Annotated in this window: 51 protein-coding genes (1 of these 51 running past the window's edge); 22 read left to right on the top strand and 29 right to left on the bottom strand. The window is 45.4% G+C overall.

Annotated elements, in window-relative coordinates; translation table 11 throughout:
• From QT979_RS10125 to hisH, 12 genes are all read right to left on the bottom strand, one after another.
• Nucleotides 1-4,453: the 5' portion of a calcium-binding protein gene (locus QT979_RS10125; RefSeq protein WP_333309585.1), read on the bottom strand. It extends 2,222 nt beyond the left edge of the window; 4,453 of the gene's 6,675 nt are visible here — the first part of the coding sequence; its start codon is at nucleotides 4,451-4,453; the stop codon falls past the left edge of the window.
• Between the two features lie 1,211 nt (nucleotides 4,454-5,664).
• Complete coding sequence (locus QT979_RS10120; RefSeq protein ID WP_333309583.1) at nucleotides 5,665-6,570, bottom strand: AraC family transcriptional regulator; 906 nt, start codon at nucleotides 6,568-6,570, stop codon at nucleotides 5,665-5,667.
• 414 nt (nucleotides 6,571-6,984) lie between these two features.
• A complete protein-coding gene (locus QT979_RS29020; RefSeq protein ID WP_445304770.1) occupies nucleotides 6,985-7,233 on the bottom strand; it encodes a transposase in 249 nt (82 codons plus the stop codon).
• A 60-nt stretch (nucleotides 7,234-7,293) separates the two neighbouring features.
• Nucleotides 7,294-8,529: a hormogonium polysaccharide biosynthesis glycosyltransferase HpsP gene (gene hpsP / locus QT979_RS10115; RefSeq protein ID WP_333309581.1), complete on the bottom strand. Its 1,236-nt coding sequence runs from the start codon at nucleotides 8,527-8,529 to the stop codon at nucleotides 7,294-7,296.
• 47 nt (nucleotides 8,530-8,576) lie between these two features.
• On the bottom strand, nucleotides 8,577-8,756 hold the full coding sequence (locus QT979_RS10110) for a hypothetical protein (protein ID WP_333309579.1): 180 nt from the start codon (nucleotides 8,754-8,756) through the stop codon (nucleotides 8,577-8,579).
• Nucleotides 8,753-9,100: a hypothetical protein gene (locus QT979_RS10105; RefSeq protein WP_333084412.1), complete on the bottom strand. Its 348-nt coding sequence runs from the start codon at nucleotides 9,098-9,100 to the stop codon at nucleotides 8,753-8,755. The genes QT979_RS10110 and QT979_RS10105 overlap by 4 nt, the downstream gene beginning before the upstream one ends.
• 41 nt (nucleotides 9,101-9,141) lie before the next feature.
• Complete coding sequence (gene hpsO, locus QT979_RS10100; protein WP_333309576.1) at nucleotides 9,142-10,311, bottom strand: hormogonium polysaccharide biosynthesis glycosyltransferase HpsO; 1,170 nt, start codon at nucleotides 10,309-10,311, stop codon at nucleotides 9,142-9,144.
• Nucleotides 10,312-10,341: 30 nt separating this feature from the next.
• Nucleotides 10,342-11,316 carry a hormogonium polysaccharide biosynthesis glycosyltransferase HpsN gene (gene hpsN, locus QT979_RS10095; RefSeq protein WP_333309574.1) on the bottom strand — a complete coding sequence of 325 codons (975 nt, stop codon included), beginning with the start codon at nucleotides 11,314-11,316 and terminating at the stop codon, nucleotides 10,342-10,344.
• 18 nt (nucleotides 11,317-11,334) lie between these two features.
• The gene (locus QT979_RS10090; RefSeq protein WP_333309571.1) at nucleotides 11,335-13,002 is read right to left on the bottom strand and encodes a glycosyltransferase family 39 protein; all 1,668 of its coding nucleotides are present in this window, start codon (nucleotides 13,000-13,002) and stop codon (nucleotides 11,335-11,337) included.
• Between the two features lie 191 nt (nucleotides 13,003-13,193).
• Nucleotides 13,194-14,654 (bottom strand): phosphoglucosamine mutase, encoded by a 1,461-nt coding sequence (gene glmM / locus QT979_RS10085; protein ID WP_333309657.1) that lies wholly within the window; start codon nucleotides 14,652-14,654, stop codon nucleotides 13,194-13,196.
• A gap of 257 nt (nucleotides 14,655-14,911) precedes the next feature.
• Nucleotides 14,912-15,454, bottom strand: a complete 543-nt coding sequence (gene rsmD, locus QT979_RS10080) for a 16S rRNA (guanine(966)-N(2))-methyltransferase RsmD (RefSeq protein WP_333309568.1) — start codon at nucleotides 15,452-15,454, stop codon at nucleotides 14,912-14,914.
• 179 nt (nucleotides 15,455-15,633) lie between these two features.
• Nucleotides 15,634-16,269: an imidazole glycerol phosphate synthase subunit HisH gene (hisH, locus tag QT979_RS10075; protein WP_333309565.1), complete on the bottom strand. Its 636-nt coding sequence runs from the start codon at nucleotides 16,267-16,269 to the stop codon at nucleotides 15,634-15,636.
• Between hisH and QT979_RS10070 the strand changes: the two genes are divergently transcribed.
• Entirely contained in the window at nucleotides 16,259-16,822 is a 564-nt protein-coding gene (locus QT979_RS10070; protein ID WP_445304769.1) for a pyroglutamyl-peptidase I family protein, read from the top strand. The two genes, hisH and QT979_RS10070, sit on opposite strands and share 11 nt — an antisense overlap.
• Nucleotides 16,823-16,913: 91 nt before the next feature.
• Here the strand turns inward: QT979_RS10070 and QT979_RS10065 are convergent, their stop codons facing one another.
• The 4 genes from QT979_RS10065 to lgt all read right to left on the bottom strand — a co-directional run bounded on the left by QT979_RS10065 (nucleotide 16,914) and on the right by lgt (nucleotide 20,306).
• A complete protein-coding gene (locus QT979_RS10065; RefSeq protein WP_333084418.1) occupies nucleotides 16,914-17,396 on the bottom strand; it encodes a flavin reductase family protein in 483 nt (160 codons plus the stop codon).
• A gap of 152 nt (nucleotides 17,397-17,548) precedes the next feature.
• Nucleotides 17,549-18,454 carry a dienelactone hydrolase family protein gene (locus QT979_RS10060; RefSeq protein WP_333309562.1) on the bottom strand — a complete coding sequence of 302 codons (906 nt, stop codon included), beginning with the start codon at nucleotides 18,452-18,454 and terminating at the stop codon, nucleotides 17,549-17,551.
• Between the two features lie 58 nt (nucleotides 18,455-18,512).
• The gene (gene cobM / locus QT979_RS10055) at nucleotides 18,513-19,292 is read right to left on the bottom strand and encodes a precorrin-4 C(11)-methyltransferase (protein ID WP_333309560.1); all 780 of its coding nucleotides are present in this window, start codon (nucleotides 19,290-19,292) and stop codon (nucleotides 18,513-18,515) included.
• Nucleotides 19,293-19,412: 120 nt separating this feature from the next.
• Nucleotides 19,413-20,306 (bottom strand): prolipoprotein diacylglyceryl transferase, encoded by an 894-nt coding sequence (gene lgt / locus QT979_RS10050; protein WP_333309557.1) that lies wholly within the window; start codon nucleotides 20,304-20,306, stop codon nucleotides 19,413-19,415.
• Nucleotides 20,307-20,606: 300 nt separating this feature from the next.
• Between lgt and rlmN the strand changes: the two genes are divergently transcribed.
• Nucleotides 20,607-21,716 (top strand): 23S rRNA (adenine(2503)-C(2))-methyltransferase RlmN, encoded by a 1,110-nt coding sequence (gene rlmN / locus QT979_RS10045; protein ID WP_333215352.1) that lies wholly within the window; start codon nucleotides 20,607-20,609, stop codon nucleotides 21,714-21,716.
• A gap of 194 nt (nucleotides 21,717-21,910) precedes the next feature.
• Here rlmN and QT979_RS10040 read toward each other — a convergent pair whose 3' ends face one another.
• From QT979_RS10040 to QT979_RS10030, 3 genes are all read right to left on the bottom strand, one after another.
• The gene (locus tag QT979_RS10040; protein WP_333309554.1) at nucleotides 21,911-23,020 is read right to left on the bottom strand and encodes a class I SAM-dependent methyltransferase; all 1,110 of its coding nucleotides are present in this window, start codon (nucleotides 23,018-23,020) and stop codon (nucleotides 21,911-21,913) included.
• Nucleotides 23,013-23,726, bottom strand: coding sequence for a phosphoribosylglycinamide formyltransferase (purN, locus tag QT979_RS10035; RefSeq protein WP_333309551.1), 714 nt, complete (start codon nucleotides 23,724-23,726; stop codon nucleotides 23,013-23,015). Before purN ends, QT979_RS10040 begins: the two co-directional genes overlap by 8 nt.
• 260 nt (nucleotides 23,727-23,986) lie before the next feature.
• A complete protein-coding gene (locus tag QT979_RS10030) occupies nucleotides 23,987-24,562 on the bottom strand; it encodes a GNAT family protein (protein ID WP_333215358.1) in 576 nt (191 codons plus the stop codon).
• 59 nt (nucleotides 24,563-24,621) lie between these two features.
• Between QT979_RS10030 and QT979_RS10025 the strand changes: the two genes are divergently transcribed.
• Nucleotides 24,622-25,512, top strand: coding sequence for a sugar ABC transporter permease (locus QT979_RS10025; protein WP_333309548.1), 891 nt, complete (start codon nucleotides 24,622-24,624; stop codon nucleotides 25,510-25,512).
• Nucleotides 25,513-25,644: 132 nt separating this feature from the next.
• Here the strand turns inward: QT979_RS10025 and QT979_RS10020 are convergent, their stop codons facing one another.
• Nucleotides 25,645-26,235, bottom strand: a complete 591-nt coding sequence (locus QT979_RS10020; protein WP_333309545.1) for a DJ-1/PfpI family protein — start codon at nucleotides 26,233-26,235, stop codon at nucleotides 25,645-25,647.
• Nucleotides 26,236-26,313: 78 nt separating this feature from the next.
• Here QT979_RS10020 and QT979_RS10015 point away from each other — a divergent pair, with 78 nt between their 5' ends.
• Nucleotides 26,314-26,679 (top strand): hypothetical protein, encoded by a 366-nt coding sequence (locus tag QT979_RS10015; RefSeq protein WP_333215363.1) that lies wholly within the window; start codon nucleotides 26,314-26,316, stop codon nucleotides 26,677-26,679.
• Nucleotides 26,680-27,028: 349 nt separating this feature from the next.
• Here QT979_RS10015 and QT979_RS10010 read toward each other — a convergent pair whose 3' ends face one another.
• Nucleotides 27,029-27,133, bottom strand: a complete 105-nt coding sequence (locus tag QT979_RS10010) for a photosystem I protein PsaX (protein ID WP_333097955.1) — start codon at nucleotides 27,131-27,133, stop codon at nucleotides 27,029-27,031.
• 168 nt (nucleotides 27,134-27,301) lie between these two features.
• Nucleotides 27,302-28,276, bottom strand: a complete 975-nt coding sequence (locus QT979_RS10005; RefSeq protein ID WP_333215365.1) for a lipoyl synthase — start codon at nucleotides 28,274-28,276, stop codon at nucleotides 27,302-27,304.
• A gap of 198 nt (nucleotides 28,277-28,474) precedes the next feature.
• On the opposite strand from QT979_RS10005, the gene QT979_RS10000 reads away from it, so the two are divergent.
• Both QT979_RS10000 and QT979_RS09995 read left to right on the top strand, forming a co-directional pair.
• Nucleotides 28,475-29,026 carry a response regulator gene (locus QT979_RS10000; protein WP_333215366.1) on the top strand — a complete coding sequence of 184 codons (552 nt, stop codon included), beginning with the start codon at nucleotides 28,475-28,477 and terminating at the stop codon, nucleotides 29,024-29,026.
• Between the two features lie 286 nt (nucleotides 29,027-29,312).
• Nucleotides 29,313-30,404, top strand: a complete 1,092-nt coding sequence (locus QT979_RS09995; RefSeq protein ID WP_333215368.1) for a PfkB family carbohydrate kinase — start codon at nucleotides 29,313-29,315, stop codon at nucleotides 30,402-30,404.
• Between the two features lie 93 nt (nucleotides 30,405-30,497).
• Here QT979_RS09995 and QT979_RS09990 read toward each other — a convergent pair whose 3' ends face one another.
• A complete protein-coding gene (locus tag QT979_RS09990; RefSeq protein WP_333309542.1) occupies nucleotides 30,498-32,240 on the bottom strand; it encodes a CapA family protein in 1,743 nt (580 codons plus the stop codon).
• A gap of 915 nt (nucleotides 32,241-33,155) precedes the next feature.
• Here QT979_RS09990 and QT979_RS09985 point away from each other — a divergent pair.
• The 5 genes from QT979_RS09985 (at nucleotide 33,156) to QT979_RS09965 (ending at nucleotide 38,633) form a co-directional block, all read left to right on the top strand.
• Nucleotides 33,156-34,355, top strand: a complete 1,200-nt coding sequence (locus QT979_RS09985; RefSeq protein WP_333216503.1) for a HEAT repeat domain-containing protein — start codon at nucleotides 33,156-33,158, stop codon at nucleotides 34,353-34,355.
• Nucleotides 34,356-34,460: 105 nt separating this feature from the next.
• Complete coding sequence (locus QT979_RS09980) at nucleotides 34,461-35,546, top strand: glycosyltransferase family 4 protein (protein WP_333309540.1); 1,086 nt, start codon at nucleotides 34,461-34,463, stop codon at nucleotides 35,544-35,546.
• Nucleotides 35,547-35,682: 136 nt separating this feature from the next.
• On the top strand, nucleotides 35,683-36,444 hold the full coding sequence (map, locus tag QT979_RS09975; protein WP_333216499.1) for a type I methionyl aminopeptidase: 762 nt from the start codon (nucleotides 35,683-35,685) through the stop codon (nucleotides 36,442-36,444).
• 311 nt (nucleotides 36,445-36,755) lie between these two features.
• On the top strand, nucleotides 36,756-37,685 hold the full coding sequence (locus tag QT979_RS09970) for an LD-carboxypeptidase (protein ID WP_333309537.1): 930 nt from the start codon (nucleotides 36,756-36,758) through the stop codon (nucleotides 37,683-37,685).
• 165 nt (nucleotides 37,686-37,850) lie between these two features.
• Entirely contained in the window at nucleotides 37,851-38,633 is a 783-nt protein-coding gene (locus QT979_RS09965; RefSeq protein ID WP_333216495.1) for a hypothetical protein, read from the top strand.
• Between the two features lie 111 nt (nucleotides 38,634-38,744).
• Here QT979_RS09965 and QT979_RS09960 read toward each other — a convergent pair whose 3' ends face one another.
• The gene (locus QT979_RS09960; RefSeq protein WP_333216494.1) at nucleotides 38,745-39,248 is read right to left on the bottom strand and encodes a YetF domain-containing protein; all 504 of its coding nucleotides are present in this window, start codon (nucleotides 39,246-39,248) and stop codon (nucleotides 38,745-38,747) included.
• 317 nt (nucleotides 39,249-39,565) lie between these two features.
• Here QT979_RS09960 and hemE point away from each other — a divergent pair, with 317 nt between their 5' ends.
• The 5 genes from hemE to QT979_RS09935 all read left to right on the top strand — a co-directional run bounded on the left by hemE (nucleotide 39,566) and on the right by QT979_RS09935 (nucleotide 45,841).
• Complete coding sequence (gene hemE, locus QT979_RS09955; RefSeq protein ID WP_333185260.1) at nucleotides 39,566-40,630, top strand: uroporphyrinogen decarboxylase; 1,065 nt, start codon at nucleotides 39,566-39,568, stop codon at nucleotides 40,628-40,630.
• A gap of 623 nt (nucleotides 40,631-41,253) precedes the next feature.
• The gene (locus QT979_RS09950) at nucleotides 41,254-42,219 is read left to right on the top strand and encodes an NAD(P)-dependent oxidoreductase (protein ID WP_333216492.1); all 966 of its coding nucleotides are present in this window, start codon (nucleotides 41,254-41,256) and stop codon (nucleotides 42,217-42,219) included.
• Nucleotides 42,220-42,649: 430 nt separating this feature from the next.
• Nucleotides 42,650-44,242 (top strand): B12-binding domain-containing radical SAM protein, encoded by a 1,593-nt coding sequence (locus QT979_RS09945; RefSeq protein ID WP_333216490.1) that lies wholly within the window; start codon nucleotides 42,650-42,652, stop codon nucleotides 44,240-44,242.
• A 304-nt stretch (nucleotides 44,243-44,546) separates the two neighbouring features.
• On the top strand, nucleotides 44,547-45,443 hold the full coding sequence (locus tag QT979_RS09940) for a M48 family metalloprotease (RefSeq protein WP_333216366.1): 897 nt from the start codon (nucleotides 44,547-44,549) through the stop codon (nucleotides 45,441-45,443).
• 242 nt (nucleotides 45,444-45,685) lie between these two features.
• Nucleotides 45,686-45,841 carry a hypothetical protein gene (locus QT979_RS09935; protein ID WP_333309533.1) on the top strand — a complete coding sequence of 52 codons (156 nt, stop codon included), beginning with the start codon at nucleotides 45,686-45,688 and terminating at the stop codon, nucleotides 45,839-45,841.
• Between the two features lie 135 nt (nucleotides 45,842-45,976).
• Here the strand turns inward: QT979_RS09935 and ftsH4 are convergent, their stop codons facing one another.
• From ftsH4 to QT979_RS09920, 3 genes are all read right to left on the bottom strand, one after another.
• The gene (ftsH4, locus tag QT979_RS09930) at nucleotides 45,977-47,851 is read right to left on the bottom strand and encodes an ATP-dependent zinc metalloprotease FtsH4 (RefSeq protein WP_333309530.1); all 1,875 of its coding nucleotides are present in this window, start codon (nucleotides 47,849-47,851) and stop codon (nucleotides 45,977-45,979) included.
• 226 nt (nucleotides 47,852-48,077) lie between these two features.
• Nucleotides 48,078-48,584: a TspO/MBR family protein gene (locus QT979_RS09925; protein ID WP_445242619.1), complete on the bottom strand. Its 507-nt coding sequence runs from the start codon at nucleotides 48,582-48,584 to the stop codon at nucleotides 48,078-48,080.
• Between the two features lie 79 nt (nucleotides 48,585-48,663).
• Complete coding sequence (locus tag QT979_RS09920) at nucleotides 48,664-49,509, bottom strand: M48 family metallopeptidase (RefSeq protein ID WP_333309527.1); 846 nt, start codon at nucleotides 49,507-49,509, stop codon at nucleotides 48,664-48,666.
• A 248-nt stretch (nucleotides 49,510-49,757) separates the two neighbouring features.
• On the opposite strand from QT979_RS09920, the gene QT979_RS09915 reads away from it, so the two are divergent.
• Nucleotides 49,758-51,122, top strand: a complete 1,365-nt coding sequence (locus QT979_RS09915; protein ID WP_333309525.1) for an ATP-binding protein — start codon at nucleotides 49,758-49,760, stop codon at nucleotides 51,120-51,122.
• 190 nt (nucleotides 51,123-51,312) lie between these two features.
• The gene (locus QT979_RS09910; protein WP_333309522.1) at nucleotides 51,313-51,879 is read left to right on the top strand and encodes a hypothetical protein; all 567 of its coding nucleotides are present in this window, start codon (nucleotides 51,313-51,315) and stop codon (nucleotides 51,877-51,879) included.
• A 338-nt stretch (nucleotides 51,880-52,217) separates the two neighbouring features.
• Here QT979_RS09910 and QT979_RS09905 read toward each other — a convergent pair whose 3' ends face one another.
• Nucleotides 52,218-53,414 carry a GNAT family N-acetyltransferase gene (locus tag QT979_RS09905; RefSeq protein ID WP_333309520.1) on the bottom strand — a complete coding sequence of 399 codons (1,197 nt, stop codon included), beginning with the start codon at nucleotides 53,412-53,414 and terminating at the stop codon, nucleotides 52,218-52,220.
• Nucleotides 53,415-53,613: 199 nt separating this feature from the next.
• Entirely contained in the window at nucleotides 53,614-54,393 is a 780-nt protein-coding gene (locus QT979_RS09900; RefSeq protein WP_333309517.1) for a dihydrofolate reductase family protein, read from the bottom strand.
• A gap of 287 nt (nucleotides 54,394-54,680) precedes the next feature.
• Between QT979_RS09900 and QT979_RS09895 the strand changes: the two genes are divergently transcribed.
• The 4 genes from QT979_RS09895 to mdh all read left to right on the top strand — a co-directional run bounded on the left by QT979_RS09895 (nucleotide 54,681) and on the right by mdh (nucleotide 57,494).
• On the top strand, nucleotides 54,681-55,055 hold the full coding sequence (locus QT979_RS09895) for a photosystem I reaction center subunit IV (protein ID WP_333083044.1): 375 nt from the start codon (nucleotides 54,681-54,683) through the stop codon (nucleotides 55,053-55,055).
• A 2-nt stretch (nucleotides 55,056-55,057) separates the two neighbouring features.
• Nucleotides 55,058-56,020, top strand: a complete 963-nt coding sequence (locus QT979_RS09890; protein WP_333309514.1) for a DNA-formamidopyrimidine glycosylase — start codon at nucleotides 55,058-55,060, stop codon at nucleotides 56,018-56,020.
• A gap of 188 nt (nucleotides 56,021-56,208) precedes the next feature.
• Nucleotides 56,209-56,424 (top strand): NAD(P)H-quinone oxidoreductase subunit O, encoded by a 216-nt coding sequence (locus tag QT979_RS09885; RefSeq protein WP_333083047.1) that lies wholly within the window; start codon nucleotides 56,209-56,211, stop codon nucleotides 56,422-56,424.
• Nucleotides 56,425-56,540: 116 nt separating this feature from the next.
• Complete coding sequence (gene mdh, locus QT979_RS09880; RefSeq protein WP_333309510.1) at nucleotides 56,541-57,494, top strand: malate dehydrogenase; 954 nt, start codon at nucleotides 56,541-56,543, stop codon at nucleotides 57,492-57,494.
• The last annotated feature ends 177 nt before the right edge of the window (nucleotides 57,495-57,671 follow it).

Here is a 57,671-nt window from a genome sequence, read left to right as displayed (position 1 = left end):
CGTGCGAGTAAAAAAGGCGAGATTTAAGGTCATTTCCAAAGATATCGATGCGTGTAACTTCTGCTGGAGAAGTGATGCTATTAGGGACGGGAATGAGACTCACATCTTCAGTTTCAAACTTGATCAAGCTAACGCCAAATAATGTATCTTTCGTCCCATCTTTTTTGATAACTTCAATGGCATTAGGTTGGGTTTGCGAACGTTGAATTACATAGTCCGAGCGACTTCCTTCAGTATAAACTACTACGTCACCAAAAGGCGCTCTTGGAATGGGTAGAGAAGAATTGCTATCAGTGACTTGATAGGAATAGGCACTAACTACCCCACCTAAATCTTCACCACCTGTTAAGTCTTCAATACCTGTTCCAGGCTGATAAGCAACTAAATTTACACTGCTATAGAGTGGAATAGTATTCAAGAAATCATGATTGACAACAGTGTTATTTCCAGAACCTAAATAGAAAAATTCATATTTAGATGTGTTGGTGGAACTAATCAGTCCGGGTGATTGAGCAAGACCATCACTGATTAAATCATCTCCACTGCCGAGTCTATGAGTTACTAAAGGTGCATACTTAGCAAATGGAGAATTGAGAAAAGATCCCGTTAAGACACTGGGAGAGTAGCTATTTGCAGTAGAATTGCTGATGCGATCGGCATTATCAGAATAAACAATTTCATGTACATAACTTCTACTGGTAAAATCAGAAGCAGCCGATGGATTAGTAAGAGAATTAAAGTCAACTTGTCTTAAATCAAGCTTGCCGTAATTTGCTCGAGAATTACCACTATCGAAAAACTTTAATGCACTTGCTCCTTCAATCACAACTTCATCTACTAAATCATCAAGACTTACTGCATTATTCAGCTCATTTTTCAAAACAACTTTTCTATAGCTTCCTTTTTGGCTATCTAATCTCCCTCTTAAATTAATGGTTTGATAAATACCTCCTCCTCCAGAGGTATCTGGAGGAGGAGAAACTTTGCCAACAATATAAGTTTGTTTAGCGGGGCTTTGGAGAGAGTAACGTACGTCACTGCCAAGTTCTTTTTGTATTGAAGAACCAGCAATATCAGCCGATGCTATGCGGAGTGTATTCAAACGCGTATCTGGGTCTAGATTATCCGTCAAAGTTAGCGGGGAATCGCTACTAGGATTGGCGGTTCGATAAACAATTTTGGAACCCGATAATTCCACTTCAACTTCTTGAATTTCTGAAACCCTAAATTTTTGCTGTAACCCTTCACTATCTAATACAAAAGTTAAACTTGATTCACGTAGGGCATCATTACCTGTAGGGTTGGGGGGTGTAAAACTAATATTGTTACCACCACCACTCAAAATGCCATTGATTTGATTAGTCCTACCAAAGCCAGAATGGGTTAATGATATGTTCGACGAGCCCCCAAAATTTACGAGTACAAGAGCATGACTTGTTTTTGAGAGATCGCCTTTTATATTATTAGTACCACCTACATTTACTGAATTGATAAAGACATTGTAGGGATACTCAAGGTTAGAGATATTTGTTAGGGAAACTGTATTGTTGCCTCCTCCTAAATCAATCACATCTTGATAGAAACTTCTAGTATTCCCCACAAATGCCCGTAAATTTGTAGACGGATCGTAAGGGTTTTTCCAGTCCGTATTTAAAGAATTATTAGGACTTGTTCCAGAAATGTAAGACAAAGGATCTAAAGAATATTCTCCAGCCCGAAGCGTACTAACATTAGGGGAGAAATCAACTACATCGTCACCCTTTCCCAAAATATAAGGTACATCGTTGTAACCAACTGGTACGGTTAAATAATCTGAACCTTTAGTAGTGGTCAAATGATGTGTAGATAAAGGGGCGGCGGGAGAGTAAGCTTTTCGATTAGGAAGTCCACCAACATAGAGACGAGGTTTACTATTACCAAAATCACTTAGACTGGCTAAGTTTAATTTTATTCCTTGACTACTTGCTTTTAATTCATCAGATAAAATTAGCCTTTCAAAATCACGAAGTTGTGTGTCTGGACCATTAGTTATACCCGATTTGCCATCAAGATCTAGTTCAAAGAATCTGCCTTTTGCATCTATATCTGCAAATAAGCGAACATCACCCTTTGTCAGTGAATATATATCTGAGTCTAGAATAAAAATATCACCATTCGGAATTCTTTTCGTTAAAATATCTTTACCAAAAGCATCTTGATAAGAAAATGGCTCAACAGGGATAGGACTGCTTTCAGGTCCACCATCTAAATCATCTTTACCTGGACTTAACTGAGCTACATCAGAATCTTCTTGCAACCCTTCTGGAGTGTTAGGATTATCTGGAGTTTTAGGCTTATCGTTTAAATTTGTACCAGCCAAGTAATCTGGATTAGGGGTCCCAAGGTAAAATTTGGTTTTAGGATCGATCGCTGTACGAAGCGAATCGATATCAATCTGAGAATCATACTCAAGTAGTGAAGCTAAATTTATCTTAGGTGCTATTAAATCATCTAATTGGCTAAATCGTTTTGAAAATAACGGAGCTGATAGTAGGTCAAACTTGCCAAGAGATTTTTCGCTATTAGAAATGGGAAGCAGAAGCTTATCAAAACCTATATTAAAAGGTTTTAAATTGAAGGCGACCTTACCTATACCTGTTTTTAAGTTAATAGTTGGAGTCAAAAAAGAGTTAACATTGGCAGTTAGAAGTGGGTCGAACTTTAGCTTAATATCTAACTTTCCATTTTTGTTTTTGTCTAATGCCACAATAGCTGGATCTGTTGCTGGGAGATTAAAGTTTATGTTTCCTTTTAAATCGTCTAGTGCTACCCCATCAATAAATAGCTTAGGCTGTAAATCGCTAATGGTAAAATCAACTTTAAAATCAGCATCTAACGCGACTTTGAGGCTAGCATCAAATAGAGAAAGGTCATAATTGTAACCAAAAGTTTTGCCAAAAATTTCATATTCTTGACTGTCGGCAATACTTGTAGGAATCGGGAGCTTATCAGCAATAATGTCATCTAACTTCAAATCGAAGCTGATTAGATCCTTAGCTTTCGCTGAAGCTGAAAATTTGTAACCATCTGCTGTTAAATCTGATTTAAAATCAATGTTATTTAAATTAGGAAGGTTAAATCCAAAATTTAAATATTTACCCAGAGGTAGGGGGTCTGATTTTATTCCAGACTCAGTAAAATTGTACGTTTTACGGCTTGCAATCCAGTCAATAGTTTGTTGATTTTTACGAGTATCAAAATCAACAAACTGATGTGTTAATTTGGCAGAAAGGGGGATTTTTTCATTAAAACTTACAGATTTAGTGTTAGTTTTCTTCTCCCAGGAAAACAATGATTCAATTATATCAACGTATTCTAAAGAAGCTCCGCCTGTGATGTAAGCTGCTGCCTTAGATTCAAAAATACCCTTGATACCTAAGTAAAAATAGGGGCTGATATAATCAAAAAAAGCACCTCTTTTGTCAAATTTGGATTGGAAATCTAAATAACCATTAGTTACATTTAAACTTACATCGGTAAAAAGAGGTAAATTCCACTTAACTTCACCTAAGTTATAACCAGCATCAACCTGAAGACCTGCTTTTATATTCGCTGGTTGAGATGAATTGTTGGGTCCAGCAATGGTAAACTTAGCATTAGCAGACGCACTAACCACACCTCCAAGAGATATATTGGGAGTTTTCAGTTCAGGGATAGATATCGGGCCAAAAGCCGTATCTAGTCCCAAAACATCATTCTTGATCAAATTTCCCAACCCTAAACTTTGGAGGGGTTTTTGAAAAATATCCTTTGTAGTCCAGGTCTTCGCATTTGGTAAACCCACTAAACTACCAATAGAAAATGTGTCCTCAATAGATTTTCCAATGCGTTGAGACCATAAAATTTGATTGGGTACTGATTGCTCAACTTGAATAACTTGCCCATCTAAATTAATGAAAGTGCTATCATTTTCACCACGGATAACCTGTAATTGGTCTGGTGTCAAATTTTGATTCGATACAATTGCTGAAAATATTTGTCCTTCATCCCCAGGTGTATCAGTGATATTGATTTTAGAATCGACGAAATGCCCAATTTCCTCTAACAAAACGCGAGTCACAGCTTCAGAATTTCCAACATTTTGACTTAAATATTCTTGAGACAAATAAACCGTGTTAGTTGCCTTGGCAAATGCCCCATTTGCTCCATTAATTTCTTTAGCTGAACGAATTTCAATGTGAGGCAGTTGACTGAAGTCTCCTGCTTGCCAAGCTTTTCTCAACTCTTCGGCATTTACTCCTGACCCAAACGCCAGTTCTATCTTCTGACCCAATTCTGAATCGCTGGCGAAAACTTGCAATTGCTCCTGCGCTCGTAAAACAGCTTGTTCCAACGTCAAGAGTAGGTTTTGTTCAACCATTGAGTTAGCCTTTACCAGAATATTCTTGCCGACAGAATAAGTATTATTCATCATATTTACCGAGTAACTTAGTAGAGTAAAAAGTCAAAATGTAATTAAGAGAAAGCGGAGCAAATCGTAACTGCTCGCTGCAACTAGATTGCGCCGAACATTTGCCTTAGCAGGACTTACGCATCTATGCCAAATCACCTTAGTTTTTTACCGAATTTGTGGGTAAGTGCGAAAAAAATTCGTAAAAAACCGATTTATTTATTTATGGCTATCCGCGCGTCAGTCCTACTTACTTTGCAAGTTGTACAGAATCCGGAATCTGCCGAAAAAAAGTTAGATACACCAGCCATAATCACTTTAATCAGTTTCGCCAGTTTAAGGCGAACATATTATTACGGTCTGAACATGTTCTTGCTACATCATGCACAATCGTTTAGGCGAAGTTAGCGTCCTTAATTTTCTTGGCATCGCCGTCGTTGAGGAGTAAAATCACTTCCATAAAAGACAGAATTATTGTACGTGATTAAAGGCTTCGTCTTCTTGCCATCAGCGACAGCAATGGTGGCATACCCGCTACCATTCGCAATACATTAAAAAGTAGTTGGTGCAGCAGAGGCTGGCTTACTGATAGAGGCGATCGCACCATAAAGCGCGATACCAGCAATAAATAAGTTTCGCAGAAAAGCTTTTTTAGACATGACTTCTTACTCTTATCGAGCGTTGTGTAATTTAACAATTAGTGGTAACAGTGCACTTTTTTTTTCGATTGAAAATCCCCTAAAAAAGGTTTTTTTAGCGTGCGTTTTGGCAAGCCAGAACGGCAGCAGCTTCAGTGATTTGTGTTCTGACTCTGACGGTTCTACAGTTCACATCATTCTGAACACAAATCCACCCTGAAATCAGATGCACTGAATTGAGGTGAATTTATACGGAAGTTCTCCCCCATGCTCGCGATCGTTTCGGTTCAAAAAAATACGGGGTAAGACTTTCCAGTAGGGGAAAATCTTTTACATAACTACAAGTTTTGGAAACTTTTATGTAGTCGGCTTTTTACTTAATCTTACTATCTCACAAGAGGTAGTAGACAAAGATTAAATAAATCTTAAAGATATGACTGCAGATGTTTAACGATCAAATCGCCCCAACCTATATCCCAAAATAGATATAACCAACGGACGCCCCCCAAATCGGGAAAGTTCCGTTTATACAAGACGACTTTAATCATCTTTGCCAGTTCAAGTCGAACACTTCCTTGCGAATTGAACATATTCTTGCTACATCATGCGAAACTGCTTGGGTGAAATGCCTGTGTATCTGCGAAAATGCTTAGCAAAATGGCTGGGATTGGCAAAACCACACGCGATCGCAATGTCATTCACTGTGCCTTCTTTCTGTTTCAGTAATTGCTTCGATTTCTCTACTCGCTGCTGAATTAAGTACGCATGAGGAGTCGTTCCAGTTGATTGCTTAAATAATCGACAGAAATGGTACTGGCTAATCTGCAATTCATCTGCAAGGGTGGCTAATGATAGGTTCTCACTTAGATGAACGTTCATATACTCAAGAGCTTGCTTCAGTTTGTACTTAGGTAAGCCACCTTCATACTCTGGTAGAATGTGCTTGCGGGTTGAGTAGTTTCTCAAAAAATGTGCTGCCATAGCTGTTGCCATTGACTCCGCATAGAAGCCACTATTTGTTGGATCAGTTTCTAATACCGTTTTCAGAGCTAAGATAATTTGACAGACTAGCGGATCGGGCTTTGATAGCATCGGCTTCAGTTCGATTTTCTCTGGATTCGCAGACTCGTAAGCAGCATGAGCTAGAAATGTAGGATCGAGATAGCAGTGAGTCGTTTCCCCTGCCTGACTCGACCTCACTTTGAGCAGCATATGAGCAGGAAAGATTTCAATATGCCCCTTTTCCTGTTGGTCATGTTGAAATCGATACCGCTTTCCATCAACCACCATTTCTACTTCCGTTGGCTGCTTCCACGATGGTAGAGAAATGAGGTGCTGAAGACCTGTTGTTTCAGGGAAATCAATTGCAGGCAGTTGATAATGTGCAAGATGGATATTTTTCCACCCCGCTTGTTGACTGGAGTGAATCACTGGACGCGGAGCAAACGTTAAGGTTGAATCTTTTTGAGAGTAATCGATCTCTAAAGGTCTCTCTGCTGACATTATAAATTTGCTCTCTAAATTTGTACGAATAATAGTTCTTTAAATAGCGACCAAAGTAGTCTAACTACTAACCCACTATTATCTCAGATGATTCACTTTTATCCCCTCAATCCGCCTACGCTCCTCCTTGGGGGTGCCGAATGTGAGCTTTAGAGGCGCAATCTCTGTTAAAAAGCCCCTATATCTGTGATTACGCAAGTCCAAACTCACAGCCCGATCGCCCTACGCATCCACGTCCTTCAACCCATCCTCCAGCAGCATCCGCACTCTGGTCCACTTTCTTGCGCCCCGTCTTTGCTGCCAACATCGGCAGTTTACGATGCTCTCCCGACGGACATATCCACAGTAAACCTGACCGTGGCTTCTTTGTCCGGTGCTTGCAGTTTGTTCATAAGACTAGGGCGTGTTTTCAAACTATAACCACAACAGAATGCAGGTGATCGCGATCGTGGCTGTATAATTTGCAGTCAGCTTCTCATATCGGGTGGCGATCCGACGAAATTGCTTGAGTCGGTCGATCGCACGTTCAACAATGTTGCGTTGACGGTAAATTTCACGGCTAAAAGGGCCTCGACGGGGCTCATTTGACAGTCGTGGGATAGTAAAGCAGCAGCACAAGAACTCGGAGCAGGAGAAGAAGTAAAAGGTAAACCCCAGTCGCATTAGTCAATATAGCAACCGCCAAGACGGTTACGACGTTGTTAATGGCTGAAACGATTGATTTTATTGCTTCTTCCTTCTTCCTTCTGCTATAGATGACAAAATCTGCTGGTAAGCATCGATGGTTTGCTGGGCGATCGCCTCCCAGTTATAATACTTTTCGGCATACTTTTTGCCGTTCAATCCCCGCCGTTGGCGTTCCTGTGGATTCAGAAGTGCTGATTTGATTGAATTGGCGATCGCCCCTACTTCCAGAGGCCCCACCCAACCAGCTTCTGCTTGCTGTATGTCTTCCGCAATATGTATGCGATCGGAAATGGCGACAGGTACACCGGCGGCCATCGCTTCTGCTACAGCAATGCCAAAGTTTTCGTAATAAGAAGGCAATACAAATAAGTCGGCTTTTGTCAACAGTTCAACTTTTAAATCACCGCTCACAAAGCCAGTTATTCTTGTGTATTTTGCTAAGCTTGAATTCTGAATTTGTACTTTAATTTGTGTTTCATAATCAGCATCTTGGGGATTTGAACCAGCTAAAATAAAGTGAAATTCTATGCCCGATGCCAAAATACTTTCTAATGCTGAAATTAACAAATCAAGCCCTTTTTTAGGTTCAATTCGCGACATAAATAAGATGATTGGCACTTCTGATTCCCGCAATCTCTTAGGAAACAAACCTGCTGTCACCCCCAATGGAATCACCAAATCCCGTGGCACAGGCATCTTGCCTGTGCAGTCCAAATCCCGTGGCACAGGCATCTTGCCTGTGCTACCCCAACCAAATCTTTCTGAGATTTTAGCCTCTTCTTTACTTGTGAAATGAATTGCAGCAGCGCCTGCTAAATTAGGGCGTTCTAAAAGCGTGGCATAAATCTGTTTCAAGCGCTTTTTTTTCTGCAAATCAGCGGGATCAAGCATACCGCAGGGACGCATAATATATGGCAACTTGTGATATCTAGCAATTGTGGCTGCAAAGGTAGTTACTGGTGAGAAAAGAGCGTGAATATGAGCCAGGTCAAATTGTCGCGCGTTTTCATTTAACCACTGCAATAACGAGAGTGAAAATTTATATCTGCGCCAGGGATAACAGCGGAAATAAATAATCTGATAACCGTTTTGTTGTATTGGTTGATTTAGAGGAACATCTAAAGGAAGTTGACCGATATCTCCGTTAGAATCTGTGGTGATAATGGTGACATCAATGTTTTTTGCTGCGAGGGCCGCAGAAAGTCCGAGTACCATTTGACTTGGCCCGCCGTATACCAAGGAAATTGAGGGGATAATTTGGAGAATCCGCATCAGGGATAGTTATTTAAATCCACATACCAACATCTCCCATTACAAATTTAATTATCTGCAAAAGGCTGCCCGTCTAGCTGTTCAGCTTCCTCTCTCTTTGTTGCTGTAATTTGGGTATTGTGAGCCATTTCCTTGGAAAATTCATACATTTCACTGGCTTTTGCTTCCGCAGCTTTCACAATTTCAAGGATTTCCAGCAGTAGGCTTTCATCTGGTAATTCTTTCATGGCAATGCTTCTAATCTCTCAACTACTTTGTCAATCATAATTCTCGATTCAGGAGCCATCTTTAGCAAGGCTGCTAAATAATCTCCTGCTTTTTGAACATCTTCATGGGGCACACCAGCCATCAATACATTGCCCACAATGTGTTCTGCTTGTAAGCGAGTACCTGCTACGTTGAATTGAAAATTGGTGATTGAAGAAAAGTATTGCATCAGTATTTCATTCTGGGGAAAAAGAGACATGGCTCTTCTAAGTGCAAAAAGTCCCAGCGTTGCTTGGCGCTCACTATCGTCTAGTACCTGGTAGAGTTCGTTAACCAAAGAGCGTATATCGGGAGGAATAGACATTTACCACAGTTTTTATTTAACACTTGCATTATAGCTAAAAGTTACAATAATTCTTTGTAGAATTCCAATAACTGCTCAGCTAAAGCTTTATTTGTATAATTGCTCATCGCTCTATGATAACCCCGATCGCCCAAATCAGCAGCCAACTCGCCCCGCTCCATCAATTTCTGCAAACACTCTCGCAAAACCCCGGAATTTCCTTCTGGGAACAATAAACCCGCATCGCCGATGACGTGGGGAATTTCCCCGCAGTCTGAACCAATCACCGGAATGTGACAGGCCATCGCTTCAATTAAAACGTGACCAAATTGTTCTTTCCAGCCCACCGTGGTCAAAGTTTTGAATTTATAGCTAGTTTGCGAAGGCAATACCAAACAGTTCATTAAGTTAATGTAAGGGGGAATTTCTTCGTGGGAAACGCTTTCAACCCAGATTATTCGGTCGCTGATTCCCCATTCTCTACATTTTTCGGCGAGGTACGCTCGCAATTTTCCTTGTCCTACTAACAGCCACTTCCAAGAGCTTTTTTTTAACCCTGCCAAGGCTTCAGCTAAAGTCAACAATCCTTTTTCTTCGACAAATCGCCCTACAAATCCTACCACAAAATCGGTCGGTTTAATTCCTAACCTGCGCGATAAATCAGCGTCTTTACCAGTGCGGCGAAACAAAGTTTCATGTACTCCGAGTTGTGGCATTACTTTTACCGCACCTTGATAGCCCCGCTGCCGCAAAATTTTAGCTCCATCTAAGTTGCCTGCAATAATTCCGTCGGTGTGCTGAAGATTGTAATTTTCTAAGAGTGAAATGGGCCAATTCAATTGATAAGGCAGATTCCACCAAGTAAACAATATATTTTTTGCTTGGAGTTTGAGCAGTTTATTTAGTAAAATTAATTGAGCACAAGCGAGGGATTTTGAACCTTGTTCAACTTGAATTATCTGCGGCTTAATTTTCTGCAAAAGTTCAATTAAATCTCTACCAAAAGTTAGCAATCCTTGATTGTTTTGACTAAAGTTGGAGACGGGGACTACTTTAAATGAGCCTTTTTGATAAAATTGCGTTTCTATAATCTTATTTTGTACGCCTCCAGGTTTCCAACGCTGCGGCACTACAACTGTTACTTCAATATCGGGTTCTAGGTTGGCTAATATCTTGAATTTTTCCCGATTAATGTCCACAATATAGGTGTGACTAGCCACGAGAATTCTCATTTATTGGGAAGGGCGAATGGGAATAGGTAATTATTGAGCGTTAATCTTGTCTTGATGGCTATAACTTTGTCCATCATTCCACAGAGATTGAATTAGTGTATTTATAGCACTGAGAAAACCCAGGATATAAAAAGCAAATCTAGTTACAATTTTAATGGGCGAGGCGCTTTTATAACAAGGTGGATTTCCCAAAACGTGGCAGTCAAATAGTTTGGCAAAAAATCGCAGGCATTGAAAAGCTGTTAAATTTTTCAATCCCATGAAGAAATGGTTGTGATAAAATGTTACTTGATATTCGATCGATCGCGTACTGACATCGTGACACCCGCCGCTCTCTTCCCCCAAGTGAACTAAACACGCATTGGGATCGTACCAAATTTTCATGCCCGTCGATCGCAATCTCAAACAAAAATCCGACTCCTCCCGCACCGCACTCCCTGCAAACCGCTCATCAAACCTCAGCCCCCATTCGGCAAAAACCTGCCTGCGAAATGACATATTGCAGCCTCTAGCCGAGAGCACCTGCTGCGGTTTTACTGTATGCACCAAATCGATAAAATACCAGGCAATGCCCGCATCCATCGCTTCTGATGGCAAATATTCGATCGCCAAATCGCCTCCAGAATTATCCAGTTTCATTCTGTCAAAAACCCGGCCCGCCACACATCCCACATCGGGTTTTTCTAAATAGTTGTCAGCGTGAGCTGCCAAAAAACCATCTGGCAATTGTACATCATCATCAATAAATAAAATAATCTCTCCCACTGCGCGCCGCACTGCATAATTTCGAGCAGCAGGCAAACTAGCCCAATCTACCCGAAACCAGCGAATTTTGCCCGCATTTGCCAATTGCTCTAAATAAACTTGAGTTTCCGATTCGTGGGTGCGAGTTTGATCAATTACCAGCACTTCAAAATTCGGGTAATTTTGCCGAATCGCATCAGCCAATGTCTCTCGCAGAGGTTGTTCACGGTTGTAGGTAGGTATCACAACAGAAATCATCATTTGCAGTTGCCACTTTGCTTATTTCTCTACACGCCAAAGCCAGCCATCGCTTGGTTTGTAAATTGATGTAATTTTATATTTTTGCACTTTTTCTAGTTCAAATTTTAATGCTTCTGTAGCTCGGTAGAGAAATACATCGCTAAAACCATCAGGAATTTTGACTTGTTCGGGTTTAACTGCCAACAAAAGCTGTACTTGCGGCTTCAGCAGATAGCTGACAGACAGTATTTTTCCTGTGATGTTGTTACCTCCGTGAGTGATTACTAAAGGTTTTTTCGCTTGATTTACAATCGCCGCTACTTGCGGATTGTATTTAGTGCTAGAAGGATATTTGTTCCACCACAGTTGCGACTGTGAGCTGACGGCACAAGAAACTATTCCACTCGATATTATGGCTATTAAACCGAGCTGCCACAGTTTTTGCTGGCGGGGATTGGTAGCGACTTTAATTTTAGCGGTGAATAGGTAGGCAACAGCTATCTGGATTGCTAAAATATAGGGAACCAGATAGCGATCGGCAACGCCTCGCACTGCTATCAATACTATCGCTGTAATTCCGATCGCTGTCAAGACAAACAGCCAAACTCGTTTAGGAGTTGAGCGGCAGAGCGAGTATATTGAATGTGCGATCGCTAACAGCAATACGGCTACTACAATCACTCTGATTAAATCTGTAGTCATATTTATAGAACCAGATTTGATGATTCCGCCCGCCCAATGCGTGTCGATAAATATTCGGCAGGTAATGAGAATTAAAGGTTTAAGTGAAGATATGAAAGACAGGGAAAGGCGGGGCAAGCCTACTGTTGCTTCGATTTTTGGCGCGTTCTTCAGTAATACCCAAATCCAAGGAGCAAAAAGAATTATTGCTATTGTGGCAGTTACTAAATAAGTAATTAATGTCTTGCCAAAACGCCAATTCTCCTGGATAATTACATAAATGCCATGGGTCAATATTACTAAAAAAAATAATAAACTACAATACAGTCCTAAAGTCAGGGCGATCGCATAAATAAACCAAACAGCCTTACTAAATTTAGATGTGCTGGGAGAATTTTGTAGGGCGATCCTCTTGGTTGGCGTAGCCCCCGTAGGGGCGGGCTTCGCTAACGCCCGCAGCAGAATTGCATTCGACAACAAAACCAGGACTGCAAACATCATGTACGGTCTTGCCTCTTGCGCGTACAAGACGTGAAATGGTGAAACAGCAACGATTGTAACAGCCACCCATGCCACAGACGCAGAGCGAAATAATTCCCAGCACAGCCAATAAATGCTGGGAAAAACTAACAAACTAATCAAAGCTGAAAGACTTCTGACAGTCGCCACTTGCGGGTCGAACAACTGCACCCAAAATCGGGCTAAAATAAAATACAGCGGCGATAGTTGGGGTTCTTCTGTAGCTAAACCTTTAACAGTATCCCACCAAGTTTTTTCGGAATTTATCTGTTGGTATTTCCGCTGGAAATCTGCGACGCTAATTGTTTTGCCTTGAAAATCTTGCTGCACCATTTCCGTCCAAGTGTAGCCAGAAATTCGCAGCGAGGTTATAGATTCGTCGAACGAATAGACTTTGCGATCCAGATTAGTAAAGCGGAACCATATCCCCGTTATTAAGATGACGACAATTAAAAATTTTAACGAAATTCGATGCAGCCGCCCATTTTGAATTGATTTGGTGTTCATACAATCAGAAATGGGGAAATGAAGAAAGAAGGATTTAGTTATTTAGGACAGAGGGAGTAAACAAGAAGGAATAAAGAATGAGAAATTGGTTTCAATAGCCCCTATATTTCTCTAGAGGCTTCTTCCTTCTTCCTTCTTCCTTCTTCCTTCTTCCTTCTCCCTTCTTCCTTCAGATTAATTCCCCATTTCCATCAGATAGCTATGTGTTGCTGAACGGCTAAAACTAAACTTTCAGTCCAAAAATTAGCCAATTCGGCACTGGCAGCTTCCACCATAACTCGAATTAGCGGTTCAGTGCCAGAAGCGCGCACCAAAACCCGTCCCTGTTCTCCCATTGCTGTTGTAGCACGATCGATCGCACTTTGCATTGCCTCGCACTCCTGCCATTTCAGGCGTTTTTCGCGATCGTCCACCCGAATATTTCGCAGCAACTGCGGATAAGTTTGGAAACTGCCACTTACCAATTGTGCCAAAGATTGCCCGGACTGGCGCACCAGCGAAGCCAAATGCAAAGCTGTCAGCAAACCGTCGCCGCTGACACCGTAATGCGGACAAAGAATGTGTCCAGACTGTTCGCCGCCCAACATCGCACCAGTGCGCTGCATTTCAGCGTGAACGTACTGATCTCCGACGTTGGTTCTAGTTAGTTTGCCCCCCAATTCTTCCCAAGCTCGCTCGAAGCCGAGGTTAGCCATTACAGTAGAAATAATTAAATTGGATGGTAACTGTTGGGAGTCGCGCAACTGCCGGCCCCACAGATAAAGAATGTAATCGCCGTCAATCGTTCGCCCTTGGTTGTCAACACACAAAACTCGATCGGCATCGCCGTCAAAAGCAAATCCCAAATCGGCATTGTGTTCCAAAACAGCCGCTTGCAAACTGTCGAGATGAGTAGAACCGCAGTTAACATTAATACGAGATCCATCAGGAGAGTCGTGCAAACAGATCACATCCGCCCCCATTTGCGCGAACACCGCCGGCGCCAAACCCGCAGCGGCCCCCCAAGCCAAATCCAAAACTATCCGCATTCCCTCCAAATTCATCTCTTGCAGCGAATCACAGAGCGAAGTGGCATAATCTTTAACCAACTCAGCGCGATGGTAGTGGTGCCCCCAAGCCAAGCTAGCAACCGGAACCTTTGCCCCCCGGATTCCCGCTTCGATTTGTTCCTGCAACTGCTGCGACAGCTTCGAGCCGTTTGAGCCGAAAAATTTAATGCCGTTGTCTTCTGGGGGATTGTGAGAAGCCGAAATCATCACTCCGCCGACCGACTCCGAAACGCTTGCCAGATAAGCAACGCAGGGAGTGGGACACAATCCCAAATTCCACACTTCCAAACCGGCGGCTGTCAAACCCGCTGACAGTGCCATTGCCAGCATATCGCTGGAATTCCTGCTGTCTTGCCCCAAAATCACAGGCCCCTGGTTGGGGGAATGTTGCCGTAGAACTTGTCCAGCCCAGAAGCCGACTTGCAGGGCTAGGGGTGCATTCAGCAATTCTCCAACTTTCCCGCGAATGCCGTCTGTGCCGAAGAGTTTGGTATTGGGCAGGGGGAGGCTATCTCCCACCAGAATCGTATCGCGTTTGACTGGCTGTACCGAGTTAGCAGCCGGAAACTCGCTGCCACGAGGGCGCGAAGGTGTCTGAACCATATTCACTCCTTTAGGAATATTCACACTCACACTTTGGGTTCATGTTACAACTGAAAGTCTTTATTTTCAGCCTAAATAGCATTTATTTCGTCAATTGCTGAGGCAACTTGCTCAGACAACCTACGCACAAAGCTTAACTTCATCGGAAAAATTTGTATTGTATCTAAGGGAAAAACTTTTAGTACCGGGGCGCGCCCACGCCACGAAACCCGGTTTCTTTCTGTCTCCAGGCGTGACGCTGCTGCGGTTTGAGCCGATCAGCAACTGCGGGTATAGAAGGTTAATGCTGTATTGCCATATACTTTCTGGCGGCAAATTTCTAGACCGGAAATCGGTTGTGTCGATCGCTCCGGGCTGTGTTCGACGGCCATTTCGCCATTTGGTGCTAGCATTTCTTGGCTGGCGATCGTGTTTAACACAGGTTCGTACAAGTCGCTGGCGTAGGGCGGATCGAAGTAAATGCGATCGAACTGCTGCCCCGCTAGTGTCGCCAACTTCGCCGTCGCGTTTCCTCGCAGTATTTGGAATGTTTGGGACGAGTCTGCTACTTGCTCCCAGTTTTCGCGGATAATTGCACAAGCTTTCGCCGACTGTTCGATGCCAGTGACACTCGCTGCTTGACGACACAAAGCTTCTGCACCCATGGAACCGCTGCCGGTACAAATGTCAAGCCATCTGCAATCTGCGATCGTCCCTTGCCAAATATTAAATAAAGCTTCTCTGACTCGCGAAGGTGTAGGGCGAGTTGCGAGTCCCGGCAGAGTTTTGATTTGGCGATTGCCACTGATTCTTAGGCTCATTTAGGAAGAAGGAAGTTCGGCAACGGATTTGGTAACGGATGTAACGGATGTCAGGAAGAAAAAAGAAGGAAGTTCGGCAACGGATTTTGTAACGGATGTCAGGAAGAAGGAAGAAGACTTTTAAAAATGTCAAACCCGGTTTCGGCAATCTACCGGGTTTTTTTAAAGATTCATGCCACCTAAGCAGGTACTTTTTCCCTCACTAGACTGACAAAATTTGACAGCATTTGCAATCCCGTACTCGAAGACTTTTCCGGGTGAAATTGCACGGCCATCAGATTATCTTTAGCTATAGCCGCCGTCACGTTTTGACTACCGTGAGTCACAATTGCCGATCGCACTTCCAAATCCACCGGATCGACATAATAAGAATGCACGAAATAAACCCAAGGATCAGACGGTAAATTTTGCCACAGCGGCAAATTCTGCTGAGTAAATTGCAATTGATTCCATCCCATGTGGGGAATTGTCAAACCCGGTTCCGAGCGAAATCGGCGCACTTTTCCCGCAATAACGCCCAATCCCGGTTCTACACCTTCTTCGGAACTTTCAAACAGAATTTGCAAACCCAAACAAATGCCTAAAAAAGGTTTTCCCGAGGCGATCGCCCTTTTTATCGGTTCTATCAAATTGCGCGATCGTAAATTCTGCATTGCCGGGTCAAACGAACCCACCCCCGGCAAAACCACCGCATCAGCCTGCTCGATTATAGCAGGAGAATCTGTTATTTTTGGCACTGCACCCACATTTTCCAAGCCTTTACAGACCGAGTGCAGATTGCCCATGTCATAGTCCACTACTGCAATGACAGACATTGACTTACTTGCCTTATATTATCAATATAAGTATTATTGCACAAATATGACGGCGAAAATCCTGCTAACCTCATTTGATACTTGGCTTCCCCATCAGAAATCCAATTCTTCCGACGACTTATTAGCTAAGATTTCCCAAATCAAATCTTTGCCTGATTCCCTGACTTTTTTGAGGAAACTGCCAGTAGATTTTCAGCTAGCACCTAATTTAGCGATCGCCCAAATCAACCAACTACAACCCGATACTATTATCTGCTGCGGTATGGCCGAAAGCAGGCAAAAGTTAACTATAGAATCTTGCGCTTGCTGCGATCGCGACATTCGGCAAACATCAGTTAATCTCGAACCGCTAGTCGCTGATTTAGCTGCAACAGAAATCAGTCACGAAGCCGGAAAATTTGTTTGCGAAGCCCTGTATTATGCAGTTTTAAAACACCTTGCAGATTCTCAACTTAGCACCAAATGTATTTTTGTACACGTACCAATTTTGACAGAAGAAAATGCCGACAAAATTGTCGCCGATTTTTTATTAATTTTAACTCGCCTCCCTTAACAACTAACAACTAACAACTGACAACTGCCAACTAACAACTAACAACTGACAACTGACAACTGACAACTGCCAGTTGCCAACTGCCAAGTCTTTAGCCTCCGTAATTCCAACCGGTGCTTTCTAGCAGCAACGGATTTCCTTCTCGGTGGACGCCGGCTGCCAAAACTTCTCCCACATAAACTGTGTGGTCTCCGTGTTCCACAGAACCGACAACTTTGCACTCGATGTAACCCAGAGAATCCGAGATAATCGGACAACCAGTTTCCGCGCCCGGATAAAATTCTACATCTTCAAATTTATTGCCAACGCGGCGCTGCTGCTTGAAGAATTTCTGGGCTAACTCTTTTTGCCCTGCTTCTAGGAAACTCAAAGCAAAGACACCGCTGGCTTTGATCATGCCGTGGGATTTGGAGTCTTGCTTAACGCAGTTGACAACTAAGGGAGGGGTAAAGGAAGATTGCATCACCCAGCTAGCGGTGAAACCGTTGACTTCCTCCCCGTCTTTGACACCGCAGATGTACAATCCGTGAGGGATTTTCCGCAAGATGGTCTTTTTAGCTTGTTCGTCTAGCACGGGCTTACCTGTTCGATCGATAATTCTACACCGCTCAGTTTACCAATGTCGGGTCCACAAACCCACCTGTCTTAAGGGCTATTCGCTAATATTCCCTTTTTAGATCCCAAACTTGACACCAGTTTTCAGTGAAAATTAACAACTCACAACTATTATGAAACTCCATACTTTTTAAACCAATCTTGCATCCGTTTCCAAGCATCCTTAGCTTCTTTTTCCCGGTAACTGGGGCGATAGTCGGCGTTAAAAGCGTGCGGCGCATCTGGATAAAGCACAATTTCCGAACCACTGCTGCCAGTTTTGAGAACTTCCTGCATTTTCTCAACTGTATCGTTGGGAATTGACTGGTCTTTGCCCCCGTAAAGCCCCAATACAGGCACTTTCAAAGTTGCTGCAATGTCGATCGGCTGTTTGGGAGTTAAAGCCGTAGAATCGCCAACCAAACGCCCGTACCAAGCCACTCCAGCTTTGACTTTCGGGTTATGGGAAGAGTACAGCCAAACAATTCTGCCACCCCAGCAAAATCCTGTAATTCCCAACTTATTAATATTGCCTTTTCCTGATTTTTGTGCCCACTCTACGGTTGCATCTAAATCAGACATAACTTGAGCGTCGGGAACTTTCGAGACAACTTTACTAATAATTTCTTGAACCTCGGTGAGTTTAGAAACATCACCTTGACGGGCAAACATTTCTGGGGCGATCGCTAAATAACCTAATTTAGCAAAACGGCGGCAAATATCTTGAATGTGGGCGTGAACTCCGAAAATTTCTTGAATTACTAAAATTACTGGAAAATTGCTGCCGCTGGCTGGCATTGCTCTGTAGGCTGGAATTGAGCCGTCTTTGACGGGAATTTTTACCTCACCTGCAACTAAACCAGCAGCATCGGTATTGATAACGGCAGCCGCAATAGGATGAACTGCTAACGCAAATCCGGCGCTTAATGCGGTGACAGTAATAAATTGTCTGCGAGTTAAATCTTTCATCGGTAATGGGGAATGGGGAATGGGGAATGGGCATTGGGCATTGGGCATTGGTAATTGGTAATTGGGCATTGGTAATTGGAACTAACCAATGACTAATGACTAATGACTAATGACTACTGACTAATGACTACTGACGGAAAAGCCGATCGTGCTCTGGATGGTACAAGCGCGATCGTCCTTCTGCTGATTTTCCCAACGCCGGACTAATAACATACATTGTCGTTCTGATTAAATTATTTTCGCGCGTAGCAACGGCCATTTTGTCAAGGGGAACTAGCACAATTTTTTCATCCGGCCAGCCCAACCGATAACAAATCGCTACAGGCAAATCCGATGGGTAATGTTCCATCAATTTAGCTTGAGCTTGTTCGACATGGCGGGCGCTCAAATACAGGCACAAACTCGCTTGGTGAGCCGCTAAACTCGCCAATTCTTCGCGTTCCGGTACTTCGGTTCGACCGCTAATTCTGGTCAAAATAATTGTCTGTACAATTCCCGGAACTGTCAACTCAATTTTAAGTTTAGCCGCCGCAAGTTGGAAAGCGCTAATTCCCGGAATTACCTCAAAAGCAATTCCCTCGCAGGCCAAAGCTTGCATTTGTTCGCCCACAGCCCCGTATAGACAGGGATCGCCCGAATGGAGGCGGACGACGCTTTTTCCGTCCCGCACTCGTTCCACCATCAAAGGTACAATCTCTTCGAGGGTCTTATCCGCAGTTTGGATCACTTCAGCATCTGCGCGCACCCCCTGCAAAATTTGCTCTGGAACTAACGAGTCAGCAAATAATATGACATCGGCTGCAGCCAGTAATTTTTGAGCCTTAACAGTCAACAAATCCGGGTCTCCTGGGCCTGCACCTACAATGTATACCCCTGGAATTAGGGATTCAATCTCTGTCAAACTCATTGCTGCTAAAAAATTTGCTAAATTTACGGACTCTTCCGGATGTACCTATTTTGGTTGGAAGTAATAGATGGTAGATGCACCCTGGTTTTGAACCCTAGAGACTAACCTCTCTGGGGTTTTTTATTGATCCTCTGGCAATTTCGGAGTGATATTTGCCCGATCGCTATTGGGGGAGACAACATCGGGTAAAGGTCGATCAAGCAAATAAAGCCAAGCTAACCCGCCCAACCCTAACACAATCCCAGTCAAGCTTACCATCTGTGCCGTCCGCAGCGGCCCGAACATCAAACTATCAGTTCGCAACCCTTCAATCCAGACTCTACCGGAACTGTAAGCTGCGATATAAACCAAAAATAAAGCACCAGTTTTTAAGCGAATTTTGCCCTGCAAATCGCGGAAAAATAAAGTTAGAAGCAACCCAAATACTGTCAAATTCCACAGGGATTCGTAGAGAAATGTGGGGTGGAAGTATTCAAAATTAGCATAGGCGGGCGGGCGGCTGTTTGGCGGAATATAGAGTTTCCAAAGCAAATCCGTAGGACTGCCAAAAGCTTCGGAGTTAAAAAAATTTCCCCAGCGTCCGATCGCCTGACCGAGAATTGCCGAAGGCGCGATTAAATCGGCCAATTGCCAAAAAGAAACTCGCTGGATTTTCGCAAAAATTAAAGCTGCGATCGTTCCACCCAAAATCGCCCCGTGAATTGCAATTCCGCCTTTCCAAATTGCAATAATATCTTCAGGCCTCTGGGCGTATTGCTGCCACTCAAAAGCCACGTAATAAATTCGAGCGCAGGGAATAGCGCCCAGAACCAGCCAAATTGCCAAATCACCCAATAATTCGGGATTTACGCGGCGTTTTTGGGCCAAGTATTGGGACAGACTGACCCCAATCAAGACGGCAGAAGCTATCAACAGCCCGTACCAGCGAATGGCTACGGGGCCAAGTTGAAAGATAATTGGGCCGGGCGATGTAAATTGAAACGCTAAGGGCAGAGCAAGAATATTTAGCACCATAAAAGTTGCATTAATTGTGATGGAAAACTGTTAAATTTGCACACCCTTTAACAAACTCCAGAGTTTATTTTAGGTGGCTGCGGTCATTTACACGCAATATTTGGGGAATTTTGCCAAAAAAGAAGGAAGAAGGAAGAAGGAATACCGTATGGGGAAAAGGCCATTAAGAACGTCCGAACCGTCGGGCGCGGTTGCTTGCTATACCTTGTGGCTTCTGCATAAGTGGCTTGAGGAGGATTAACGGCAGTTTTGGTCGAGAAGTTTTAATATGGAGGATGGCTTTAAATTTTCTGATGACCTATGTCTCCTACTTCCGTTTCTCAGGTGTACTCTTCTGGTAATTCCAGGGGTGCGAATCAGTCTCGCAAGACTGCTGCTTTGGCTGTTGAGTCGGGTAAAATTCCGCCCTTGCTGGGGGCGAGTTTAGCTGAGTTAACGGAGTGGGTGCAGCAGCAGGGACAACCGGCTTATCGGGGAAAGCAGTTGTACCAGTGGATTTATGAGAAAGGTGCGCGATCGATCTCTGACATTTCTGTATTCTCGAAACAGTGGCGCGAGACTGTTGCTAAAATTCCGATCGGGCGATCGACAATTCACTATCGATCTGTCGCACCAGACGCCACCGTAAAGTATCTCTTAAAATTGGCAGACGGTCAAATCATTGAAACAGTCGGCATTCCCACCGATAAACGGCTGACTGTGTGCGTCTCAGCCCAAGTTGGCTGCGCGATGGGCTGCGACTTTTGCGCTACCGGAAAAGGCGGTTTCAAGCGCAATTTAGAAGTAAACGAAATCGTCGATCAAGTCTTGACAGTACAGCAAGATTTCGGCCGCAGAGTCAGCCACATCGTATTTATGGGAATGGGCGAACCCCTGCTGAATTTCGATAACGTTGTAGCTGCTGTCAAGTGTTTGAATCAAGACGTAGGAATTGGACAGCGAAACATCACTATTTCCACAGTCGGGATTCGCAATCGCATCAGCCAACTAGCTGAACATCAACTGCAAGTTACCCTCGCCGTCAGCCTCCACGCTTCCAATCAAAGATTGCGCGAAGAGTTAATTCCTAGCGCCCGCCCTTATCCTTTGGGTGAGTTAATCGCAGAATGTCGGGAATATGTGCGATCGACTGGGCGCAGATTAAGTTTTGAATACGTACTTTTAGCAGGTGTGAATGACTTGCCAGAACACGCAGCCGAGTTGGCTAGTCAGTTGCGCGGCTTTCAGTGTCACGTCAATTTGATTCCTTATAATCCGATTCAGGAAGCTGAATATAAGCGACCGACTCCCAATCGAATTAACAGTTTCGTTGCGACTTTGAAGGAAAAGAAAATTGCAGTTAGCGTGCGCTATTCTCGCGGATTAGAAGCAGATGCAGCCTGCGGACAATTGCGGGCATCCGAGATTTAGGATTGGATTTTTAACCGCTAAAAATTGTCCTACGGTGCGTCAGAGTGCGTTATTTTATCGATGATTATAGCAATCCTAAATGAGTTGTAAATGTTTTACCCCACCCCAACCCTCCCCTTACTAAGGGGAGGGAGTAAGAAATTCACCAATGATTTAGGATTGGCTATATCTTCTGACACACTCTACTAATTTAGCTACAAGCGTTTAACAAGTATCCACCGCAACTCTAACGGCGGTGTTTGTTGCACAGAAAATAAATCGCGCCCGCTAGCCCAACTGACAAACCAAGGTGTCGGCGGCCACGCAGAGTCAGGCAAATGTTTCTGTTCGTATTCAATTACCGATTCATCAGAAATAATTTCTAACGGCAAACCCTCGATTGCTGCTTGCAATTCTTGCCTGGTAATCAGATAAGACCAACACAATTCAGACATTTGTTTTGCCATCTCATCGGGTTCGTACCCCTCTACAGCTAAGAAAGCACTGAATAATATAAACCCGCTGCTTAAAACAGCATCGGACATTTTGCCGAGGAAAAGACGAATTTGTTCGGGATAGCGGAAGTGAGAGAGAACTTCGGTAGCAATGGCTAATTTGTACCGATAAGTTTTCATCCTCAATAATGGGTCTAAAACGTCGCCTTGGGTGACATTTATCGGCAAGTTTTCGGCGGTTGCTGCTGCTGATAGCTTCTCGGCAAATATCGGTGTTAGTTCGATCGCATCCACGGAATGACCTAACCTTGCTAAAGGCAAACTATTGCGCCCCGGGCCCGCACCAACATCTAAAATAGGTGTTTTTCCCGGTTCGCCTAATTCGGCAGCAATGGCGATGACTTTGGCATCGGGATTGCTGCCGAATAAAGGTTCGGGGCGAATATCCGGCCAGCTATGATATTTTTGGGCCATTGATTCGATTTGAATCTGGGTATTCAGAGTAATGCCGCCAGCTAAACCGCTTTGGGAATTGGCGGGAAAATATGAGACTATTAGATTAGCGTGGGGGGAATTTTTGAATCCTTCTGCTAAGGCGTTGGCGATTAATGTTCGCAAGTTTTCGGCTTGGGCAGCGTCTATGTTTTGTCCGAGAATGTTTAAGAAGTCAGAGAGTAATTTAAGATAGTCGTCTAGCATCGATGGCAAGCAAGGCAGATAGAATTCTCCCTTGATGCCGATGTTCTTTTTGAGCCTTTCTTTGAGAATTAATTTCAGGGGATTGGAGTCAGTCAGCGGCGGGCCTGTTTCGGGTGATTCGCTGACGGGCAATTGGGCAATAGATGCGGCACTGGTGAGGTTTTTAGTCACAATCTTTTTGATTAGATTCGGCAATAAGTGCGATCGCACCGAGCATAATCTTGTGCTCTTGCACCTGAATTCGAGCGTGCAGTGTTTCTGCTGTATCATCAGGCAATACCGGCACCGCAGCCTGCATTAAAATCGGCCCGCTGTCTACTTCTAAACGGGCAATATGCACCGTACATCCAGTGATTTTAACCTTGGTGGCTAGTGCTTGCTCGACGGCGCGAATTCCTGGAAAACTCGGCAGTAAGCTGGGGTGAATGTTTATAACGCGATCGGGAAAAGCATCAAACAAAACTTTGGTAACAATTCGCATCCAACCCGCCATCACGACCCATTCTACATCATAATCTTGGAAAGTTTTGACAATTTTTGTATCTAATTCTTCGCGACTTTTGCAGTCGCGGTGATTGAGAAGAATCGAGGGAATGCCGTATTTTTCGGCTCTGGCTGCGGCTTTGGCTTCGGGATTGTTGTAAATTAATACTGGGATTTGAGCGTTGAGTTGTTGGTTTTGGATGGCTTGGGCAATTACCTCGAAATTGCTGCCGCTTCCTGATGCCAAAACTCCTACTTTTAATGGAGTGTGAGCGGGAGCGATTCTCTTCGTTGGCGTAGCCCCCTTAGGGGCGGGCTTCGCTAACGCACTTTTGCCAATCTCAGGAGAAATGAGGCAGGCATTGGAATTAACAGATACTGGATTAGCGGTCATTCGATTTTAGATTTTAGATTTTAGATTTTGGAGGCGACCCCACGGATTAATTCGGGGCTTGAGGATTTTAGATTTTAGATTTTGGATTGATTCCACGGATTAATCACGTGGCGGGTACTATCAAGAAATTCGCTTGTCATCAAGATAAAAACTATTCACTCGTATTCTACTATAGAGGTAAATGGTGCTTGGTCGCACTCTACATGGAAATATTGGCTAAGTCCTAAGTATATTTGGTTATGTGACTTACTGATTCAACCCTATTCTACAATATTACCAAAAAACTCTTCCCTGAGAATCGAATAAAGTTTTAGATCCCAATATCTGCCTTTTACAAATAGCTGCTGTCGCAATATCCCTTCCAATTGCATCCCCACTTTTTCCATCACCCTAGCTGAAGCAATATTGTTAACTTCACATCGAGCCACAATTCGATTCAGCAACATCTCCCGAAAACCGAAGTCAATCACTGCATTGACAGCCTCGCTCATGTATCCTTCGCCCCAATATCTTCTAGAAAGTGCGTAGCCAATTTCCGCCCGGCTGTGCGTCATGCTCCATTCCACAAATCCGCAAGTACCGATAAATTTTTTCTCGGCTTTGTGGACGATTCCCCAATCTACAAGCTCTCGTCTTTTGTACATTTTAGTAATGGATTTTAGAAAGTATTTAGTATCTTCGATAGATGTGTGAGTTGACCACATTGTGTATTCTGATACTTCCGGGTTGCAAGCATACTCAAACATATCGCTAGCATCGTTTAAAGTAATTTTTCTGAGCAGGAGCCTTTCAGTTTCTATAGTGGGTAAATGAGCTAATATATCGAGAAGATTCATTTTGACATTGACCTATATTGTGATACCATTTAAAACTAAAAGCTAAAATTTACAAGCCAATGGTTCGGATTAAATTTGGGCGTTTTAACTGGTTGGATAATGATACGATCGCAGCTTGGACTTTCTTGGCCCCAGCTTTGCTGTTTTTGGGTACTTTTTTGATTTGGCCGATCGCCTATTTATTTTACCTCAGCTTTACCAGCGGCAGCTTTACCCAGTCGGGAGTGCGTTGGATTGGCTTCAACAACTACTGGCGTCTAGTCACAAACCCGGATTTCTGGCAAATTCTCCAAAACACGCTCTATTTTACTACTGCAACAGTCATTCCCAGTTTATTGATTCCATTGGGTTTGGCAGTTTTGCTAAATCGCTCGTTTGCTTGGCGAGGAGCTCTCCGCACCGCTTATTTTATTCCTTCGATTACCTCTCTAGTTGCAGTTGGCTTGGGTTGGCGGTGGTTGTTTCAAACCGAAGGCCCGGTGAATAATGCCCTAAGTGCGATCGGCTTAAATCCAATTCCTTGGCTGAGTAGCACAGTTTGGGCAATGCCAGTGATCATTCTGCTCAGTGTTTGGAAACAATTAGGCTTTAATATGGTAGTATTTTTAGCAGGATTACAAGCAATTCCGGTAAATCGTTACGAAGCCGCAGAATTGGATGGAGCTAATGCTTGGCAGCAATTTTTGTACATCACTTTACCCGGTTTGCGGCCGACTTTAGTATTTGCTACCGTCACTACTGCTATTTTTACCCTGCGGAGTTTCGAGCAAGTTTACGTCATCACCGGCGGCGGCCCTTTGAACTCTACTAATTTGCTAGTTTATTATATTTACGAGCAAGCTTTTTCGCAATTTGATTTTGGCTATGCAGCCGCTGCAGCAACTTTCCTGATGGCTATAGCTTTGATATTAGTCTATTTACAACTAAAAGTTTGGGGCGAAGATGCTTGATATCACGTCCGGTAGCATCCTTCGTGTATGGGCGGGGCGCGTTTACGAGATTGTTTGTTTTAGGCAATTATTATTGGTAAAACTCGCCCATACACGCAAATTATACAATTAACCATGTCCAATGCCCAATTACTAATTCCCAATTTTATACTCCATGTGCTCTGCTGTTTGTTCAGCTTGTCCTGTACCCAAAAGTTTCCCGACAACGTGCAAAGACATATCAATTCCCGCAGCAATTCCCCCAGAAGTGATGATTTTGCCGTTATCTACAAATCGCTGATTTTCGATAATAGTTGTGTTAGGAGCTAATTCTCTCAATAACTCCAATGCCTGATGGTGGGTAGTTGCTGCCAAACCTTCCAACAAGCCAGCTTTTGCTAAAAGCAGCGAACCCGTACAGACAGAAAGCACTAATTCTGCTGTTGGCGCACAATCTTTTATCCAATTAACAACTGCTGAATTATTGATTAACTTTCTCGTACCTTGCCCTCCCGGTACAATTAAAATATCCGGTGGCGGACAATCGAAAATGGTGCAGTCGGGATTTATGCTCAAACCGTTGCGGGCGTTGACAGCACCGGGATGTTGGGCTACGGTAGAGACGGCAAAAGGTTGATCGCCTTTACTTAATTCTGATGTCACCGAAAACACTTCAAAAGGGCCTGCAAAGTCCAGTACCTCGACATCATCGAACATTAAAATAGCTACATTCCTACTTGCCATAAGACATACTTCTGATAGAGACCAAAAATATCGGCGATTTGTTATCGTAGAACTGGTATTATTTAAATTATTAAAGCTATGCCGAAAAAAAATCGCCATCGCGCCCTAAAAATCAGTTTTTTGTGTCTTGCTTGTGCCTTAGCAATTGCTGTAGCACCAATTTTTACACCAGCTCAATCCACAAGTCAATTAGAATTTCGCATTACTCAATTAGAACGTCAAATTTCTGAACTCCGAGGACAAATCTACAGTTTGCAGAATCAAAGTTCTAGAGTTAACCGGCCTCAGTCTTCTTCCCCTTCAGGTTCTGGTCGCACAAATCCTAGAACGCTGTCGGGAGACCCGATGTTTGACAATTTAGCAACCTTGGCAATTGAAACTAAGCAAGATGTTATTAAAATTCAAGAACGCTTGTCAAAGCTAGAAGCGTCGAGAAATCGCTAGAGAAGGAAGAAGGAAGGCACGACACGGATTTGGACACGGATACACGGATTAATTATTGAGCAAAAGTCGGGATTCAGAAGTCACGAGTCAGAAGGAAGAGGGAATAGGGAAGAGGAAAGGTACGACACGGATACACGGATTAATTATTGAGCAAAAGTCGGGATTCAGGAGTCACGAGTCAGAAGGAAGAGGGAATAGGGAATAGGGAAAAAGTTAGTAGTCAGAAGCAAGAGGGATGAAGTCATATTCTCCCCAACTCAAAACTCAAAACTTTCTCCCTCTCCCCCTCTCCCATTCTCTGACGTTGAGGTCGAGAACAGCAGGGTCTGCTAAAAATTAAGTTGCAGAACTATTCAATGATATGGAAATAATAGGCTGCAACCAAAAAATTGATTGCTAACAGCAAGAGAAACCAGCCTGCGCGAAATGTGTAAGGGAATTTGCCCGTTTTCATCACGGAGTCGGATTTTAATTGGTTCTTCGCTATCTCTGCCATAGGTAAAGCTCCTAATTCATAATGTCACTGTATTTACAAATAGCAGAGAGCGTCGCACTTATGCACAATCCTCTAGAGTTATTTTTTGTAACAAGGAGTTTATACCGAGTGGAATTCAAATTAATTTCAATCGCTCTCTCCGGCGTGGTAGGAACTGCGGACGAGAGGCCCCGATCGCACGTGCTCAAACCCCATCTCCCGCGCGATCGACCCGAAACGGTCAAATTCGGCTGGCGTCCAGTATTTACGCACTGGGAGGTGCTCTAGAGATGGTCTCATGTATTGACCGAGGGTGAGCCGATCGCACTTGGCGTCCCGCAAATCAATCATCGCTTCGACTATCTCGGCTTCGGTTTCCCCGTGCCCCAACATCAAACCGGATTTGGTGGGAATAGTTGGGTCATATTGCTTAACAATACGCAGAACGTCGATCGAGCGATCGTACTTCGCCCCCCTCCGCACCGGCCCTTGCAACCGACGCACCGTCTCAATATTGTGGTTGTAACAAGCCGGCTTAGCCTCCACCACCGTGCGAATTCGCTGTCGCTGCAACTCATCGAGGCCGGAATTCTCCCCATCGGGGGCGGGCACGGGGGCACCGCCCCTACCCGTTCCCCCCCAAAAATCCGGCGTCAGTACCTCAATTTCAGTATCCGGGTTAAGAAGACGGATTTGGGCGATCGTCCTGGCAAACCAACCCGCACCCCCATCCGGCAAATCATCCCTCGCCACCGAAGTCAGCACCGCATAGCGCAAACCCAACAACTGCACAGCTTCGGCCACCTTTTGCGGTTCCTCCGGGTCGAGGGGCATCGGAGAATGACCTTTATCTACTTGACAAAAAGCACAAGCGCGGGTGCAAGTCGGCCCCATCAACAAAAAAGTCGCCGTTTTTTGCGCGTAGCACTCGCCCCGGTTGGGACATCTCCCCTCCTCACAAATCGTGTGAATTTGCCGCTGTTTGATAATTTTTTGCACTTGGGAAAGTTCGCTAGCTTTGCCAACGGGCCTACGCAACCACTCCGGCATCGCCTCGATTTCACCCCGCATTTGGGTGGCAATTGCTTTGACTGTAGGAGTTTGAGGAATTTGGGGCGACATATAATTAAGTGGCGAGCAAGTTAATTCCTTCGATCGTATCCGAAATCAAAGCCCCTGAACTTGTAGGAGTATCACCCGAAATCAGAATCGCACCAAGGTGCAACAAAACTAAACTCGCCCAGAATTATGGGTAGAATTCTGTTAGGGATATACTGAAGGTTGCAAATCATCACTCATTCATTACTGAAGGAGTCAGTCGTGGCTGGTCAAAAAATCTTGGTAATCGATGACAGTAAAGTCATCCGCCTCCGAGTCCGAGAGATGTTGCCTCAGGGTAACTTTGAAATTCTAGAAGCAAAAGACGGCGAAGAGGGACTCAAACTGATCCGTCAAGCCCGGCCAAATCTAATTATGTTAGATTTCCTACTGCCCAAAGTCAGCGGTTGGGAAGTGTATCAAAAAGTGCAAGCCCATCCTGAGCTTTCTAAGATACCTTTGGTGATCATGTCGGGCCGCGAAGAAGAGGTGATGGAAAAAATTCCGAAACCCTTTGAGAAGCATTTTTTTGCATTCATCGCCAAACCGTTTGAGAAAAAGCAGCTAACCGAGGCGATCAAATCGGCGATGGTACTGGCCAAAAAGAAACCAGTGCCGGAAGCCCCAGTCGCCGCCGCTGCACCCACTTCTGGAGGGGGCGCCGCCGAAATTCAGGCGATGACTGCGAAAATGGCGAAAATGCAAGCGGAAATTGATGCACTCAAAAAACAAATGACTCAGGTGATTACGATCATCAAGCAGAAATTGAAATAATTCTGCTGTTTTTTGAAGGCACTTATGTAGAAGGAAACTTCCACACCGTGAAACTTTCAGTTGAGTCTCAAAGGCTGCGATTTTATCCGCATTTTTTTGCCAAATTGTTTGAGCGAGTGCGATCGCCAATAGCCTGCAACTGGTTTATCAAAATCCCAGTGAGAAAATCAATTAAAAGTTAAAAATAAAACAAGGGAGGAAATTAATTATTAATTAATATTAGGATTTTTAATTCCCGCTCGTTCCACACTCAATTATCAACTCCTCAGTCTCATTTTTTTGGTTAATGACTAACGACTATTCCGATTTTTTGCCTCAACTGCGTGCCTCAACAGAGCAATTATTGAAAAGATTAGACTGCTTCGATCAAGCGCAGGTATTAGCGATCGGAGATTTGACCTTGGACGAGTTTCTTACCGGACAAGTAGAGCGAATTTCCCGCGAAGCACCTGTGTTGATTTTGCGCTACGAAAATACTCAGCAAGTACCCGGAGGTGGCGCAAATGCTGTCTATAATTTAGCCAAACTGGGAGGCAAAGTAAAAGTTGCTGGTTTGGTGGGAAAAGACGACCAGGGAAAGGCTTTGTGCGGTATTTTTGAGGCAGCGGGAATTGATACGGGTGGGATTTTAATCGATTCGCAGCGTCCAACTGTCACCAAAACTCGAATCTCCGGGCACGCGCGGCAGTCGGTGACTCAGCAAATTGTTCGAGTCGATCGCAAATCGGACGAGTTGCCGGATTTAGATTTGCAGTTGCAACTGGCAGACTACATCCGGCAGCAAATACCGACAGTAGATGCAGTGGTTTGTTCCGACTACGGCGACGGAGTTTGGACGAATTTGGCGATCGAATCGGCAGTGGTTCCTGGCAAAACAATTGTAGACGCTCAAATAAATTTGCAGCGATATTCTGGAGCAATGCTGTTTACTCCGAACTTGCCAGAAGCCGAGCAAGCCGTCGGATATGCTATCAAAAACCCTCAAACTTTAATGCAAGCAGGACGCGATTTATTGAACTTAACTCAAGCTCAAAAAATCCTGATTACTCGCGGCGAAGAAGGGATGACTTTGTTTGAAAGAGCCAACGGCGAAGAAATCAAAAATTCACCCCCTCCAACATCCATTTGTGAAAAGGGGGAATTTGCCATTCAAAGTTGGGACATTCCCCCTTTTAACAAGACTGATGTATTCGACGTAACTGGTGCTGGAGATACAGTTGTAGCAGCAATGACTTTAGCTTTGTGCGTCGGTGCATCGGGTTGGGAAGCGGCAGTTTTGGGCAATTTGGCGGCTAGTATTGTCGTGCGTCAATTCGGTACGGCAACGACGACTGCAGACGAAATGAAAGAAGCTTTGAAAGAAATGAGCAGTCAGTAGGCAGTAAGTAGGGGCGATGCCTGTGAGTGCCCGCTACCAACTGACTACTGACTAATGACTAATGACTAATGACTACTGACTAACGACTAACGACTACTTACTTTTTTTCAAAATTTGCCCCTTGTCATCAATTGTCAAACCGCTATTGGGAAAATCGCTCTTTGTCAAACGGTTAATCAACCCCACAGTTCTAAATTTGTTATCAACAGCCGGAACACCTCGCCCGTCAAGTTGGACGGGGATAATCTTACCAGAAACAAAATCCCCTTGCGGAGTCATTTTCACATCTAAAATTAGAGATTGACCGAGTGCTCCTGCTGTAGACAAAGTGCGATAACCCAAAAAATTTCCCAGAGAGTAAGCAATCAATTTACCTTTATAAAGTTCCATTGCTCGCGGAACGTGCGGGCCATGGCCCAAAATCAAATCGGCTCCCGCATCAATCATCATCCGCGAAAACAAAACCATATTTCCCCGGTTTTCTCCGTAAAAGAACTCAGTTTTATTTCTCACATTGATAGCTCCCGTTCCTTCAGCTCCAGCATGAACTGATATCACTACAATATCAGCCTTTTCCTTGGCTTTTTTGACAACTTCTGCTCCCGCTTTCAGTTCCAGCAAAGAATTGTGAACTTCGCCGTAGTTACTGAAACCGATAAATGCAAAATTCACGCCCTTGACATTTTGATACACAATTTGATCTCTTTTACCAACAGCCTTCATGCCGTTGCTGTCGATGTTTTTAATCGTGTCCTTAAATCCTTGCTCGTTAAAATCGTAAGAGTGATTGTTGGCAACATTTAAAATATCAAAACCAACATCTTTGAAAATTTTGGCATAACTCGGAGGCGTCCGAAAGGCAAACAGCATTCGTCCGCCGCCTGCTTTGGAACTGTAAGGATGATCGGTCATCGTGCTTTCAAAATTGCCAAACAGAATATCAGCTCCTTTGAGGTACGGTTTTACCGACTCTAATAACATCTCTTTTTTTGCCGGCAGTTTGTTGTAGGGATAATTTGTGCCGGGGATCATGTCGCCAACTGCTTTGATGCTGACAGTGGCGGGCACAATGGCAGGTTTTTTGGCAGCCGGAGATGGCGATTTTGGAGCGGGCAGGGGTTTGGCTGCGGGTGTCGAGCTCACTTCTTGTACCGCAGGCTTTGACGTTAGAGGGTTATTAGTAGCGGTGGTTGAGGATTTGTAAAGTTGAGAAGCCAGAACCAAGCCGGATATCGGCACGAGAATGAGACTCAGAGCAGCGAGTGACAGCCCAGATTTTTTAGTTTTAGTGCGGGCTAATGCTGGCTGCGGCGATGGCTTTTGCTGCCTTTGGTTTGGGGGTTTTGGAGTTGGGATTTGAGGGGGTTGGGGCGGAGATTTTTCTGGTGTTTGAGGGGGCGCCGTTGTGACGTTTTGAGTTTTTTCTAGCTTGGGCAAAGTCACAGGAATGGGAGAAGCGGCTACACTAGCTGCTACTGCTGCACTCGCAGCTACTGCTGCATTCACCGCAACTAATGGACTCACGGGTACGGAAGTCAAGCGTTTTTTTAATTCTACTGTCTGAGTCCAAGCGGGCAATTGCTCGCCGTCGCGCCGCCCGTAAACTGTCACTGAGTAAAGGTTATTTGGTTGCAGCCGCTGCAACCCTTTGACTGCGACTCGGAGACAGGCTTCTTCTGCGGGTAAATGTTCTGCTTCCAGCAGCAGATGCAGGGTGTCATTTTCCCGGCTGGCTTTAGCCGTGACGCCGAAGCTTTGGAGTGCTTGGCTGATCAGAAATGCGATCGCCCTGGCATCGCCTTCTTTTGCTAAATTTAAAATATCTTGTTGGCTCACAAACGCCTCTACTCTCACACTAAAAATTTAGCTCGATCTTATATCAAATTTGGCGGCACAGGATGAAATACCGATTGATTTAACTTAAGTAAGTGGGTACAAATAAACAAAACGTTGGCAGAGGACGCCTGCGTGAAAGGGTCTACTCGCTCTCACTATAGCTCCTAACTAAATCCGACCCTACTTTTACAAGATAGTATGATTTTTGGCGCTGGCTAGCTGAATACAATATTTCCTAACGGTTATCTTAGTCGATCGCCCAAACACTTCTATCCGGGATAATTGCCCCCTGCAAATTAACATCGGTCAAATCAGCGCTCTCTTTCTTACAGCATTTTTGGTAAATAAAACTGGTTTGTGAGCGTCGAGAGTGTGTCCTGGAATGTACGGAAAATATGCAGTTTAGCAGCGAAGAATTAACGAAAAAACTGGCTTTCTCGTTACCAGTGCCAATCCCCCTGTCCCACTTGAGCCCAAATTCACACAAAAACGATCGACCCGCAGGCTCGGAAGCTTGTTAAACTCTTGGTCATGTCACGCTATTGGTGAGAAATCGACGGCTAGCCACAATCGTCTGCTAACGCCCCCGCAGTGCTGGGCTGCGGGGCCTGCATTGCACACTGGACGTAGGTGAGATTAGCTGCAATCAACTTTCGGGATGCCGCTGCTAAAGTCGCGGCCGCCAATGTAGTTGTTCGTTTTAAACTAATTAAACTAATTATTTAAAGGAGTTGCACCTCAATGACACAATTGTGCTTATAATATCTGGCTCGGTGCCCTCTCAAACCAGGGTTTTTCGCTAGTCTGGTGGTATTTGTGAGTTAGTTAAGCCCATAGCAGCTAGGATCGAGCTAACTCAAGGTTAAACTAAAGCTCGTCATGCGGCGTTGCCTCTCAAAACCCGGATTGAGTCTTATGGCGCATTACCGCTCCTCTGTATGTTTGTTCACCTGCATTGCCTGTCTGGGCGCTGCGTTCAGTCCAAGTGCCGACGGAGGGCAACAGGTACTCAATGCCTCTGCGCGTGCTGTTTCCCAAGAAATTGCTCAGGCGAACTCTCCCCCAGACGATCGCCAGGATTCCAAGCCTCCAAAACCGTCTCCAGCGCCCGATAAAAACAAATCTCAGCCTTCCAAAACGTCCAAATCTAATTCTAAGATCCCGAAATCGGTATCCAATTTGATCGTCATTTTGTCTCGTCAGCGGGGGTTCTTAATGTTGGGTTTGGCAGCAGTTGTCGTCACGGCAGCGGCAGTATTTATCATGCTCAAATTAGTTAGTAGTGACGAGTCAAATTATTCTAAACGAAGACGGGGAAGATTTGAGCGCCACAACCCAAGAAACTCTCAATTTAGTAATAATCCCGATTCTCCTACAAACTCGCACGCAATTACACAGCACAAGGCTTCTTTTGGGCTATCCAAACCGCTGTCAGCCTTGCCCTACCCTTTGGATGTACCAAAAGACAACAGTATCGAGAACAGCGATCAACCTTTTCCGTTAAATATGGAATCCGGGGCACCAGAATCCCAGGATGCAGCAGTCGAGGGCGATCGAATTAATTCCGACACCTCGCCCTTGGAAACTCACAGCAACGGATACAGTAACACAGGTTTCAACATTCCCGAAACAACTAATCAAACCGATTCCCTAGCTAATAAGAAAGGTATTGCCCTTCCCGAAACGGATGGTAGACCTAAAGTCGATATTATTGAAGCACTGATTGAAGATTTGCAGCAGCTAAATCCGGCAAAGAGAGGCAAAGCAATTTGGGAACTAGGACAGCGGGGAGATTCCAGAGCAGTTGAGCCGTTGCTCGATTTGCTAGCAAATTCCGACTCCAAGCAGTACAGTTTAATTTTGGCAAGTCTCTCGGAAATTGGCATTCGCACCCTCAAACCCATGAATAATGCGTGGTCAATTTCGCTGCAAAATGAAAATCCAGAAGTGCGTAAAAATGCAATTCGCGACTTGACGCGGATTTACGAATTGGTGAATCAAATCAGTTACTTGTTGCACCGTGCGACGGACGATCCAGATCCAGAAGTTCAGGAAACTGCTCGCTGGGCAATCAATCAGTTGAATCGCATCCGTCCGCGTTCTGGGATGGATTAATAAATGTAGCAATTTTCAAATAATTTGAACTTGAGATGTGAAATGGGAAATTGATAATTTAGATTATGTTAAAATTAGTGAATGCTGATTAATGACTAATGACTAATGACTAATGACACTTTAAAACTATTGTTCCTGTCAACTTCGGTCGGTAAACTCGGTTCGGGGTTGGGTGGCGGAGTCGAACTTACAGTCCTTAACATCGCTAAAGAATTACAGAGGCGCGGTCATAAAATAGCAGTTGTAGCACCGATAGGTTCAATTTTAGAATCAATTCCAGTAATCGAAATAACGGGTGATTTGCAAGTAACCGCCCAAACACAAGATTACAATGATCCTATTGTGATGCCCGCCGATTCTGTGCTGGCGAATATGTGGGAATATGCTCGGCAAGTTCAGGCTGAATGGGATGTGATTGTTAATTTTGCCTACGATTGGCTGCCATTTTATTTGACACCATTTTTTAGGACTCCGATCGCACATTTGATCAGCATGGGCTCCCTTTCCGCCGCCCTCGATCGCATCGCCGGACAAACCGCCGTCCAGTTTCCTGGTACGATCGGAGTTCACACCGCTTCTCAAGCCAAAACATTCGCCTTTGCCGATCAATGTCAGTTGTTGGGAAATGGCATAGATTTATCCCTGTACGAATTTTGCAACCAACCGCATTCTAAATTAGCTTGGCTAGGCCGCATCGCCCCGGAAAAAGGCTTAGAAGATGCAGTAGCATCAGCGAAAATTACAGGCATTCCCCTGAAAATTATGGGCAAAATGCAAGATGAGGATTATTGGCAAAAAATTTGTGCAGATTACCCGGATGCTCCGGTAGAATATTTAGGGTTTCTGACAACAACTCAAATGCAAGAGCAAGTCCGTCAGTGCCGAGCATTGTTGATGACACCGCGCTGGGTGGAAGCTTTCGGAAATGTCGCGATCGAGGCTTTAGCGTGCGGTGTGCCTGTGATTGCTTACGAGCGCGGGGGGCCGGCGGAAATTGTTCGAGACGGGCTGACGGGCTTTTTAGTGGCTCCTGATAGCGTAAATGGCTTGGTAGGTGCGATCGCCCGCTTAGAACAAATTGACCGCAGCGCTTGCCGGCGACAAGTAGAGGTAGAATATTCTTTGGAAGCTTTGGGCGATCGTTGTGAACACTGGTTCAAATCTATCACTGCTAGTAGGGTTCGTCAGTAATAATACTGGCTCATTTTTAGAAAGATTTGCTGACTGATGCACCTTACAAGTTTATTAAACAGCAATTCAACTCTATTCTCAAATTGAGTTAAATAAACTCTTAATTGACTACACAAAAAAGGAAACAAAAAAAACTATGGCAACCGAACGTTTAGTGCTTTTATCCAGTAGAGAAATCGAAAAAATGCGCCAAGCCGGCCGTTTAGCGGCCGAACTTCTGCTACATCTCGAACCGATGGTTAAACCGGGAGTAAGCACTCTAGAAATTAACGATGAAGCCGAACGTTGGACTTTGGCACACGGAGCAAAAAGCGCTCCGCTAGGCTATAAAGGATTTCCAAAATCTCTGTGTGCTAGCGTCAATGAAGTAGTTTGTCACGGCATCCCCAATGCGAAACAAATTCTTAAAGAAGGTGACATTATTAATATTGATGTAACACCTTTAGTTGAGGGTTATCATGGCGATACTTCCAAAACTTTTTTTGTGGGCAAACCTTCCCCTGTAGCGAAAAAGTTAGTTGAAGTAACCGAGGAATGTTTAAGAAGAGGAATTGCGGAAGTCAAACCGGGTGCTCGTACCGGCGACATCGGTGCAGCGATTCAAGAATATGCTGAAGCACAAGGTTTTTCGGTAGTGCGAAATTTTGCAGGACACGGGATTCACCGAGTCTTTCACACTGAACCGGAAATTTTGCATTACGGCAAGCGGGGCACAGGAAAAAAGCTCAGACAAGGCATGGTTTTTACGATCGAGCCGATGATTAATGAGGGTACTTGGGAAGTGGAAATTCTCGCCGATGGTTGGACTTCTATCACCAAAGATGGAAAGCTTTCGGCTCAATTTGAACACACTCTGGCTGTGACTGATTCTGGGGTGGAAATTCTGACTTTGCCGTAGTAATGATTAACAAACAATCTGAAAAACTCACTCCTAAATCAATAATCAACCATATCCCGTAGAGGCGGTTTCACCGATAATATCTAACGATTATCAACAATCTAGATAAACCCGCCCCGCCACAACCGATAACCCAAATCAACCTGAAATTTGCATCGAATCCGAAAATGTAGGTTTGTATTTATGGGTGGGTGGGGGCGGCTTTTCGAGATAGTCTGTTTTAGTCATAAATTGTCTGTAAAACCCGCCACTACAGAATTACGATCGATTCACCAAACACGATATAACTAATAACTAATAACTAATAACAAATGACTGACCTAAAATTTCTGCAACCAGGAGATTTGCTCAAAGTAATTGCCCCTAGTGGCACTTTGCGAGAATCAACCAACTTTGAAAAGGGTGTAGAAATTTGGAAATCTCACGGCTATCGAGTTGAATTAACACCGGGTTTTGACGATCGCTGGGGCTATTTGGCCGGTTCGGATGAAAACCGCGTCCGACAGCTCGCAGATGCCCTCAATGACCCGGATTGTCGCGGTATTCTCTGTGTTCGAGGCGGTTTCGGCAGCACTCGACTTTTGGAAAAAGGAAATGTGGGAAAGGCAGAAAATTCCCAATTCCCAACCCCCGATTCCCATTCGCCGAAATGGTTAATCGGCTTTTCCGACATTACTGCTTTGCTGTGGAATCAGGCTAAATTGGGTGTTTGGGGCGTTCACGGGCCGATGCTGACAACTTTGGCTGCGGAACCGGATTGGTCTGTCGATCGACTTTTTGACTGCATAGAAGGTCGTCCCTTACAATCTTTGCAAGGTAAAGGATGGGGCAGCGGACAAGCCACCGGGCCGCTGTTTCCGGCGAATCTGACGGTTGCTTCTCATTTGCTCGGAACCCCGTATCAACCGGATTTGACCGGGGTTATTCTCGCATTTGAGGATGTTTCCGAAGCTCCTTACAGGGTCGATCGAATGTTGACTTTGTGGCGGATGGCGGGGGCTTTCGCTGGGGTGCGGGGCATTGCTTTGGGGCGCTTCAGTCGCTGCGAGATTGATCCAAGTATTCCTAGTTTTAGCATTGAAGAAGTTTTGCGCGATCGGCTGGGGGATTTGAATATTCCGATTGTTTCGGATTTGCCCTTCGGGCACGAGGGAGTTAACGCTGCTTTACCGATGGGAATTATGGCGAGTCTCGACGCTGAATCGGGATTGCTGATTTGTGGCGATCGATCGCAACTTTAGATTAGGGCTCAACGTCTATAACTTTAACATGAGATTTTGCACCCGGTAAATAGCCTGGTTTCGTGAGGTTGACACGGTTGGCAGAAATTACATTTAAAATGGATTGTGTATGCAAATGTCGGCGCCAAGAAAGCAAAAAGATTTTAAATTTTTCCAGAGGTTGATATGAAAACACACAACTTGTTAAACAGTATTGCTGCCGCTGTGCTAGTTACGGGATTGGCACTTACCGGAATTTCCTCAAGTGCGGTTGGCGAACAGATAGGTAATAACGATCGCATAGACGGAGTAATTCGCCGCACTTCCCCGATTTACCGTTTCCGGAATATGTGGGTTCCGGGCTCTCCGACGGAAGAATTGCGTGGTCAAGAATACACATTTAGCGCGAGGGAAGGCGACAACATTGAAGTGTTTTTAGATACAGATAGAAGTCGCGGTTTTACTCCCGTCATGGTGCTATTTTACGGGAACAACAAACAAGTCGCTTTTACGCAAGACCGTTCGTTTAATTATCAAATTCCCCGTAGTGGCGATTACAAACTGTTAGTGTTAGCAAAAGATGCTGCCAGGGGCGGTAACTACACGCTGGAAGTTGCGGGAATTGATGGGGGCGGCAGACAATCTCGCAATTCGCGGGACGATTGGTACACGAGACGAGATAACGATCGATATGACGGTCAATATGACAGAGCACAGCTTCTGCAAGATGATTTTGGCTTGCGGTCTGTTGATTGTCGCGAGAGACGTTCTATGGTGAGAGTCAGATTTGACGATGGAAATCAAGACTCGACTTACTGCGCTGTCCCGAATAGAAGGTATCCGGCGGGAGATTATTACTACAATTCGCGGACTAGAGATTTAGACTCGGCGCGGCGGAATGATAGTAGATTCGATGCGGGCCCAGATCAATGTCGGGTAGTGGTGGGCGGAGTTTGCGTAACGAGATAGTTTCGATTTAATTAACCGTATGGTGCGTCGCCCAATACAACCTACTATTAAGCTCGAAAATGGAGCAGCGACGCACCATACAAGATGAGTCTCTACAGATTTAAATATCGACTAAGTTACATCTTTGAGAGCCGATCGCGAATTGTTCGGAGATTTTTTGACAACGCTCATACTGCCGTCGGTTTCCAGCACTACAGCTTCGATTTCTTCGATCGACGCGCTGCCCGTCCCCCGAATCGCCGCCCGAATTTCCTCTTCACTCACGCGCTGCTGCCGCATCGCCACAGGCAGAAATTGGCCTTGGTTGAGTAGCATAGTAGGTTCGGCTTTGATGAGATTTTTTACCCACTTTACCCGCACCGCAAGCCAAGTGACGATGAATTGCAGCCCGATGAGTAAGCCGAGTCCGAAAACGCCCTCGACCAAGGAAACGTCTTTTGACATGATGACAGTCGCCAACGTCGAACCAAGCGCGATGGTAACGATGAAATCGAAGGCATTCCACTTCGACAGAGTTCGCTTGCCCGATGCCAGCAGCAAAAAAATCAGCACGACGTAAGCGGAAACGCCGATCGTCAAAATCCGAATCAATTCAACCCAATTGTCAAAAAACATATTTTTATTTCGCCGTCCTGATTTTGGGGGCGCTTTGCCGCTGCGCCAGTGCTAGATGCTTTGTCTGCTTGAGGTCGCGGTCGCGGATTCTGTTAGTTTGCAATGTCATTGTAGCAAAAGGGTGGATGTGAAAATTTCCTATTAGCAATAGTTTCAGCTATTAAGAATTTCTTGAGCGTGCCAGAAGGTTGCTATCGAACTCAGCCACTTTCCTCATCTTCCTCCCCGCCGACAGATGAATTTTTTGTCAAAAAGGACGATCGCACAGTGGTAAGCTACCAAAGGCATTGAAATATCTAAGGTAGAGAAAAGTTAAAATGTCGGCATTAAATGAAGTTCCCTTGTTGTTGCGGGCAGCCCGCGGCGAAACCCTAGACCGCCCGCCCGTGTGGATGATGCGCCAAGCCGGTCGCTACATGAAGGCTTATCGAGATTTGCGAGAAAAGTATCCCTCGTTTCGCGAACGTTCCGAAATTCCCGAAGTTGCCATCGAAGTTTCCCTTCAGCCGTGGCGCGCGTTTCAACCCGACGGCGTAATTCTGTTTTCCGATATTGTCACCCCCATGCCGGGTTTGGGTATTGACATGGACATCGCCGAAGGCAAAGGCCCGATTATCCACGCACCCATCCGCACTCAGCAGCAAATCGACAACCTGCAACCGCTGAACCCGGAAGAAAGCTTGCCGTTTATCAAAACAATCCTGAAATCCCTGCGCGAAGAAGTCGGCAATAAATCCACCGTGCTCGGTTTTGTGGGCGCGCCGTGGACGCTGGCGGCCTATGCGGTTGAGGGCAAAGGTTCTAAGGATTATGCGATCATCAAAAACATGGCATTTTCCGATCCAACTTTACTGCATCAGTTGCTGTCGAAATTCGCAGATGCGATCGCAGTTTACGTGCGCTATCAAATCGACTGCGGCGCGCAAGTAGTGCAAATGTTCGACTCCTGGGCCGGCCAACTCTCCCCGCAGGACTACGACACCTTCGCTCTACCTTACCAGAAACAAGTATTCGAGCAAGTCAAAAAAACCCATCCTGACACACCGCTAATTCTGTTAGTCACCGGTAGTGCGGGCCTCCTCGAACGCATGACAACATCCGGCGCCGATATCATCAGCGTCGATTGGACAGTGGATATGGCCGACGCGCGCAAGCGTTTGGGCCCGAATATGAACGTTCAAGGAAATCTCGATCCGGGCGTGTTGTTTGGTTCTCAACCGTTTATTCGCGATCGAATTCTTGATACAATTCGCAAAGCCGGCCCGCGCGGACACATCCTCAATTTGGGACACGGCGTATTACCGGGAACTCCCGAAGATAACGTTCGTTTCTTCTTTGAAACCGCAAAACAAGCCGACAAGTTGCTTGCAGTTGCTGCTTAATTTGATTTCGATTGTAGAATCCGATCAAATCCGGTTAATTGCACCTGATATTTGTAGGGACACTCCAAGAACTCATGGGTGTCAACTTAACGTAAAACCGACCGTCTCTCTTGTTGGTATCAAAGTGTAGATCCCCCCTAACCCCCCTTATTAAGGGGGGGACAGGAATCTTCTCAAAGTCCCCCTTCTTAAGGAGGATTTAGGGGGATCGAGACTGCGTTAAAAGCGAGAGTTATCAAGCTTTCAGTCTTAAGTTGACACAAATAGGCAATGCCCTCTCCCTACCCTGGAAAAAGATTGTAGAATCCGATCAATTTCGGTTAATTGCAGTTAATATTTGTAGGGACACTCCAAGAGCCCATTGGTGTCAACTTAACGTAAAATCAACCGTCTCTCTTGTTTGTATCAAAGTCTAGATCCCCCCTAACCCCCCTTAATAAGGGGGGGACATGAAGCACTCTAAGTCAACCCCTACTCCCCTTCTTAAGGGGGATTTAGGGGGATCTGGACTCGAATAAAAGGGATATTCCTCATCGACTTGAGGTTTAAGTTGACACTAATAGGTAATACCGTCTCCCTAGCGTCGAAAAAGCGTCAAATCCTCCCTCTTCCCCTGCGGCAAAATGAACACCAAAAAAATTTTTGTGACGGGTGCAAGTGGCTGTATCGGTCACTACATGGCCGAAACTTTGATTCAAGAAACAAACCACGAACTTTACTTATTAGTTCGCAACCCAGAAAAATTAAAATTTGACTGGAAGGCCCGCCCCGGCATCCATATATTACAAGGCGATATGCGAGATATCGAGCAACACGCCGAACTTTTGCAAACAATTAATGTCGCAATTTTAGCTGCCACTGCTTGGGGAGGAACTCAAGAAGTGTTTGACGTTAACGTAACGAAAACTCTCCAGCTAATTCAACTACTTTCGCCACAGACTTGCCAACAAGTAATTTATTTTTCAACGGCCAGTATTCTCGGTCGAGACAACAATTTGCTGAAAGAAGCCGGAGAACTGGGGACAGATTATATTAGCTCAAAATACAACTGCATGGTGCATTTGTCAGCTTTGACAAATGTGCCTCCCATTACGGCACTTTACCCGACATTAGTACTGGGAGGAGACGCCGAAAAACCAGTCTCTCACTTGTCATCTGGCCTGCCCCTTGTGGCCAAATGGATTGGTTTGATTCGCTGGTTTAAGGCAGATGGCAGTTTTCACTTTATCCACGGCGCAGATATTGCTAAAGTAGTTAATTATTTAGTTCAACATCCGCCTGCTTCCGAGGAAACGCGACATTTTGTGCTAGGAAATCCCCCGATTACAGCTAACGAAGTGGTAGAACAAGCTTGCCAGTATTTGAATAAAAACATATTCTTTCGGATTACTCTGTCACCTTGGCTGGCCGATTTCTTTATTTGGCTGTTCCGAATTCAAGTGGCTGCTTGGGATAGATTTTGCATCAGCTACCGCCATTTTACCTATCAAAATCTTGTGAATCCCGAAAGCATAGGAATGCCGAGTTACTGCGGCACAGTTGCCGATATGTTAAGAACTAGCGGGATTCCCGGCAAAGATTCAAATTAGGGGATAAGGAAGTTCGGCAGCGGATTTTATAACGGATGTAACGGATTTAAAGGATTTAACGGATGAATGTTGAGGAAAAAGGAAGAGGAAATGTGCATTAAACAACTAATGTAGGGTTCTTATGGCGCACCAAAGCAGTAATTTACTGTTTCCAGTTTTTTTTCCTTAATTCCATGCTTTTTAAATGCGATTATCGTCAATTAACGGTCAAATACGATAAGATATCAGCATTTGCAAACTTTAACAGGGAACTGCAAGCTAAAAATTGCGCTCAATTTGTGGGTTTTAGGGGGTGTCACCCCTCGCCAGATATTCGATCGAGTGCAAGATCGTAATTTTAGCCTTAACATGAAGTCTTGAGAGTCGATCGAACTCTCACGCCCCGCCAGCCCGATCGCAAGTTGTTTACTGATGTGAGGTTTAACATATAATGCGAGTTCTTCTAGTTTACCCGCTGTTTCCGAAAACATTTTGGTCTTACGAGAAAATCCTAGAATTAGTTGATCGTAAAGTGCTGCTGCCACCGCTGGGTTTGGTAACAGTAGCAGCTATTTTACCCCAAGAATGGGAATTTAAGTTAGTCGATCGCAACATCAGACAAATCACCGAAGCAGAATGGGAATGGGCAGAGCTCGTTATTCTCTCCGCAATGATTGTCCAAAAAGAAGATTTGCTAGACATCATTCGCGAAGCAAAACGGCGCGGTAAATCCGTAGCTTGCGGCGGCCCCTACCCCACCTCTGTACCCGAAGAACCTCAAGCAGCGGGCATAGATTACCTGATTCTCGACGAAGGCGAAATCACCTTGCCGATGTTCGTCGAAGCAATCGGGCGTGGCGAAAAAAGCGGAATTTATCGATCGGACGGCGTAAAACCCGATGTTACCACAACCCCCGTTCCCCGCTTCGACTTGCTGGAATTAGACGCCTACGACTCGATGTCGATTCAATTTTCGCGCGGCTGTCCTTTCCAGTGCGAATTCTGCGATATCATCGTCCTCTACGGCCGCAAACCTCGCACCAAAAACCCCCAACAATTGATAGCAGAATTAGACTATCTCTACAACTTGGGCTGGCGGCGCGGCGTGTTCATGGTAGACGACAACTTTATCGGCAACAAACGCAGCGTCAAACTGTTGCTAAAAGACTTAAAAGTCTGGCAAGAAGAACACAAATTCCCCTTTACTTTCAACACAGAAGCATCCATCGACTTAGCCCAAGACCAAGAATTGATGGAGATGATGGTAGCTTGCAATTTCAATGCAGTGTTTTTAGGGATTGAAACCCCTGATGAAGAAAGCCTGCAAATGACCAAGAAATTCCAAAATACCCGCAATTCCCTGATCGAATCAGTAGAGTTAATTGCGAAAACTGGTTTGCGAGTAATGGCCGGATTCATCATCGGATTCGACGGCGAAAAACCCGGTGCCGGTCAGCGGATTGTCCAGTTTGCCGAAGCAGCAGCTATTCCGAGTACAACGTTTGGAATGCTGCAAGCTTTGCCGCACACTGCATTGTCCCACAGACTAGCAAAAGAAGGGCGGTTGCGCGACAAATCTGGCAACCTCAACCAGACTACCTTGATGAACTTTATCCCGACGCGGCCTCTCGAAGATATTGCCCGCGAATATGTCGAGGCTTTCTGCGAAGTGTACGATGCTGAGAAATATTTAGACCGAACTTATCGCCATTTCTTAATGTTGGGTGCACCCACAGCAAATATACCTGCAAGAATTCCCAGTTGGATCGACTTGCGAGCACTGCTAACGGTGGTTTGGCGGCAGGGAGTCAAGCGCAAAACTCGGTGGAAGTTCTGGCATCATTTGTTCAGTATTCTCAAGCGCAATCCTGCGGTTTGGGATCATTATCTGACTGTGTGCGCTCACAACGAGCATTTCCTGGAATACCGCCAGATTGTGCGGGATGAAATTGAAGCTCAATTGGCTGAGTTTTTGGCTAATGAGTCTCAAACTGTATATCAAGAACCTGTTTCTGTTGAGGAAAAGGAAGTGCAAGCGGTTTAGGGTTGGAGAATTCAACCGCAGATAAACGCAGACAAACGCAGATGAATGTAAGATTGTCTGCGTTTATTTTGTTTTTAATCTCGTTTCCAGGTTCTGACTGGAAATGTCATATCCTGCGGCTCTACCGCCTCTTGAGAGCATGCGAGAGAGCCTCCCGATGCCTTCCCAGTTTCTGACTCAAAAGGTGAAATACTACTATTGGCGACACCAATTATTTCGGCAGATAGAGGCGCGATCGCTCGCAAATATGAAAATCTAATTACAAGCTCAAAAATATCAAAATAGCGATCGCCCTCAACCCGCCATGTTAGGAACAAATCAACTCAGAACAGCCGCTCTCTTAGGACTCCTAAGCGGCCTTCTCGTTTTAGGAAGTTATTATTTAATCGGGAACGAGCAAGGACTTTACATCGGTTTAGCGCTAGCCGGCTTCTCAAGTTTTAGCTCTTGGTACTATTCCGACACGGCAGCGTTAATGGCTTACCGCGCTCAGCCGATCGCCCGCAGCGAAGCTCCCGAAATCTACGATATAGTAGCATCGCTGAGCGAAAAAGCCCAAATTCCGGTGCCTAAAATATTTCTAGTTCCCACTCAATCTCCCAACGCTTTCGCCACAGGAAGAGACCCAGAACACGCGACAATAGCAGTTACTCAAGGAATCATAACTCTACTTTCCCGCGAAGAATTGGAAGGCGTTTTAGCGCACGAACTCACGCACATCCGCAACCGCGACACCCTCACTCAAGCAGTTGCAGGGACAATTGCCGGTGCGATTACATTTGTCGGGCGAATTCTGACTTTTGGAGCGCTTTACGGCCCGGTAACGCGGGATAGCAGACAAGGCGCGAATCCGTTTGGTTTGCTGTTTTTAATCATTTTAGCACCGCTATCAGCAACCGTAATTCAATTGGCGATTTCTCGAACCAGGGAATTTGCAGCCGATAGCGGTGCGGTAGAAATTACCAATAATCCCATCGGTTTAGCCAACGCCTTGCAAAAATTAGAGAAAATGGGTCATGAAATTCCGATGCACGGCAATCCTGCGATGTCGCCCCTGCTGATTGTGAATCCTTTTTCGACTAAAGGTTTGCAGTCACTTTTCCGCACTCACCCGCCGACAGAGGATCGCATTCAACGCCTTTTGGAAATCGCGCAGCAGCAGCAAGGTACTCCAGTTATGGCCTACGTGCCCGGAATTTGATCTATCGAAAATGCAGCAGCAATATTTAGAAACCCGGTTGTTTGAAGCAGCCGGGTTTCTGTTTGTTTGTAATGCTCGCTGTGGTACGATGGAAAAACGAATAAGAAGAAATTTGAGTATCAGGGAGAGCGCCCTGTAATTGCTCTCCCTTCATACGATTACTGGCGATCGCACAAACGCGGGTTTTTCGCTTGGCTCTTGTCTGTTTCAGTCGGCTCATCTTTCTGCAAGGCTATCAGGATTTGAAAGCAAAGCTTGAAACAGAAACAGTAACCCGCCTGCTGTTGGATAACACCAAGCGGCAACGCCAAGCACCGCAAATTCAATTACTTTCAGCTATTACGAATAAGTTAAGGCGAGAATTAGAAAAGGGGTGTCATCAAAGCACAAAAGATTAAGATCTCACTACAAAAGGAATGCTACGGGACACCTGGTGCGAAGGCTTATGCTTGAAAGTTTAGGATTTAAGACATATTGTAAAACGCAGATGATTTGGAATCATCTGCGTTCATCGGCTGTTTAATTAAACCCTATTAAACTGAAGCCGCAACCTTATCTAAAGGCCGCACTTGACGGAGGAATTCGCGAAGTGCATCACCTTCCACCACCTCAGTTTCCAACAGTTTCTGCGTAATTGTTTCCAACAATTCCCGATTGGCTTTCAGAATATCCAAAGCTTGCTGATGTGCAGTTTCGACAATTTCCTTCACTTCTTGGTCGATCGCCTCAGCAGTCTGAGCACTTACCGCACGGCGGGCATTTCCCATACCGTCATTGAGGAACATTGCTTGTTGACCTCGATCGTAAGCTAGAGGCCCCAAAACCTTACTCATCCCGTAAGTTGTCACCATCCGTTCAGCTAAATCAGTCGCCCTTTGCAAGTCGTTGGAAGCGCCAGTAGTAATGCTACCAAACACCACTTCCTCAGCCGATCGCCCTCCAAGCAGTGTAGCAATCTGACCGCGCAATTCCGATTCATCCAACAAGAAACGGTCTTCTGTCGGTACTTGCAACGTGTAACCCAATGCTGCCATACCGCGCGGGACGATCGATATTTTGGCCACTTCGCCGCCGCCGGTCAGTGCAGCACCAACCATCGCGTGTCCGACTTCGTGGTAAGCCACAATCTTTTTCTCTTTTTCATTGAGCACCCGGCTTTTCTTTTCCAAACCAGCTACAACGCGCTCAAACGCCTCAAAAAAGTCTTCCTGCGCCACAGTTAGTCGCTTGTTACGAGCGGCTAACAAAGCAGCTTCATTGACCAAATTTGCCAAATCTGCGCCCGAAAAACCGGGGGTACGAGTGGCGACGGCCTTCAAGTCAATATCCGGGCCCAACTTCACTTTTTGAGAGTGAATGTTCAAAATTTCTTCGCGGCCAGATAAATCGGGGCGATCGACTAAAACTTGGCGATCGAAACGACCAGGGCGCAACAAAGCAGCATCCAAGCTTTCCGGGCGGTTAGTTGCAGCCAGCACAATTACCGTAGTATTGCCCGCCGCAAAACCGTCCATTTCAGTTAATAATTGATTGAGAGTTTGTTCGCGTTCATCATTCCCACCGAAGCTAGCGTTACTGCTACGAGATTTGCCGATCGCGTCCAATTCATCAATGAAAATAATACAAGGAGCCTGTTTCTTAGCCTGCTCAAATAAATCTCTAACTCTTGCAGAACCAACACCTACAAACAGTTCCACAAACTCCGAACCGGAGATGCTAAAAAACGGCACGCCAGCTTCACCAGCCACTGCTTTTGCTAACAGCGTTTTGCCAGTTCCTGGAGGCCCGACTAACAGCACGCCTTTCGGGATTCTCGCGCCAATTGCCGTAAATCTGTCAGGAGTTTTCAGGAATTCAACAACTTCGACTAATTCAGTTTTAGCCTCTTCTACTCCAGCCACATCAGCAAAAGTAATTTTCGCCGATTCGCCTTCTACATAGACCTTAGCTTTGCTTTTGCCCAGCGAGAGCGCGCCCTGTGGCCCGCCACCCTGCCTGTTCATGAAAAATTGAAAAATCGCCACAAAAATCAGCGGCGGAACTACCCAGCTTAAAACACTGCCGATCCAGCCATTTTTGGAAGGAGGAGTTGCCGCAAATTCAACGCCTTTTTCTTGTAAAAGTTTAGGTAATTCCAGGTCAAAAATCGGCGTAGTTGACAGCACTTGACCGGGTTTGTCGCCTTCACCTTTGAGTTGGTAGCGAATTTCATTTTGACCTACCGAAGCTCGGACTACATCTTGTTCTTGTACTTGATGGACGAACAAGCTGTAAGGTACTTGCGGAATTTGAGGGCCGAACAAATTCGGTAAAAAGATGTTTGCCAGCAAAAACAAACTTGAGAGCAATAACAAAATATTGCTAATTTGGCGAAAACGAGGTGGTTGGGGCTGGTCTTTAATGGCCATTGATAACTGTCATCCTTTGATTTAAAGCAGTTTTATTCATCTATTTTCTCATCAAATACCCACACACTGTTAAGCGGATTTCCTCACTTTATCGGGTGGGTTAACCCGCTAGCACCGCTGTGCCATTATTAACAATGTTTTTTTTAACGAACCGCGAAGACGCTAAGGACACGAAGGAAGAGAAGAGCTTTCTAGTATGTAGGGTGCGCCGAAGAACAGGGAATATTTATGCAGCTTCCGGGTTTAACTGAATCATTTCCCAAGTGGTATAAGTGCCGATCGCACCCCAAATCGCGTAAGGCAAAAGTAACAAAGCGGCGGTTTGAGAAATCGGCAAAACAGCCAACGTCAGCACAACTCCCAAAATCTCGCCAGCCCCTCCCAAAATCGTCCCTACTTTGAGACTTTTGGCTCTGAGAGTAGCAGGAATATAAGCAACTGTGACAATTTCTAAAATCAAGTACAAAGCCATCAGCAGCCAAGTTTTGAGACTACCGGGTTCCTGTTCCCACACGAAAGTAGCGCTGCCGGCCCCGCAAGCAAAAATCACCGTCCAAATTAACGGAATAGCAGGCTCAAAAAACATCCAATTCGGTCTTTGAAGTTTAACGGCCCAATTAATATCGCGCAGTTTAAAAAACAGAGTACCGAAGGCGACTAAGAAAGTCACGCCGCCGATAATCATCCAAGATTCAATCATGGTTTTCAACTTTCCAATTGCTCGATCGCTCATTAAGTCGATCGTGCCAACTCCCAGCCGAACTTAGATCCGCCTTTAGTAATAACTTTTGTAAAGCCCGATGCAATTATCGTTAACCGCCCGACACATTCTTAGCAAACTCATCGCGTCCAGACACCAAATTAGCTGGAACGCCGTTAGGGTAATTTTGCGCGATTAAAGCTTGCAACTTTTGAACTCGGTTTTCAGGATTCGGGTGAGAACTCAAAAACTCCGGTGGCGCTTCGCCCTTCCTAGCGGCACCGAGAATTTGCATCACCTCAACAATACCTCTAGGATCGTAACCAGCTTCGGTCATAAACCGAAAACCGAGCTGATCGCTCTCAAGTTCATCTGATCTACCGTACCGTAAACCGACCACTTGATTGACAGCTTGAGCAATTAATGCAGCCTGCTGGCCCCCACCGCGATCGTCGCTAGTAGCCACCCCAACCGCCGTTACCAAAGCCCTACCCAACTGCTGTTTGGCCAAGTGTTCCGCAGCGTGTCGGCCCACCACGTGACCGGCCTCGTGCCCCAGTACAGCAGCCAACTGAGCCTCGGAATTCAGACGCCGCAGCAGCCCCGCAGTAATGAAAACTTGTCCCCCCGGTAAAGCAAAAGCATTGACAGTTTCGGCGTCTCGCAGCAGGTGGAATTCAAACGGATAACCCGCTTGTTTAGCGGCCGAACCGTTGACAACTCGTTCTCCTACTCGATCGACATACTGTTGAATACTCTGGTTGGGATAAAGCCCCCCGTGCTGGGCGGCCATTTTATCTCGCGCCTGCAATCCCAAAACTATCTCTTGGCGGGGAGAAAGCTGCACCCGCTGTCTCTCTCCTGTTACCGGATTTTGTACGTCGTTTGTAAAATAGGTGATTGCCCCAAAAAATGCCATTAATAGCCCGATCGCGGCTCGAAATAAAAATTTATTCACAGGCTTTTACCTAAAAACTTTCGCGAGTAGATTACCAGGCTGACAGCTAACTCGACATCTGTCTGAAGTATTAATAATGGAATATTGTTATAGTTTTTTTGGATCATTGGCTAAGAAGGCTTTTTTTAAACGAACCGCGTAAGCGCTAGGACACGAAGGAAGAGAAGAAGAGAAGAAGGTTATAGTTATTAAATCGGTTAAATCTGTTGAATAGATTACACAATCAGTTGCCGAACTTCCTTCGCAATATGTTCCAAGCTACTCGCCGCCGCCTCGCTATTTGGTATACAGCCGTTACTGCTGTATTGTTACTTGTATTCGCCACTGGTTTCTATTTCTACGTCCGCACAACTTTGATCGATCGCATTGATGACACCCTCCATCACGTTGTCGAAGTAATAGAGCGAACTCTGGTTATCGAACCGCTAAAATTCCCTAGTACCACAGATAAAAATAAATTGCAAGTTAATATTCAAGCCAGTTTTCGAGATAGCACCGATGCAGTAGAAGATGACCACATTGATTTAGAATGGTTCAGTCCTACGGGCGAATTGCTGTGGTCTACTTTATCGGAACCACTGAATATTCCCATTCACGCTAACCGCACTGGCGAAACAGTTTGGATTATTAATAATAAGTTGCAGTCAGATCAAAACTATTCCCTCAGACAAGTAACGCAGCGAGTACAAATCGGCCGCCAAGTTCTGGGATATTTGCGAGTCAGCCATCCTTGGTTTGAAGTGACAAAACCCATCCGCCAATTAATTCTTGATTTGATTTTGGGCGCGAGTTTAACTCTAATTTGCGTTGCAGCTATTGGCTGGCTGCTGTCGGGATTGGCTATGAAACCTGTGCGGGAGTCTTACGGGCGTCTCAAACAGTTTACTGCTGATGCTTCTCACGAACTCAGAAATCCGATCGCCACTATTCAAACTAACGTCCAAGTAGCTTTGGCGGAAGCGGATATCGAACCGCAGCAACATCAACAGCTACAAGTTATCGAACGCCTCACCCGCCGCTTGGGGCGCTTGGTTGACGATTTGTTATTTTTAGCCAGACAAGATAGCGGCATCGTGCAGCAGCAGTGGATTGAGGTTCCTCTCGATGCTTTGCTGATGGAGGTAATTGAAGAACAACAGGCGATCGCCACCACCCAAAATCTCTCTCTTTCTTTGGAAATTGTCGATCTGCCCAACGGTGACGACAACTTTACACTGTTGGGAGACTGGGATCAACTAGCCCGACTTTTTACCAATATCGTCAGCAACGCCGTGCAGTACACGCCCTCTGGAGGTCAAATTCAAGTAGAATTGGATGTGGCAGCTAAAAACAAAAGAAATTCGCCGATGTTAAATCCAGCGCTGCAAATAAAAGTAACAGACACCGGCATCGGAATTTCCACAGAAGCCCTGCCGCATTTATTCGATCGATTCTACCGCGCAGATCCCGCCCGCACCCACCGCAGCGCCGCCGGTTCCGGTTTAGGATTAGCCATCGCCAAAGCAATTGTCGAAAATCACCGTGGCCAAATCCGCATAGACAGCCAAGTCGATCGAGGTACAGCCGTTACCGTCACCCTCCCCGCCCACAAATCAGAACAATTCCGCCTTTAAAACTTCCCTTCTTCCTCTCTTCCTCTCTTCCTCTGCGCCCTCTGCGCCCTCTGCGGTTTAAAAAAAATCTACCCCTCAAACCCTTATTCTTCCTACCTCGCGCCCAAACCCAGCTATTAAAATTCATTTACGCCATAGATTAACATAAACGTTGTTGGAAAACCTCGATCGAACTTGTGAGGAGTTATTTATGTTTCGCCACAATCTACCGTTTAAAAAAATCAGCTTGCTAGCAGCCACCTGCGGAGGTTTACTCGTTAGTCTCGCAACACTTTCCCAAGCCGGCGGCCCCCCGCCCCAACAAGGAAAACCCGTTTCCCAACCCGCAGAGACTCCCGCAGCCACTGAAGAACCCGTCAGCGAACCAACTCCGGCTGCGAGTCCGGGCCCCAGCGAGATGCCCTCTACACCAACAGAAGCGCCTGCCCGCTTCCCCATGCCCAGTGCGCGAGTTACGCCTGGCGAAGGCATGATAGTAATTAAACTGGTGAATACCACCAATGCTGTCATCAATTATCAAATCGTAGGCGTCACTCAGCCGCGCACTCTGGGCGAACAATCGGAAATTTTGCTTAAAAGCATCCCAGTGCCGATCACCCTCACTTACCAGCGCCCAGACGGAGGATTGCTGCTGGTTCGCCCCCAAGCAACCGCGATGCCGGGAATGTTGCAAGTCAGTTTCGGCGCGACAACTGAGTTGGACGCTGATACAAAATCGCTGCAAATTCAGGAAGATGGCAAGGTAATTTTGAATTAGTTTAACTGTTGACTGTTGACTGTTAACTGTTAACTGTTGACTGTTGACTGTTACCATTCATGTCAACTTAAGACTAAAATCCATAATAAATATCGTTTATAGTTGAGTTTCGAGTCCCCCTAACCCCTCTTAATAAGGGGGGGGAAAGAATATTCTTACGCCCCCTCTAACTCCCATTAATAAAGGGGAAAGAGCATTCAAAGTCCCCCTTCTCAAGGGGGATTTAGGGGGATCAAAACTTCGATACAAACGAGATATACACAGGGTTTTAGTATTAGGTTGACACCGATGGGCTGTTACTAATTCCCAATTTCCAATTCCAAATTCCCAGTTAACCGTCAATCGCCGAGTAACAAAGGAGGTAACTTAGTAAAAGGTAAATCCTCGTTGATTGCATCAATTTCTTCCTGTTCTCTTTCGTTGATTTGACCGATATAAGACTTGAGAATTTGGGCCAGACGGTTATTATAAAATCGGTGCAAACTATAATTTGGCGTAGCTGGAAAGCCACGCCGTTTTTTGTGCCGCCCGCCGGCACCGGGATCGAAGCTTTGGATGCCCCGATCGATCGCCCATTCGATCGGCGTATAGTAACAAGCATCGAAGTGCAAGCAGTCTATTTCCTGTAAACTGCCCCAATAACGCCCGTACAGTCGATCGCCCTTATACAAACAAAAAGACATACCCATCGGCTGTCTGTCATCTTCCTTGTCGTAGGCGGCTACAAATAAAACTCGATCGCGATAATTGTGGTGCAACTGTTCAAAAAATCGCTTAGTCAAATACTTGCTTCCCCACCAACCAAATTTGTCGCAAGTATTCTCATAAAAAGCATACATTTGAGCAAACATGGCTTGGGGAATTTCATCGCCCGTCAGCGTTTTTATCAACAAACCAGCTTGGTCAACTGCTTTGCGTTCGCGTTTGATATTGCGACGCTGGTTGGCATTAAATGCGCCTAAATAATTGTCAAAATTTTGATAGCCTTGATTTTGCCAAATATAGCTGTGGTGCAGCCAACTGCTGAAACCGTGGCGTTCCATTCTTTCGCGCCATTCTGGATCGACGTAAAGGAAATTGCAACCGGAGATATTGTGCCGATCGCAAAAATGGTCGATCGCGCTTACCATTACTCCAGTTAACTCGTCTTCATCTTCTCCCTCGGCAATCAAAAACCGATAGCCTTCAGCCGGAGTAAACGGCGTCATTCCCATCAATTTGGGGTAATATTGAACACCCAAACGTTGAGCTAAATCGGCCCACTGATTGTCGAACACAAATTCGCCGTAGCTGTGGCTTTTGACATACAGTGGCGCGCAAGCAATCAACTGTTTGTCTCGCCAGACTGTTAAGTGATGCGGTAGCCAACCGGTTTTAGCTGTCGCACTGCCCGATACTTCGAGATTGTTAAGCCAATCCCATTCCAGAAATAGAGTTTTTAGTGGCATCGCCAAGGCATCCCACGACGCTTGCGGGATTTCGCTTATTTTGCTAATCCAGGCTACAGAATATTCAGGTTTTGGCTGTTTCAGCATAGGGAGATTTGAGCGTAGAGCGATCGAACTTCATTTAAGTTAATATAATTTCCCTTCTTCGACACTTGTTACCAGGCAGAGCCTGGTAACGCAGATCCAGAGGCTCTGCCTCGATTTTCCTTGGGCTGGCGAGGCAGAGCCTCGCTTACATGGGTTCCCAAGCAGAGCCGGGGAACCAGTTAAACCAGTTAATCCGGGACTATCGATCGACCCGATAATGCAAAAATACCTCTTGTCCCACCTGTTTAACCGCCAAAAGCTCCAATTTCGGCGCTAAATCGGCCAAAAAACCCTCTCCCTCAACAGCCGTCGGTGCATCCGCCCCGCCCAAAATTAACGGGCACACCGTCAGCCAAAGTTCGTCTACCAAGCCTGCAGCTAGCACAGAGGCTACCAGTTTCCCCCCGCCCAGAATCGCCAAACGTTTGATACCGATAGTTTCTAGCTGTTGAAACGCATCAATCCAATCAATCTCTCCACCTACGGTTTTTGCATAGATAATTCGATCGAATTGAGATGTTGCACCATTCTCCATAAGCCTTTTATCAACAGGCAAGATGCCTGTTCCACAAGCAAGTTCATCTCTTGTGCAACAGGCATCTTGCCCGTTCTTGAGAGGAGACGGCAATGCCGTTTCCCTGCTGTCAGGCCCCGTCAGCAGCCACCGAGGCACCGGTTGCTGGAAAAATCGCAAGTTTGGGTCAAATTGGGACGATCGCGAACATACAATTTGCACCGGTTGTGGGGGCTTACCTTGGAGTTCCCTCTGTTTGACCAATTCCGGCGAAATCACTCTCATCGTCGTCCCATAAGCCTGTAACGTGCCGTTGCCGAACAAAACCGCGTCACTTTCTGCTACTTGCTGTTCGAGGTGGGCTTTGTCATTGGCAGAACCAAATCTCGCGGGCGATCGCACTACATCTGCAATTTTACCGTCCGCACTAATCGCGAGTATTACTGTGGCGTGAAGTTCAGTCATGACTTATCAGAATTTCCCAGAACATTTAACTGTAGCAATTCACAACTATTTGTAAAGTTTGTTTTCAACTCGCTCCCACGGGTTTTATTTGACGGATAATGTCTGTTTATTTATTTTGCAACCCCAGCGATCGCCCTAGCAAAGTATTTACTTTTCTTTACAAACAGCAGATCAAAAAACGGCGCGACAGGTAAAAATTTCCTTGCAGACTTCAAATGCGTCGCGCGATCGACTAGAGTAAAAAAAATGGCTTTATCCGTTTATTCATCGCAAAGGAAACAAAGCTCATGGTTCAACGCGGTTCTACAGTTCGGATTCTCCGCAAAGAATCCTACTGGTATCAAGAAGTGGGCACCGTTGCTACGGTAGACCAAAGCGGCATTAAATACCCAGTTATCGTTCGCTTTGACAAAGTAAATTATGCCGGCGTCAACACCAACAACTTCGCCCAAAGCGAATTAGTGGAAGTAGCAGCCCCCAAAGCGAAAGCAAAATCAACCGCAGCTCCAGGCGGCAAGCAAACCACGATCGAGGAAAAAACCCGGAAAACCGGCAGCGGAGGAGCCCCCCAGCAGCCGAAAACTTCAACCGACAGCAAACCCGGTGCCGAAGTTCCGGGCAGCGTCGAAGGTTCGCCAAATCAAGGAACAGAACAACGCTAATTGTGCCAGAACTGCCAGAAGTTGAAACTATTTGCCGAGGTTTGAATCAAGCAACCCTCGATCAAGAAATGTTGGGCGGCGACGTGTTGTTAAACAGCACGATCGCCCGCTCAATCTCTGCGACCGATTTTTTGACGAAACTCAAAGGAAAGTCGATCGCCCGCTGGTACAGACGCGGCAAATATCTACTGGCAGAACTATCTCAATTCCCAGAAGGAGAAAGGGAAAGGGGGAGAGAGGGAGAGGGGGAGAGGGGGAGAGTCGGAGAATTTCTTGCCCAAACTCCAAACTCTTCCCGAACGCCTTCTTTCTCCCCCTCCCTTTTGCCTTCAAAAGCCGGCTGGTTGGGCGTTCACCTGCGGATGACGGGACAACTGCTGTGGGTGAACAGATCCGAACCCCTGCAAAAACACGCGCGAGTGCGGCTGTTTTTTGAAGGAAACCAAGAACTGCGGTTTGTAGACCAGCGGACCTTCGGGCAAATGTGGTACGTGCCCGCAGAAACCGAGGTTTCGAGCACTGTCATCGGTCTGAAACTCTTAGGCCCCGAACCGTTCTCAGAGGAATTTACAACAGAATATTTGGCCCGCAAGCTGCACAGGCGGGCGCGACCCATCAAAACAGCTTTGCTAGACCAGGCACTGATAGCTGGTTTGGGCAATATTTACGCAGACGAAACTTTGTTCTTGTCGGGAGTGATGCCCACAACTCTGTGCGCGGATTTGACCGCCGAGCAAATTGGGCGCATCCATACAGCTATTATTCAAGTTTTACAGAAGGCGATCGCATCCGGTGGCACCACTTTTAGCAATTTTCTCAACGTCCAAGGTGTGAACGGCAACTACGGCGGCGTCGCTTGGGTCTACAATCGCGCCGGTCAACCCTGCCGCACTTGCTCGGCAACCATCGAACGTATAAAATTAGCAGGGCGATCGACTCATTTTTGCCCCATTTGTCAGACCTAGGAAGCAGTCAATGGATTTTAGGCTTTAGATTTTAGATTTTAGATGTACTCCACGAATCGCACTCCTTTATTCCTTAGTCAGCTTGGAGTGGACTTCGTTTGTTTAGTAGCGATTTCAATCGCCGAGTGACTTTCCAGCCAAATCTAGATTAAAATTTGTATAGTTTTTTAAACTAAACAAAGCAAGTTATGGCAATCAAGAAAGGCAGTATAGTTCGCGCTGTACGCGAAAAATTGGAAAACAGTCTAGAAGCCCAAGCCAGCGACCAGCGCTTTTCCTCCTATATATTTGAAACAAAGGGCGAAGTGATGGATGTTCGCGGCGACTATGCCTTCGTCAAATTTGGCAAAGTTCCCACCCCGAATATTTGGCTGCGGGTAGACCAACTCGAAGATTTTCAGTAAGTCACCAAAACTAAACATCACTGTTCTTAATGTAGCGAAGGGTGCACACCGCGCACCTTTCCCCAATTAAGTTGATTGCTAAAATCTAAAATCTAAAATTTAAAATCTAAAACCCAATGAATTCTCCATCAAACCGCGTATCAATTATTGGTGCAGGCAAAGTCGGCAGTACGTTAGCCCAGCGAATTGCTGAGAAAAATCTGGCAGATGTAGTATTGCTAGATATTGTGGAGGGTTGGCCGCAGGGCGTTGCTTTGGATTTGATGGAAGCTAGGGGAGTGGAACGCCACGATCGCCAAATTGTCGGTACTAATGATTATACTGATACGGCAAACTCAAATATCATAGTAATTGCCGCCGGAGTGCCCCGCAAACCCGGTATTAATCGGGAAGATTTAATAAAAATCAATGCTCGAATTGTCACTGAAGCCACAAAACAGACGATCGAGCATTCTCCCGAAGCAATCTTAATCACAGTCACAAATCCCCTAGATATCATGACTTATTTAGCTTGGGAAGCAGCGGATGTTCCCAAACACCGAGTCATGGGGATGGGGGGAGTTCTCGACTCCGCCCGCTTTCAAACTTTTATTGCCATGGAATTGGGCGTTTCAAATGCTCAAGTCAATGCAACTGTCATCGGTTCTCATGGCGATTTGATGGTTCCTTTACCCCGCTATTCCACTGTCAACGGTATTCCGATCAATCAACTTATGGATGCTGGGGCGATCGATCGACTCGTACAGCGGACTCGCCACGGCGGCGCAGAAATTGTAGAATTGATGAAAACTGGTAGTGCTTATTTTGCACCCGCATCTTCTGTCTGTTTGATGGTAGAATCTATCTTATTTAATCAGTCGCGACTCTTGCCTTGCTGCGTTTATTTGCACGGCGAATACGGTGTGCAAGATATCTTTTTAGGAGTGCCCTGCCGCTTGGGAACTCAGGGAGTCGAACAATTAGTGGAACTCGAACTCAGCGATACTGAAAGAGCATCCTTTATCGAGTCGGGCAAATTGGTTGCCCAAAATATTGAGGAAGCGAAGGCAATACTGAAAACTGCTTCTTAAGCTGTCGAGTATTTAAATTACATATTGTCTGTTCCCCGTTTCCCGTTTCCTGTTCCTTTTCACCAAATTCTCACACCCTATTGAAATGCACAACAGCTTAAGGAATGAAAAATAAATAAGTTGATTAGTTATCGGTTATAATGAAAAAAGTGTGAGATTACAATTTTTACCAAAACA

It is taken from the genome of Microcoleus sp. w2-18bC1, assembly GCF_036700365.1.
In the GTDB taxonomy this organism is placed as follows: Bacteria; Cyanobacteriota; Cyanobacteriia; order Cyanobacteriales; family Microcoleaceae; genus Microcoleus.
This window is presented reverse-complemented; position numbering and strand designations above follow the sequence as displayed.

What these genes read in the sequence shown, in the direction of transcription:
- QT979_RS10010 (WP_333097955.1), bottom strand. Translation starts at nt 27,133, where the DNA reads ATGAAAACGGGCAAATTCCCTTACACATTTCGCGCAGGCTGGTTTCTC.
- QT979_RS10070 (WP_445304769.1), top strand. Translation starts at nt 16,259, where the DNA reads ATGACAGACATTGACTTACTTGCCTTATATTATCAATATAAGTATTAT.
- hpsP (WP_333309581.1), bottom strand. Translation starts at nt 8,529, where the DNA reads ATGCGGATTCTCCAAATTATCCCCTCAATTTCCTTGGTATACGGCGGG.
- lgt (WP_333309557.1), bottom strand. Translation starts at nt 20,306, where the DNA reads ATGGTGCTAAATATTCTTGCTCTGCCCTTAGCGTTTCAATTTACATCG.
- QT979_RS09910 (WP_333309522.1), top strand. Translation starts at nt 51,313, where the DNA reads ATGTTTCGCCACAATCTACCGTTTAAAAAAATCAGCTTGCTAGCAGCC.
- QT979_RS29020 (WP_445304770.1), bottom strand. Translation starts at nt 7,233, where the DNA reads ATGCGACTGGGGTTTACCTTTTACTTCTTCTCCTGCTCCGAGTTCTTG.
- ftsH4 (WP_333309530.1), bottom strand. Translation starts at nt 47,851, where the DNA reads ATGGCCATTAAAGACCAGCCCCAACCACCTCGTTTTCGCCAAATTAGC.
- QT979_RS09995 (WP_333215368.1), top strand. Translation starts at nt 29,313, where the DNA reads ATGACTAACGACTATTCCGATTTTTTGCCTCAACTGCGTGCCTCAACA.
- QT979_RS09980 (WP_333309540.1), top strand. Translation starts at nt 34,461, where the DNA reads ATGACTAATGACACTTTAAAACTATTGTTCCTGTCAACTTCGGTCGGT.
- QT979_RS10020 (WP_333309545.1), bottom strand. Translation starts at nt 26,235, where the DNA reads ATGGCAAGTAGGAATGTAGCTATTTTAATGTTCGATGATGTCGAGGTA.
- QT979_RS10060 (WP_333309562.1), bottom strand. Translation starts at nt 18,454, where the DNA reads ATGCCCAATTACCAATTACCAATGCCCAATGCCCAATGCCCATTCCCC.
- QT979_RS09885 (WP_333083047.1), top strand. Translation starts at nt 56,209, where the DNA reads ATGGCAATCAAGAAAGGCAGTATAGTTCGCGCTGTACGCGAAAAATTG.
- hemE (WP_333185260.1), top strand. Translation starts at nt 39,566, where the DNA reads ATGTCGGCATTAAATGAAGTTCCCTTGTTGTTGCGGGCAGCCCGCGGC.
- cobM (WP_333309560.1), bottom strand. Translation starts at nt 19,292, where the DNA reads ATGAGTTTGACAGAGATTGAATCCCTAATTCCAGGGGTATACATTGTA.
- QT979_RS09905 (WP_333309520.1), bottom strand. Translation starts at nt 53,414, where the DNA reads ATGCTGAAACAGCCAAAACCTGAATATTCTGTAGCCTGGATTAGCAAA.
- QT979_RS10005 (WP_333215365.1), bottom strand. Translation starts at nt 28,276, where the DNA reads ATGTCGCCCCAAATTCCTCAAACTCCTACAGTCAAAGCAATTGCCACC.
- QT979_RS09900 (WP_333309517.1), bottom strand. Translation starts at nt 54,393, where the DNA reads ATGACTGAACTTCACGCCACAGTAATACTCGCGATTAGTGCGGACGGT.
- QT979_RS09915 (WP_333309525.1), top strand. Translation starts at nt 49,758, where the DNA reads ATGTTCCAAGCTACTCGCCGCCGCCTCGCTATTTGGTATACAGCCGTT.
- rlmN (WP_333215352.1), top strand. Translation starts at nt 20,607, where the DNA reads ATGTCTCCTACTTCCGTTTCTCAGGTGTACTCTTCTGGTAATTCCAGG.
- map (WP_333216499.1), top strand. Translation starts at nt 35,683, where the DNA reads ATGGCAACCGAACGTTTAGTGCTTTTATCCAGTAGAGAAATCGAAAAA.
- purN (WP_333309551.1), bottom strand. Translation starts at nt 23,726, where the DNA reads ATGACCGCTAATCCAGTATCTGTTAATTCCAATGCCTGCCTCATTTCT.
- QT979_RS09895 (WP_333083044.1), top strand. Translation starts at nt 54,681, where the DNA reads ATGGTTCAACGCGGTTCTACAGTTCGGATTCTCCGCAAAGAATCCTAC.
- glmM (WP_333309657.1), bottom strand. Translation starts at nt 14,654, where the DNA reads ATGGTTCAGACACCTTCGCGCCCTCGTGGCAGCGAGTTTCCGGCTGCT.
- QT979_RS09940 (WP_333216366.1), top strand. Translation starts at nt 44,547, where the DNA reads ATGTTAGGAACAAATCAACTCAGAACAGCCGCTCTCTTAGGACTCCTA.
- QT979_RS10030 (WP_333215358.1), bottom strand. Translation starts at nt 24,562, where the DNA reads ATGAATCTTCTCGATATATTAGCTCATTTACCCACTATAGAAACTGAA.
- QT979_RS09945 (WP_333216490.1), top strand. Translation starts at nt 42,650, where the DNA reads ATGCGAGTTCTTCTAGTTTACCCGCTGTTTCCGAAAACATTTTGGTCT.
- QT979_RS09960 (WP_333216494.1), bottom strand. Translation starts at nt 39,248, where the DNA reads ATGTTTTTTGACAATTGGGTTGAATTGATTCGGATTTTGACGATCGGC.
- QT979_RS10105 (WP_333084412.1), bottom strand. Translation starts at nt 9,100, where the DNA reads ATGTCTATTCCTCCCGATATACGCTCTTTGGTTAACGAACTCTACCAG.
- QT979_RS10090 (WP_333309571.1), bottom strand. Translation starts at nt 13,002, where the DNA reads ATGAACACCAAATCAATTCAAAATGGGCGGCTGCATCGAATTTCGTTA.
- QT979_RS09970 (WP_333309537.1), top strand. Translation starts at nt 36,756, where the DNA reads ATGACTGACCTAAAATTTCTGCAACCAGGAGATTTGCTCAAAGTAATT.
- hpsN (WP_333309574.1), bottom strand. Translation starts at nt 11,316, where the DNA reads ATGATGATTTCTGTTGTGATACCTACCTACAACCGTGAACAACCTCTG.
- QT979_RS09950 (WP_333216492.1), top strand. Translation starts at nt 41,254, where the DNA reads ATGAACACCAAAAAAATTTTTGTGACGGGTGCAAGTGGCTGTATCGGT.
- hisH (WP_333309565.1), bottom strand. Translation starts at nt 16,269, where the DNA reads ATGTCTGTCATTGCAGTAGTGGACTATGACATGGGCAATCTGCACTCG.
- QT979_RS10120 (WP_333309583.1), bottom strand. Translation starts at nt 6,570, where the DNA reads ATGTCAGCAGAGAGACCTTTAGAGATCGATTACTCTCAAAAAGATTCA.
- QT979_RS10015 (WP_333215363.1), top strand. Translation starts at nt 26,314, where the DNA reads ATGCCGAAAAAAAATCGCCATCGCGCCCTAAAAATCAGTTTTTTGTGT.
- rsmD (WP_333309568.1), bottom strand. Translation starts at nt 15,454, where the DNA reads ATGAGCCTAAGAATCAGTGGCAATCGCCAAATCAAAACTCTGCCGGGA.
- QT979_RS09985 (WP_333216503.1), top strand. Translation starts at nt 33,156, where the DNA reads ATGGCGCATTACCGCTCCTCTGTATGTTTGTTCACCTGCATTGCCTGT.
- QT979_RS10110 (WP_333309579.1), bottom strand. Translation starts at nt 8,756, where the DNA reads ATGAAAGAATTACCAGATGAAAGCCTACTGCTGGAAATCCTTGAAATT.
- QT979_RS09925 (WP_445242619.1), bottom strand. Translation starts at nt 48,584, where the DNA reads ATGAGCGATCGAGCAATTGGAAAGTTGAAAACCATGATTGAATCTTGG.
- hpsO (WP_333309576.1), bottom strand. Translation starts at nt 10,311, where the DNA reads ATGAGAATTCTCGTGGCTAGTCACACCTATATTGTGGACATTAATCGG.
- mdh (WP_333309510.1), top strand. Translation starts at nt 56,541, where the DNA reads ATGAATTCTCCATCAAACCGCGTATCAATTATTGGTGCAGGCAAAGTC.
- QT979_RS09965 (WP_333216495.1), top strand. Translation starts at nt 37,851, where the DNA reads ATGAAAACACACAACTTGTTAAACAGTATTGCTGCCGCTGTGCTAGTT.
- QT979_RS10025 (WP_333309548.1), top strand. Translation starts at nt 24,622, where the DNA reads ATGGTTCGGATTAAATTTGGGCGTTTTAACTGGTTGGATAATGATACG.